General features: G+C 35.8%; 58 protein-coding genes (1 of these 58 running past the window's edge). 49 read left to right on the plus strand and 9 right to left on the minus strand.

Annotated elements, in window-relative coordinates:
* The coding region (locus ERK18_RS08570; RefSeq protein WP_187155111.1) for an SLAP domain-containing protein at positions 1-661 on the plus strand (661 nt) is incomplete at its 5' end.
* A 75-nt stretch (positions 662-736) separates the two neighbouring features.
* Here ERK18_RS08570 and ERK18_RS08575 read toward each other — a convergent pair.
* From ERK18_RS08575 to rpsD, 3 genes are all read right to left on the minus strand, one after another.
* The gene (locus ERK18_RS08575) at positions 737-2,038 is read right to left on the minus strand and encodes a replication-associated recombination protein A (protein WP_187155112.1); all 1,302 of its coding nucleotides are present in this window, start codon (positions 2,036-2,038) and stop codon (positions 737-739) included.
* Positions 2,039-2,506 (minus strand): YueI family protein, encoded by a 468-nt coding sequence (locus ERK18_RS08580; protein WP_187155113.1) that lies wholly within the window; start codon positions 2,504-2,506, stop codon positions 2,039-2,041. It lies immediately after the preceding gene.
* A gap of 71 nt (positions 2,507-2,577) precedes the next feature.
* Positions 2,578-3,189 carry a 30S ribosomal protein S4 gene (gene rpsD / locus ERK18_RS08585; protein WP_187155114.1) on the minus strand — a complete coding sequence of 204 codons (612 nt, stop codon included), beginning with the start codon at positions 3,187-3,189 and terminating at the stop codon, positions 2,578-2,580.
* Between the two features lie 422 nt (positions 3,190-3,611).
* Between rpsD and ezrA the strand changes: the two genes are divergently transcribed.
* The 10 genes from ezrA to mreD all read left to right on the plus strand — a co-directional run bounded on the left by ezrA (position 3,612) and on the right by mreD (position 15,919).
* The gene (gene ezrA, locus ERK18_RS08590; RefSeq protein WP_187155115.1) at positions 3,612-5,330 is read left to right on the plus strand and encodes a septation ring formation regulator EzrA; all 1,719 of its coding nucleotides are present in this window, start codon (positions 3,612-3,614) and stop codon (positions 5,328-5,330) included.
* 161 nt (positions 5,331-5,491) lie between these two features.
* Complete coding sequence (locus ERK18_RS08595; RefSeq protein WP_187155116.1) at positions 5,492-6,649, plus strand: cysteine desulfurase family protein; 1,158 nt, start codon at positions 5,492-5,494, stop codon at positions 6,647-6,649.
* 5 nt (positions 6,650-6,654) lie between these two features.
* A complete protein-coding gene (gene thiI, locus ERK18_RS08600) occupies positions 6,655-7,872 on the plus strand; it encodes a tRNA uracil 4-sulfurtransferase ThiI (protein WP_187155117.1) in 1,218 nt (405 codons plus the stop codon).
* Between the two features lie 270 nt (positions 7,873-8,142).
* Positions 8,143-10,782 carry a valine--tRNA ligase gene (locus ERK18_RS08605; RefSeq protein WP_187155118.1) on the plus strand — a complete coding sequence of 880 codons (2,640 nt, stop codon included), beginning with the start codon at positions 8,143-8,145 and terminating at the stop codon, positions 10,780-10,782.
* Position 10,783: 1 nt separating this feature from the next.
* Positions 10,784-12,061 carry a bifunctional folylpolyglutamate synthase/dihydrofolate synthase gene (locus ERK18_RS08610; RefSeq protein WP_187155119.1) on the plus strand — a complete coding sequence of 426 codons (1,278 nt, stop codon included), beginning with the start codon at positions 10,784-10,786 and terminating at the stop codon, positions 12,059-12,061.
* The gene (locus ERK18_RS08615; RefSeq protein ID WP_187155120.1) at positions 12,042-12,722 is read left to right on the plus strand and encodes an HAD family hydrolase; all 681 of its coding nucleotides are present in this window, start codon (positions 12,042-12,044) and stop codon (positions 12,720-12,722) included. Before ERK18_RS08610 ends, ERK18_RS08615 begins: the two co-directional genes overlap by 20 nt.
* Positions 12,723-12,757: 35 nt before the next feature.
* A complete protein-coding gene (locus tag ERK18_RS08620) occupies positions 12,758-13,381 on the plus strand; it encodes a JAB domain-containing protein (RefSeq protein ID WP_045927985.1) in 624 nt (207 codons plus the stop codon).
* Positions 13,382-13,479: 98 nt separating this feature from the next.
* Positions 13,480-14,484 carry a rod shape-determining protein gene (locus tag ERK18_RS08625; RefSeq protein ID WP_034979431.1) on the plus strand — a complete coding sequence of 335 codons (1,005 nt, stop codon included), beginning with the start codon at positions 13,480-13,482 and terminating at the stop codon, positions 14,482-14,484.
* Between the two features lie 50 nt (positions 14,485-14,534).
* Positions 14,535-15,386, plus strand: a complete 852-nt coding sequence (gene mreC / locus ERK18_RS08630) for a rod shape-determining protein MreC (protein ID WP_187155121.1) — start codon at positions 14,535-14,537, stop codon at positions 15,384-15,386.
* On the plus strand, positions 15,386-15,919 hold the full coding sequence (gene mreD / locus ERK18_RS08635) for a rod shape-determining protein MreD (protein ID WP_187155122.1): 534 nt from the start codon (positions 15,386-15,388) through the stop codon (positions 15,917-15,919). The genes mreC and mreD overlap by 1 nt, the downstream gene beginning before the upstream one ends.
* Positions 15,920-15,947: 28 nt before the next feature.
* On the opposite strand, the gene ERK18_RS08640 is transcribed toward mreD, so the two are convergent.
* Positions 15,948-16,088: a DUF4044 domain-containing protein gene (locus tag ERK18_RS08640; RefSeq protein WP_109586210.1), complete on the minus strand. Its 141-nt coding sequence runs from the start codon at positions 16,086-16,088 to the stop codon at positions 15,948-15,950.
* Between the two features lie 100 nt (positions 16,089-16,188).
* Here ERK18_RS08640 and ERK18_RS08645 point away from each other — a divergent pair, with 100 nt between their 5' ends.
* From ERK18_RS08645 to ERK18_RS08795, 31 genes are all read left to right on the plus strand, one after another.
* Entirely contained in the window at positions 16,189-16,515 is a 327-nt protein-coding gene (locus ERK18_RS08645) for a DUF3397 domain-containing protein (RefSeq protein WP_045927988.1), read from the plus strand.
* Positions 16,516-16,681: 166 nt separating this feature from the next.
* Positions 16,682-17,113, plus strand: coding sequence for a division/cell wall cluster transcriptional repressor MraZ (gene mraZ, locus ERK18_RS08650; RefSeq protein WP_045927989.1), 432 nt, complete (start codon positions 16,682-16,684; stop codon positions 17,111-17,113).
* A gap of 2 nt (positions 17,114-17,115) precedes the next feature.
* A complete protein-coding gene (gene rsmH / locus ERK18_RS08655) occupies positions 17,116-18,063 on the plus strand; it encodes a 16S rRNA (cytosine(1402)-N(4))-methyltransferase RsmH (protein ID WP_045927990.1) in 948 nt (315 codons plus the stop codon).
* A 13-nt stretch (positions 18,064-18,076) separates the two neighbouring features.
* Positions 18,077-18,439: a cell division protein FtsL gene (gene ftsL, locus ERK18_RS08660; protein WP_122052324.1), complete on the plus strand. Its 363-nt coding sequence runs from the start codon at positions 18,077-18,079 to the stop codon at positions 18,437-18,439.
* On the plus strand, positions 18,439-20,604 hold the full coding sequence (locus ERK18_RS08665; RefSeq protein ID WP_187155123.1) for a penicillin-binding protein: 2,166 nt from the start codon (positions 18,439-18,441) through the stop codon (positions 20,602-20,604). The genes ftsL and ERK18_RS08665 overlap by 1 nt, the downstream gene beginning before the upstream one ends.
* Positions 20,605-20,611: 7 nt before the next feature.
* Positions 20,612-21,574: a phospho-N-acetylmuramoyl-pentapeptide-transferase gene (gene mraY, locus ERK18_RS08670; RefSeq protein WP_222710138.1), complete on the plus strand. Its 963-nt coding sequence runs from the start codon at positions 20,612-20,614 to the stop codon at positions 21,572-21,574.
* Positions 21,575-21,584: 10 nt separating this feature from the next.
* Complete coding sequence (gene murD / locus ERK18_RS08675; RefSeq protein ID WP_187155124.1) at positions 21,585-22,964, plus strand: UDP-N-acetylmuramoyl-L-alanine--D-glutamate ligase; 1,380 nt, start codon at positions 21,585-21,587, stop codon at positions 22,962-22,964.
* 1 nt (position 22,965) lies between these two features.
* Entirely contained in the window at positions 22,966-24,072 is a 1,107-nt protein-coding gene (gene murG / locus ERK18_RS08680) for an undecaprenyldiphospho-muramoylpentapeptide beta-N-acetylglucosaminyltransferase (protein WP_187155125.1), read from the plus strand.
* A 16-nt stretch (positions 24,073-24,088) separates the two neighbouring features.
* Positions 24,089-24,943 carry a cell division protein FtsQ/DivIB gene (locus ERK18_RS08685; protein WP_187155126.1) on the plus strand — a complete coding sequence of 285 codons (855 nt, stop codon included), beginning with the start codon at positions 24,089-24,091 and terminating at the stop codon, positions 24,941-24,943.
* 61 nt (positions 24,944-25,004) lie between these two features.
* On the plus strand, positions 25,005-26,363 hold the full coding sequence (gene ftsA / locus ERK18_RS08690) for a cell division protein FtsA (RefSeq protein WP_187155127.1): 1,359 nt from the start codon (positions 25,005-25,007) through the stop codon (positions 26,361-26,363).
* 14 nt (positions 26,364-26,377) lie between these two features.
* Positions 26,378-27,712: a cell division protein FtsZ gene (ftsZ, locus tag ERK18_RS08695; RefSeq protein ID WP_187155128.1), complete on the plus strand. Its 1,335-nt coding sequence runs from the start codon at positions 26,378-26,380 to the stop codon at positions 27,710-27,712.
* Between the two features lie 15 nt (positions 27,713-27,727).
* Positions 27,728-28,168 (plus strand): cell division protein SepF, encoded by a 441-nt coding sequence (locus ERK18_RS08700; protein WP_187155129.1) that lies wholly within the window; start codon positions 27,728-27,730, stop codon positions 28,166-28,168.
* A complete protein-coding gene (locus tag ERK18_RS08705; RefSeq protein ID WP_187155130.1) occupies positions 28,168-28,473 on the plus strand; it encodes a YggT family protein in 306 nt (101 codons plus the stop codon). Before ERK18_RS08700 ends, ERK18_RS08705 begins: the two co-directional genes overlap by 1 nt.
* Before the next feature lie 211 nt (positions 28,474-28,684).
* Positions 28,685-29,467: a YlmH family RNA-binding protein gene (locus ERK18_RS08710; RefSeq protein WP_261982461.1), complete on the plus strand. Its 783-nt coding sequence runs from the start codon at positions 28,685-28,687 to the stop codon at positions 29,465-29,467.
* The gene (locus ERK18_RS08715; protein ID WP_187155132.1) at positions 29,434-30,234 is read left to right on the plus strand and encodes a DivIVA domain-containing protein; all 801 of its coding nucleotides are present in this window, start codon (positions 29,434-29,436) and stop codon (positions 30,232-30,234) included. The genes ERK18_RS08710 and ERK18_RS08715 overlap by 34 nt, the downstream gene beginning before the upstream one ends.
* Positions 30,235-30,456: 222 nt before the next feature.
* Positions 30,457-33,246 carry an isoleucine--tRNA ligase gene (gene ileS / locus ERK18_RS08720; protein ID WP_187155133.1) on the plus strand — a complete coding sequence of 930 codons (2,790 nt, stop codon included), beginning with the start codon at positions 30,457-30,459 and terminating at the stop codon, positions 33,244-33,246.
* Positions 33,246-33,452 (plus strand): cold-shock protein, encoded by a 207-nt coding sequence (locus ERK18_RS08725; RefSeq protein ID WP_046332024.1) that lies wholly within the window; start codon positions 33,246-33,248, stop codon positions 33,450-33,452. The genes ileS and ERK18_RS08725 overlap by 1 nt, the downstream gene beginning before the upstream one ends.
* A gap of 14 nt (positions 33,453-33,466) precedes the next feature.
* Positions 33,467-34,030, plus strand: a complete 564-nt coding sequence (locus tag ERK18_RS08730; protein ID WP_187155134.1) for an NUDIX hydrolase — start codon at positions 33,467-33,469, stop codon at positions 34,028-34,030.
* Between the two features lies 1 nt (position 34,031).
* Complete coding sequence (locus ERK18_RS08735; RefSeq protein ID WP_187155135.1) at positions 34,032-34,367, plus strand: hypothetical protein; 336 nt, start codon at positions 34,032-34,034, stop codon at positions 34,365-34,367.
* Between the two features lie 19 nt (positions 34,368-34,386).
* Positions 34,387-35,082 (plus strand): 5'-methylthioadenosine/adenosylhomocysteine nucleosidase, encoded by a 696-nt coding sequence (locus ERK18_RS08740; RefSeq protein WP_046332027.1) that lies wholly within the window; start codon positions 34,387-34,389, stop codon positions 35,080-35,082.
* A 3-nt stretch (positions 35,083-35,085) separates the two neighbouring features.
* Positions 35,086-36,237 (plus strand): cysteine desulfurase family protein, encoded by a 1,152-nt coding sequence (locus ERK18_RS08745; protein ID WP_187155136.1) that lies wholly within the window; start codon positions 35,086-35,088, stop codon positions 36,235-36,237.
* 53 nt (positions 36,238-36,290) lie between these two features.
* Positions 36,291-36,632, plus strand: coding sequence for a DUF1831 domain-containing protein (locus tag ERK18_RS08750; RefSeq protein ID WP_187155137.1), 342 nt, complete (start codon positions 36,291-36,293; stop codon positions 36,630-36,632).
* A gap of 5 nt (positions 36,633-36,637) precedes the next feature.
* The gene (gene mnmA / locus ERK18_RS08755) at positions 36,638-37,762 is read left to right on the plus strand and encodes a tRNA 2-thiouridine(34) synthase MnmA (RefSeq protein ID WP_222710139.1); all 1,125 of its coding nucleotides are present in this window, start codon (positions 36,638-36,640) and stop codon (positions 37,760-37,762) included.
* A gap of 120 nt (positions 37,763-37,882) precedes the next feature.
* Positions 37,883-38,539: a histidine phosphatase family protein gene (locus ERK18_RS08760; RefSeq protein WP_187155138.1), complete on the plus strand. Its 657-nt coding sequence runs from the start codon at positions 37,883-37,885 to the stop codon at positions 38,537-38,539.
* Complete coding sequence (locus tag ERK18_RS08765; RefSeq protein WP_187155139.1) at positions 38,536-39,183, plus strand: tetratricopeptide repeat protein; 648 nt, start codon at positions 38,536-38,538, stop codon at positions 39,181-39,183. Before ERK18_RS08760 ends, ERK18_RS08765 begins: the two co-directional genes overlap by 4 nt.
* On the plus strand, positions 39,176-41,554 hold the full coding sequence (recD2, locus tag ERK18_RS08770) for an SF1B family DNA helicase RecD2 (RefSeq protein ID WP_187155140.1): 2,379 nt from the start codon (positions 39,176-39,178) through the stop codon (positions 41,552-41,554). The genes ERK18_RS08765 and recD2 overlap by 8 nt, the downstream gene beginning before the upstream one ends.
* A gap of 16 nt (positions 41,555-41,570) precedes the next feature.
* Positions 41,571-41,963 (plus strand): DUF1828 domain-containing protein, encoded by a 393-nt coding sequence (locus ERK18_RS08775; protein ID WP_045928012.1) that lies wholly within the window; start codon positions 41,571-41,573, stop codon positions 41,961-41,963.
* A gap of 92 nt (positions 41,964-42,055) precedes the next feature.
* The gene (locus ERK18_RS08780) at positions 42,056-42,763 is read left to right on the plus strand and encodes an ATP-binding cassette domain-containing protein (protein WP_187155141.1); all 708 of its coding nucleotides are present in this window, start codon (positions 42,056-42,058) and stop codon (positions 42,761-42,763) included.
* 14 nt (positions 42,764-42,777) lie between these two features.
* The gene (locus tag ERK18_RS08785) at positions 42,778-43,569 is read left to right on the plus strand and encodes an ABC transporter permease (RefSeq protein WP_187155142.1); all 792 of its coding nucleotides are present in this window, start codon (positions 42,778-42,780) and stop codon (positions 43,567-43,569) included.
* Positions 43,570-43,604: 35 nt separating this feature from the next.
* Positions 43,605-45,272, plus strand: a complete 1,668-nt coding sequence (locus ERK18_RS08790) for a hypothetical protein (protein ID WP_187155143.1) — start codon at positions 43,605-43,607, stop codon at positions 45,270-45,272.
* 84 nt (positions 45,273-45,356) lie between these two features.
* On the plus strand, positions 45,357-45,830 hold the full coding sequence (locus ERK18_RS08795) for a GNAT family N-acetyltransferase (protein ID WP_187155144.1): 474 nt from the start codon (positions 45,357-45,359) through the stop codon (positions 45,828-45,830).
* A 122-nt stretch (positions 45,831-45,952) separates the two neighbouring features.
* Here the strand turns inward: ERK18_RS08795 and ERK18_RS08800 are convergent, their stop codons facing one another.
* From ERK18_RS08800 to def, 5 genes are all read right to left on the minus strand, one after another.
* A complete protein-coding gene (locus tag ERK18_RS08800; protein ID WP_187155145.1) occupies positions 45,953-47,722 on the minus strand; it encodes an oligopeptide ABC transporter substrate-binding protein in 1,770 nt (589 codons plus the stop codon).
* Positions 47,723-47,893: 171 nt separating this feature from the next.
* Positions 47,894-48,844 carry a diacylglycerol/lipid kinase family protein gene (locus tag ERK18_RS08805; RefSeq protein WP_187155146.1) on the minus strand — a complete coding sequence of 317 codons (951 nt, stop codon included), beginning with the start codon at positions 48,842-48,844 and terminating at the stop codon, positions 47,894-47,896.
* A 46-nt stretch (positions 48,845-48,890) separates the two neighbouring features.
* The gene (gene rnjA / locus ERK18_RS08810) at positions 48,891-50,570 is read right to left on the minus strand and encodes a ribonuclease J1 (protein WP_187155147.1); all 1,680 of its coding nucleotides are present in this window, start codon (positions 50,568-50,570) and stop codon (positions 48,891-48,893) included.
* Positions 50,571-50,575: 5 nt separating this feature from the next.
* On the minus strand, positions 50,576-50,800 hold the full coding sequence (locus ERK18_RS08815) for a DNA-dependent RNA polymerase subunit epsilon (RefSeq protein WP_034979341.1): 225 nt from the start codon (positions 50,798-50,800) through the stop codon (positions 50,576-50,578).
* Positions 50,801-50,968: 168 nt separating this feature from the next.
* Positions 50,969-51,523 carry a peptide deformylase gene (gene def, locus ERK18_RS08820; protein ID WP_187155148.1) on the minus strand — a complete coding sequence of 185 codons (555 nt, stop codon included), beginning with the start codon at positions 51,521-51,523 and terminating at the stop codon, positions 50,969-50,971.
* A 254-nt stretch (positions 51,524-51,777) separates the two neighbouring features.
* Between def and typA the strand changes: the two genes are divergently transcribed.
* From typA to ERK18_RS08855, 7 genes are all read left to right on the plus strand, one after another.
* Positions 51,778-53,619, plus strand: coding sequence for a translational GTPase TypA (gene typA / locus ERK18_RS08825; protein WP_046332039.1), 1,842 nt, complete (start codon positions 51,778-51,780; stop codon positions 53,617-53,619).
* A 101-nt stretch (positions 53,620-53,720) separates the two neighbouring features.
* Positions 53,721-54,908, plus strand: coding sequence for an FtsW/RodA/SpoVE family cell cycle protein (locus ERK18_RS08830; RefSeq protein ID WP_122052342.1), 1,188 nt, complete (start codon positions 53,721-53,723; stop codon positions 54,906-54,908).
* Positions 54,898-55,239 (plus strand): DUF2129 domain-containing protein, encoded by a 342-nt coding sequence (locus ERK18_RS08835; protein ID WP_187155149.1) that lies wholly within the window; start codon positions 54,898-54,900, stop codon positions 55,237-55,239. The genes ERK18_RS08830 and ERK18_RS08835 overlap by 11 nt, the downstream gene beginning before the upstream one ends.
* Entirely contained in the window at positions 55,236-55,787 is a 552-nt protein-coding gene (gene rsmD / locus ERK18_RS08840; RefSeq protein WP_187155150.1) for a 16S rRNA (guanine(966)-N(2))-methyltransferase RsmD, read from the plus strand. The genes ERK18_RS08835 and rsmD overlap by 4 nt, the downstream gene beginning before the upstream one ends.
* Positions 55,787-56,281: a pantetheine-phosphate adenylyltransferase gene (coaD, locus tag ERK18_RS08845; RefSeq protein ID WP_045928024.1), complete on the plus strand. Its 495-nt coding sequence runs from the start codon at positions 55,787-55,789 to the stop codon at positions 56,279-56,281. The genes rsmD and coaD overlap by 1 nt, the downstream gene beginning before the upstream one ends.
* The gene (locus tag ERK18_RS08850; protein WP_187155151.1) at positions 56,274-57,320 is read left to right on the plus strand and encodes a SepM family pheromone-processing serine protease; all 1,047 of its coding nucleotides are present in this window, start codon (positions 56,274-56,276) and stop codon (positions 57,318-57,320) included. The genes coaD and ERK18_RS08850 overlap by 8 nt, the downstream gene beginning before the upstream one ends.
* A 66-nt stretch (positions 57,321-57,386) precedes the next feature.
* Positions 57,387-57,671 carry the beginning of a ComEA family DNA-binding protein gene (locus ERK18_RS08855; protein ID WP_187155152.1) on the plus strand. It continues 441 nt past the right edge of the window, so only the first 285 of its 726 coding nucleotides appear in the window; its start codon is at positions 57,387-57,389; the stop codon falls past the right edge of the window.

Raw genomic sequence — 57,671 nt, forward strand, 5'->3', positions numbered from 1 at the left:
TAATAATAAGAAGTACTATGTTGCAATTGGCAATGTTAAGAGTACAGCTCAAAAACTGAAGCACAATGCTTATGTTTACAACCAATATGGTCAACGGGTAAAGAAAGCAGGCAAACTAAAGTCAGGCGAAGTTATTACCACTTACGGCAGTAGCGTTAAGATTCGCGGTAAGAAGTACTTTATCATTGCCAAGAATCGTTATGTAAAAGCAGCTAATATTGCAAGTCAAGATGTAACAATCGAAAAAGTAACAGTTAACCAAACTGCTGCTGTTGAGGCAGGAGACCAATCTCATATCATTATTAATAAGAAGGTAATGCACAATGCTTATCTTTATGATGAAAACGGTGTTCGTGCCAATGGCTTGGTAATAAATGCTGGTTCAAATGTTGACGTAGTATCGCAAAAAGTTATCAACAAGAAGTTATATTATGTTCTTGAAGATGGCTTGTATATAGCTGCAGGAAATATCGATGCCAAGAAACTGAAATTGAAGCATAATGCTTATGTATACAGTAAATATGGTAATCGCCTAGGTAAGAAAGTACTGAAGAAACGTAAATCAATTAAGACATACGGTAATCCAGTAAAGATAAAGGGCAAGAAGTACTACACTATGACAACAAGCAAATTTGTTAAAAAAGTAAATGTTAAAGGATAGTAAATTTTCCTAACTAAAAAAGAATGCCACAATTGTTTGAGATAACAATTGTGGCATTTTTATAGAAAAATTTTATTATTTTAAACCATCTTGCTGCATTTCATGCAAAGTTTCGTATTGTTTTTTTAACCCTTTTTCAATTTTAGAATTACCTTTGGGTTGAAAATATTGTTTTCCAACCAGATTATCTGGTAAATACTGTTGTGGCACCCAATCATTTGCAAAAGAGTGTGGGTAAATGTAACCTTTGCCATGGCCTAGTTTTGTAGCACCAGAATAATGAGCATCTTTTAAGTCCGCTGGTATTGCGCCGTAATCCTTGTTTTTTACATCTTGCAGGGCCGAATCAATGGCACTAATAGCGCTATTGCTCTTAGGCGACAAAGCAAGCTCAATTACTGCGTTAGCTAAGGGAATGCGTGCTTCTGGAAAGCCCAAATTTTTAGCAGCTTGGATGGCAATTTGTGCATGCTGCACAGCAGCGGGATTTGCCAGACCGATATCTTCATAAGCAATCACACTTAGACGACGGCAGATTGCGACCAAATCCCCTGATTCAATTAATCTGGCCAAATAATGTAAAGCAGCATCAGTATCAGAACCACGAATTGATTTTTGAAAAGCAGATACTAAATCATAGTGACCATCACCTTTTGCGTCAAAGTTTTGACTACGTAACTGAATAGAGTTAGCCATTTCATCTTGATTAATAGTTATTTCATTTTCATCATTTTTACCAGCAGCAATCATTTCCTGCTTGGTTGAGCGCACTGCTAGTTCAAGTCCATTTAATGTGGCGCGTAAGTCACCGTTGCCTTTTTGCACTAATAATTCTCTGACATCATTAGTTAATTTTACATGGTATTTCCCCAAACCATTCTTATCATCTTTAAGCGCACGATCAATCGCCTTGTTGACGTCTGCTTTTGCCAGTGGCTGTAGTTCAAAAATTTGACAGCGAGAACGAATAGCGGGGGAGATGGCAATATAGGGATTTTCGGTTGTCGCTCCAATCAAAATAATTTGTCCTGATTCTAAAAGTGGCAAGAGAAAATCCTGCTTTGTTTTATCTAACCGATGAATTTCATCTAGTAAGAGTATGACAGTTCCACTTAATTTTCCCTCAGCCGCTACTTGCTCTAATTGCTTTTTACTATCAGTAGCAGCATTAAGCTGGCGAAAGGCATATTTAGTGGCACCAGCAATGGCACTGGCAATACTAGTTTTGCCGATGCCAGGGGGACCATAGAGAATCATCGAGGATAGCATTTTGGCTTCGACCATTCTCCGAATAATTTTTCCGGGACCAATTAAATGTTGTTGGCCAACAACTTCATTCAAATTTTGCGGTCTCATTCTATAAGCTAATGGCTTCATTTAATTGTCTCCGTGAAGAAGCCGGTGCCAAAAGCCAGCTTTTTTTTGATTTGTATCAGTAAGTTGAGCTTTAGGTATTTCAGGCGGATAAACTTGACTTATTTCAATGCGCATTTTGTTAATGGCACTGGAAGCTACCACTAAGATTGCGGAATCATCAGGCCCAGTTTTTGCTGTCTCGTTATTAACAATGGTAAAAGAAGTTTCGTATTTGCTACAATAAGTTTCTACTTGGTTAACAAAATTATCATGTAAATTACCGTTTATCAGGATATTGTAACCCGCGTAATCCTTGAAATGGCGTAAAAAAAGGTTGGTTAACTTGGGATCCTGCACTTCAGCATTGGTCATTCTCACTAAAACCCGTTCGCGAAGAGACCCTAAAAATCTTCTGCGTTCATCTGGTTTTGTCTGTGGCGTAATGCCTTGGGCAGCATTTGAAACTCTGGTATTTAAATCTTCAGTCATCTATGAGATTTCCTTTCGGGTAGCAAAAACCCCTCTCCAAGTAGGAAAGGGGTTTTGTGAAAATGTAGAAATTAAAGTAACTTGTTGTAGTATTCAACAACTAGAGCTTCGTTAATTTCTGGTTCCATTTCATCACGTTCTGGAAGACGAACAAGTGAACCTTCTACTTTGTTCTCATCAAATGAAACAAAGGATGGACGGGATACAACTGCTTCCAGTGCATCCTTAACTTGTTGCAAGTTCTTTGACTTTTCCTTGAGGCCAATGGTTTGACCAACCTTGACTTCGTATGAAGGAATATCAACACGCTTGCCATCAACAGTAATGTGACCGTGGTTAACCAATTGTCTTGCTTGTTCTCTTGTAGTAGCAAAACCTAAACGGTAAACAATGCTGTCTAAACGGCATTCAAGCAAAGCCATAAAGTTAGTACCGTGTTCACCTTCACGGATCTTACCAGCACGTTCGAACAAAGTTCTAAATTGACGCTCGTTTAAACCATACATCCAACGCAACTTTTGCTTTTCGTGCAATTGCTCGCCGTATTCTGATAAACGACCACGTGAATTGGGACCATGTTGACCAGGAGCATAGTTACGACGGCTAAGCTCTTTGCCAGTACCTGAAAGTGAGATTCCTAATCTTCTGGAACGTTTCCAACTTGGACCTGTATATCTTGACATAAAATCCTCCAATAAAATCTGATAACAGTTTTTGGAGTAAAATAATTACGTATAAGTTTAACATTCGTGCATCTTAATTTTCATTTTCGCCTATTGCAGCGTCGGTTACTCGTTCACTAAAACGTATTAAGATGTTGACGTTCTTGCCACTTATAGCTGCAAATATTTTACACGTTCTATATTATAGTTGTATTAACTTATTAAAGCAAGGAAAACATTGCTTGCTTTAATTAATATAGGAAGAAAAAGAAAATTTTGTTTATCAGCAAATATAAGAGTCAATATTTTATTTAAAAGTAATGTAGCATTTATCAATCTTACATATCAATTTTTATAACATAATGAAAAATACCAGTTCGAAAAACTCTTGCCCACAATAATGTAGAAGTTTGGTATAATTGGAGTAGTTTTGGAGGAAAAATATGTCACCGACTCAATCCATAGTTGTAATCATTGCAATTTTAATCATTATTATAATTATAGCACTTATGATCATAGTCAATCGACGCCAATTAAGGCAGATTCTTGAATTGGACGATTTGATTACTAAAATTGATAAAATGCATTTAGAAACAGATATTATTAATCTGGATAAAATGGATTTAGCGGGTGAGAGTCTGACCACACTAACTACGTGGCGTAAAAGCTATGAGCAGGCAGCAACTAAAAAAATTCCTGCTGTACAGAATTTTCTTGAACAAGCTGCTGACCAAAACTCACACTATCAACTATTTACGGCCCACAAAAATATCAAACAGGCTCAAAAAATCATGGGCTCAACCTACAAAGACGCTAAAAACACAAAGGAAGTTTTTACCGAATTACTCGAATCAAACCGTGAAAATCAAAAGCAGTATAATGACTTATTCAATCAGTTTAAAGAATTGCGTAAAAGCGTTTTGGCCAATTCGTACGAATACGGCAGTGCACTTGATAAAATTGAAACTAATTTGACTAATATGGAAAGTGACTTTTCTGAAGCTAAAAGTCTGACTGCTCAAGGAGACCAGGTTGAAGCAAAACGTATTTTGTCAAGGATTAAAGTAGCTTTGACGAATATCAGTTCAGTTTTACCTGAGGTTAGAAATGCGCGTCACCAAATTGATACTGTTTTTAAAGACCAACTGGATGAACTTTCTAATAGTTATAAAAAGATGATGTCTTCAAAATATTATATAACTCAAGTTGATGTTTTAGCCGAAATTAAAAAAATTCGCGGTCAAGTGGCTGATGCAGGCAAATTATTGACGGAATTAAAAGTATCCGATTTGAACACAGAAATCGCAAAAATCAAAAAAGAGATTGCTGCTCTATACGATACTTTGGCTAATGAATATAAAGCAAGACCTTTTGTAGAAGAAAATCAGGACAAAATCCAGAGACTTCTTGCTCATGAACAGGTTGAGTCCAAAAACTTGGTGGCCAAATTGCGTCATATCGATGAAAGTTATGAACTAACGCATAATGAGCTTGCTACCAGCAGGCAACTAGAGCAGGAAGTCAATGACATGGAAAGGCAATATACAGTTGACACGCAAAATGTTGCTGATGGTAAGGGAGTATACTCACAAATCAAGTCATCCTGGTTAAACATGCTTGACCGTCTACGTGAAATTAGCAATCAGCAAAAGACAATGTCGCAAGACGTCGATGGTCTTTACGATTCAGAAAATGTTGCTAATGATTCAATTAATCGTTTTAAACAAGAGGTGTCTCTAGTTTACCGGCGGTTAGAACGTAAAAATTTGCCGGGTAATCCGGATGCTTTTGTTCAAATGTATACATTAGTTGTTAATGAAATTGGCCATGTAGCAAAAGAATTGAGCCAAGTTCGTCTGAACATGGAAAAAATCTCGCAAGAATTAATTCAAATTTCAGATGACGTTGAAAGACTAAAACGAGAAGCAGATGACATTATTAATTCTGCTGATTTGGTGCAATTAACCTTGCAGTATTCAAATAAATATTCTGACAATGGTTCAATTCAAAATGCGCAGAAAAAGGCCATGGACCTTTATGAGCAAGACTATAATTATAAGGATGCGCTTGATACCATAGCAACTGCTATTGAAAAAGTGGAACCGGGTTCGTACCAGCGTTTAGAAAATTTATATTATTCTGATAAGAAAAATAATGACTAAATTTTATAAACTTTTGTCAAATAAAAATCTCAGCTTTAAAATTTGTAAATGATTTTAAGGCTTTTTTATTGCTAATGAATAAATAATTGAAGCTGAGTTTATTTTAAGTTACAATTTATAAGTTAATAGCTGACCTTGTAGTGTATTGGAGGAGAAATTCCGTGATTTACTTTGATAACAGCGCCACGACCAAAATTGATCCTGCTGTTTTAGCAACTTACGATAAAGTAGCACAAACTATTTGGGGTAATCCATCTAGTTTACATAAACTGGGAGACCGTGCTTACCAACTTTTGGAAAGCTCGCGTAAACAGATTTCTAATCTTTTGGGTACAAAGCAGGATGAAATTTTCTTTACTTCCGGTGGTACAGAATCAAACAATTGGGCTATAAAGGGCACAGCATTCCAAAAACGGCAATTTGGCAAGCATCTCATTACATCGAGCGTTGAACACGCTTCTGTGGCTAATGCTTTTAATGCGCTGGAATACATCGGCTTTCGCGTAACTCACTTGCCAGTTGATAAAGAAGGGCGTGTCAATGTCAATGATTTGCGCAATGCTCTTGATTCTGACACCACATTAGTTTCAATAATGGGTGTCAATAATGAGATTGGTTCAATCCAGCCAATTGATGAGATCAGTGATTTATTGTCTAACTATCCCACTGTGAGCTTTCACGTTGATAATGTTCAGGCATTGGGTAAAAATATTTGGTCACGAGTTTTTACTCCTCGTGTTGATTTATTTAGCCTTTCCGCCCATAAATTTCACGCACCAAGAGGTACTGGTGTCCTTTATAAAAAAGAAGGCAAGATGCTGGATCCTCTACATGATGGCGGGGGACAGGAAAAAAGTCTTAGATCTGGCACGGAAAATTTGCCGGCGATAGCAGGAATGGCTAAGGCTGTACGCTTACTTTTAGAAAATGAGCAGGAAAAAGCCGCGAGAGAGGCTGCTATTAAGGAAAAAATAGTAAATTATTTGCAGGACAAGCCTGGTATAACTATATTTTCCCCTGTCAATGAAAATTTTGCGCCTCATATTTTATGTTTTGCACTTGAAGGCATTAGGGGAGAAACTTTAGTTCATACGCTTGAAGAATATGACATTTATACTTCCACTACTTCCGCATGCTCCTCTACTAAGGTTGACCAAGCCAGCACGTTAGTAGCAATGCATGTTGACGATAAAATTGCCACCAGTGCGATTCGTTTAAGTTTTGATGAATCCAATACTCTTGCTGAAGCTGATGAGTTTATAAGAGTTTTTGACAAAATTTACCGTCACTTTGCCCCAATTAATCATTTAGGAGAATAGATTTTATGAAATATACTGAAATAATGGTGCGTTACGGTGAGCTTTCAACAAAAGGAAAGAACCGAAAAGATTTTATCGGTCGCTTAGCCGGTAACGTTACTAAAGTGCTGCGTGAATTTCCACAGGTTGAAATTCACCCACGCCATGATCGGATGCATATTGTTTTAAACGATGCTCCTTTTGAAGAGGTTGACCAACGTTTAAAAAAAGTTTTTGGCATACAAACTTATTCACCAACAATTAAAGTAGAAAAAACGCTGGCGGAAATTGAAAAAACTGCACTTGCTTTAATGAAAGAAACTTTTAAAAAAGGAATGACTTTCAAGGTTAACACTAAGCGCAGTGACCATCAGTTTTTATATGATACTAATGAATTGAATAAAATGGTTGGTGACTACCTTTTTTCACACATGGATGATTTAAAGGTAGAAATGAAACATCCTGACATTGTGCTCAGAATTGAAGTTCGTAAAGATGCAGTTTACATTTCTAACCAGCTGCTTCATGGCGCTGGGGGGATGCCAGTTGGTACTGGTGGTCGAGCTGTCATGATGCTATCTGGAGGCATTGATTCGCCAGTGGCTTCCTATCTTGCCCTAAAACGTGGTGTTGATATTGACATGGTGCATTTTTACAGTCCGCCATATACTACCGAGAAAGCTTTGAATAAAGCCAAAGAATTAACCGGTATTTTGGCTAATTATGCTGGTAAAATCAATTTTATTGCAGTACCGTTTGCAGAAATTCAGGAAATCATTAAGGAAAAAATTCCCGAAGGCTATTTGATGACTGTGCAAAGAAGATTTATGTTGCAGCTAGCCGATAAAATCAGAGCCAAAAGAAGAGGCTTAGCTATTTTTAATGGTGAGTCTGTAGGACAAGTAGCTTCACAAACTCTAGAGTCAATGGCAGCAATTAACGATGTCACCACTACACCGGTTATAAGACCTGTTGCTACAATGGATAAAACCGAAATTATCAATTTAGCAGAAAAAATTGGCACTTTTGATTTATCTATTCAACCATTTGAAGATTGCTGCACCATTTTTGCACCTCCTCGTCCAAAAACAAAACCAAAAATTGAGAAAGCACGTGAATTTGAAAATCGCCTTGATGTGGCTGATCTAATTGAACGTGCTCTGGCCGGCATTCAAGTAACTTCAATTTATCCTAATGATAAGTTTTTAGCAGATAAAGCAGAAGAAGATGCTTCACTACTTTAAAAAGTATGTTATAATACGCCCAAAGCAATAATTGAGAGGTATTAACCTTATAGATAGAGAAAGGCTCGTTGATGGTGAAAAGCCGAATGAAGGTTGATTGGTAGCTCGATTGGACTGGTTGGCTGAACTGAAAGTAAGCTAATCCGGCAAAATCTGCCGTTATCATTTTTAAGAGAAGCAGAATTTATTCTGCTTAACCTTAGGTGGTACCGCGGTTAATTACATCGTCCTAGACATTTTGTCTAGGACTTTTTTATTGGGAGGAGAATTATGACAGATTTAGCACCAAAATATGACCCCAAAGAGGTCGAACAAGGCAGATACCAAAAGTGGCTTGATCAAGACTTGTTCAAGCCATCCGGGGATAAAAAAGCACACCCATATTCTATTGTTATTCCGCCACCAAATGTTACTGGCAAACTGCACTTAGGGCATGCCTGGGATACTGCAATTCAAGATACATTAATTCGACTCAAAAGGATGCAGGGTTATGATACTTTGTATCTTCCAGGGATGGATCATGCAGGAATTGCAACTCAGGCTAAAGTTGAAGCCAAATTACGCAAACAAGGCAAAGACCGACATGAAATGGGTCGTGAAGCTTTTGTTAAGCAAGTTTGGGACTGGAAAGATGAATACGCTGCTATTATCAAGAGTCAGTGGGCAAAATTAGGCCTGTCTCTCGACTATTCCAGAGAGAGATTCACTTTGGATAAAGGCTTATCCAAGGCAGTTCGTCGCGTTTTTGTGCAACTGTATAATGAGGGTCTAATTTACCGTGGTGAATATATTATTAATTGGGATCCGGAACTGCAAACAGCTTTAAGTGACATTGAAGTTATTCACCAAGACGATAAAGGTGCTTTTTACCATATTAAGTATCCGTTTGCTGATGGTTCCGGTTTTGTTGAGATTGCTACTACTCGTCCTGAGACAATGTTCGGTGATACTGCCGTTGCTGTGGCACCTGGAGATGAACGCTACAAAGATATAGTGGGCAAGGAACTGATTTTGCCAATAGTAGGACGTCATATTCCAATTATTGAGGATCAACACGTTGATCCAGAATTTGGTACTGGTTTGGTAAAAATTACTCCCGCTCATGATCCTAATGACTTCTTAGTGGGCAATCGTCATAACTTAAAACGGATTAATGTAATGAATGACGACGGTACTATGAACGAAAATGCCGGTAAGTATGAAGGTATGGACCGTTTTGAATGCCGTGAAACATTGGTTAAAGATTTAAAGGAGCAAGGCTACTTAATTAAAGTTAAGCCAATTGTACACTCAGTTGGACACTCGGAACGTTCTGGAGTTCAAGTTGAACCACGTCTGTCAACTCAATGGTTTGTTAAGATGAAACCTTTGGCAGATAAAGTTTTAGAGAATCAAAAAACTGCGGGTAAAGTCAATTTTGTACCAAAGAGGTTTGAACAAACTTTAAATCATTGGATGGAAGATGTTCATGACTGGGTAATTTCACGTCAATTATGGTGGGGACATAGAATTCCAGCTTGGTATAACAAAAAGACTGGTGAGATGTATGTTGGAGAGGAAGCACCAAAAGACATTGAAAACTGGAAACAGGACCCAGATGTTCTAGACACCTGGTTTTCAAGTGCTTTATGGCCATTTTCAACATTGGGCTGGCCTGATGAAGATTCTGCTGATTTTAAACGCTATTTCCCAACCAATGCTTTAGTTACCGGTTATGATATTATCTTTTTCTGGGTTTCACGGATGATTTTCCAGAGTCTGCATTTTACCCACAAGAGACCATTTAATGATGTTGTTCTTCACGGCTTGATTCGTGATGAACAAGGTCGCAAGATGAGTAAGTCTCTAGGTAACGGTGTCGATCCAATGGATGTTATTGATCAATATGGTGCAGATGCTTTGCGCTGGTTCTTGTTAAATGGGACAGCGCCAGGACAAGACACTCGCTATAATCCTAAACAATTGGCATCTGCATGGAACTTCATTAATAAGATTTGGAATGCTGCTCGATTTGTGATTATGAATTTACCAGAAGATGCAAAAGCAGCTCATATGCCTGATACCAGCAAGTTTGATCTGTCAGACAGCTGGATTTTTGACCGCTTAAATCACACTGTAAGTGAAGTAATTCGTTTATTTGATGATTATCAATTTGGTGAAGCTGGGCGCGAACTTTATAACTTTATCTGGAATGATTTCTGCGACTGGTATATCGAAATGGCCAAAGTTGCTCTCAATGGTTCAGATGAAGAACTGAAGACTAGAAAACAAGAGAATTTAATTTGGATTCTTGACCAAATTTTACGTTTGCTTCATCCAATTATGCCATTTGTGACTGAAAAGCTGTGGCTGTCAATGCCTCATGAAGGCAAATCAATCATGGTTGCGAAGTATCCTACACCTCATGATGAATTTGTTAATGACAGAGCGCGACGCGATATGGCTTTCTTGATCGAAATTATTAAAGCTGTACGTAATATTCGAATGGAAGTTAATGCACCACTTTCTTCACCGATTGATATTATGATTCAATTAGAAGACAGCAATAATGAACGGATTTTGACTGAAAACGAAGATTACGTCAAGAATTTCTTGCACCCGAAGAACCTGACTATTGCTGCCAATATAACTGCTCCAAAATTAGCTAAAACTGCTGTGATTGCAGGAGCTCAAATTTTTGTCCCACTAGCCGATTTAGTTAATATTGATGACGAAATCAAGCGCATGACAAAAGAGGAGAAAGATCTCCAAGCTGAAGTTGAACGCTCAAGCAAAAAACTGAATAATCAAGGCTTTGTAGCTCACGCACCAGAAGCAGTAATTAATAAGGAAAAAGCTAAAAAAGCTGATTATGAAAATCAACTGCAAAGCGTTCAGGAAAGAATTCAAGAATTAAAGAAGAGTGAATAATGTGACTTTTACTAAAGCTCAAGATGTAATTAATTATTTATATTCACTTCCTAAATTACATGAAAAGGCAGATCTATCTTACATAAAAAAAGTGCTGACCTTTTTGGATAATCCGCAAGATAAAGTTAAAACAATTCATGTCACGGGCACTAATGGTAAAGGATCTACTTCATACTATTTGAGCAGCTTGCTGCAAAAGGCCGGTCAGAAGACTGGCCTTTTTGTTTCGCCATATGTGTTCGAATTTAACGAACGTATTCAATTAAATGGGCAAAATATTAGTGACGCAGATTTAGTAAAGACAGCTAATGCCATAGAATCAGCTTTGACAAAAATTCGTAAAACAAGCAACAATTTTTCTTTAGTAACTTTTGAGTATGAAGTGGTAATGGCCTTTTTCTATTTTGCAAGAAAAAAATGTGATTATGCTGTCATAGAAGTCGGTATAGGCGGTGAACATGACAAGACAAACGTGATTACACCTGAAGTCAGCATAATTACCACGATTGGTTTAGATCATGAACAAATTATCGGACCCACACTTCAGGATATTGCGCGTGAAAAAAGTGGAATAATTAAAAGGAATCGTCCTGTAGTTTTGGGTAATATTTCTAAAGAGGTGTTGCCCATAATTCAGCAAAAAGCACAAAAAGAACATGCGACAATAAAACTATTAGGAAAAGATTTTAAAATTTCCTTGCAAGAAAATTTAACTTATCAAGATCAAAATAAGAAAATTTCCTTTTTACCCAGACCTTTAGTAGAAGGTTATGATGTAGGTATCGCTATTTCTGCTGTTAGCCTTTTGGGAGTGAAACTTTCTGCAGCTGAAATTAAAGAGGCAATAAATCAAACCAAAATTCCTGGTCGTTATCAAATAGTGCAAAATAACCCATTAGTTATTCTTGATGGCGCACATAATATTCAAGCCATGCAAAACCTGCTTAATTTTGCTCATTTTGAACAGAAGAAAAAACAGGGCAAAGTTAAAGTTTTGATTATGATGATGAAAGATAAGGATATTGAGCAAGTATTTAAATTGTTTAAGCCAGAAGATGAAGTATACATTACAACAATTGATTATCCTCGTGCAGCCAAGGAAAAAGATTTCCCGACTTGGATTCAAGAAAAATACCAATACCAAGCTGACTGGGAAACATCTTTTAGGAGTTTAGAGCAGAAGAGTCAAACAAATGATATACTGCTAGTGACGGGATCGTTTTATTTAGTCGGAAATATTTTACAAATGGAGACAAAAAATGCGAGTTCAAGGTCTTGATGATGAAATTAAGGGAATATTATTCGATATGGACGGATTGCTGGTCAATTCTGAAAATTTGTATTGGAAAGCTAATATACAGGCTGCTAAAGAAGCAAATTTAGGCACTCCGGATGATATCTATCTTAAATTAGTTGGCTCAACAACCACTGATATGGACGATTTTTATTCTAAATACTTTAAAAATAAGAAGCAGCGGGACCAATTTATTAAGCGTACGGATGAGTTGGTGTGGCAGTGGACCGAGGAAGGTAAACTAAAATTGCGCCCTGGAGTCCAAGAAGCTCTTGATCTTTTTCAAAAAGCTGGTTTACCTATGGCAGTGGTTACCAGTAACACCGAAGATGTGGTAGAGCATAATTTGTGGGCAACAGGTAGCCGCAATTATTTTCAGTTTCATTTAAATTATGATGATGTTAGAAAAAATAATGTTCAGCCAAAGCCTGCTCCGGATATTTATCTTTTGGCTGCTCAAAAATTACATGTTCCTCAAAATAAAATTCTAGCCTTTGAAGATTCTTCTCCCGGATTGCTTGCGGCCGTTAATGCAGGTTTAAAGTGCGTAATGGTGCCTGATTTAATTCCGGCAAGTAAAAACGACTATCAAAATGCTGCATTTGTCTGTAAAGATTTTTATGAATTTCTGAAAAAGGTTTGTTAATTTTCAACGTATTTAATAGTGAAAGGAATGGTTTTATGGAATTGATAAAATCTAATCACTATTTATTGAAAACTGACTGGGAAATGTTAAACAGCCTTTTTGCTGAGTTGAAAGAACGTGGAATAGAGAAGTTCGATGAACTTTTTATAAAACTGACAGAGCTAAAAATCATGAATTTCGATGATTTGCTCAAATATATTTCTGGCAGTCAATGCGATAAAAATTTAGCTGTTCTTTGTGAGGGACTGCTTGAAAGACTGAGGTCGGCGGTTCCAGATCGTGAACTTATTATGACATCGAGTGATGAAGTAGGTACCTATTTATTGGATAAGTTGGCTGGTCGTAAACAAGAAGAGCTTTGGGCAGTTTATATTGATAACAGTAATCATATTGTTGCTGAAAAAAGATTATTTCAAGGAACTTTAGATAAGTCAATTGCTCACCCACGGGAAATTTTCCGTTGGGCAGTAATTTATGCCTGCGCCGGCTTTTTTGTGGTTCATAATCATCCAAGTGGCAATTTAATTCCATCAAAAAGCGATATAGAGCTAACAAAAATGCTTTTTGCAGCTTCTGAATTATTTCATATTGACTTTCTTGATCATTTTATTGTGGGGAAGGGACAATATGTGAGTTTGCGTGAAAGGCAATTATTTTAAATTCATCTTAAAGTTACATTTCATTTTCTTTTTTAAGTTGCACTTTATGCTATAATTATTCAAGATTTAGAGACTGCAATAATTAAGGAGAGATTTACGTGTTTGGATTAGGAGCAAAAAATATTGGCATCGATTTAGGGACGGCCAATACTCTTGTTTATATGGAAGGCAAAGGAATTGTTTTAAGGGAGCCTTCTGTTGTGGCTAAAAATACCCATACTGGAAAAGTAATTGCGGTAGGGTCAGAAGCAAGAGAAATGATCGGAAGGACACCGGAAAGCATAGTGGCTATCAGGCCAATGAAAGATGGTGTAATTGCTGATTATGATACAACTGCCTCTATGCTTAAGTATTTTATAGAAAAGACTGTAGGCAACTCCAAACCTTCAGCTATGATTTGTGTACCTTCGGGAGTAACTGAAGTTGAAAAACGGGCAGTTATTGATGCCGCTCGTGTAGCTGGTGCACGTGAAGCCTTTGTAATAGAAGAACCGTTTGCAGCCGCCATTGGAGCTGGATTGCCAGTAATGGATCCTACTGGTTCAATGGTCGTGGATATTGGTGGTGGGACTACTGATGTAGCAACGATTTCTCTTGGTGGAATTGTTTCATCTACATCAATTCGTCAAGCTGGTGATAAGTTTAATACTGCAATTGTAAATTATGTACATTCAAATTTTAATCTTTTGATCGGTGAAAGAACCGCTGAAGACATAAAAATCCAAATTGGCTCCGCTTCAGTTGAAAAGGCAGAAGGAATTGAATCTGTCAATATTCGTGGACGTGATTTAGTTACCGGATTGCCAAAATCAGTTGATGTTAAAGCAGTTGATGTTTCAAAAGCAATTCAAGATGTTGTTCAAGATATTATTGTTGCTATTAAAGAAACTCTAGAACAAACCTCTCCTGAAATTGCAGCGGATGTAATTGATCATGGTATTGTGCTAACTGGTGGCGGTGCTTTACTTAAGAATTTGCCAGATGTTATTTCAGAAGCTACTAAAGTTCCAGTATTTATAGCACAAGACCCATTAGATTGTGTTGCAGTTGGTACAGGTGAGTCTCTGAAAAATATTGAAGTAATGCGTAGAAGTCGCAGATAATACAAAAAGTCGGCTATTATTGCCGATTTTTCTTTAGGGACTGTTTCCAAATGAAGAAATTTTTACAGAATAAAAAACTGTTGTCAGCATGTCTTGCAGTTATTGTAGTATTTATAGTTTTAGGTGGTAGTGTTAGCTTGCGTAATAAGCGCAACACTCCATTAATTATTCAAAGCTTTGGTAATGATATAGTCGCTGTAGGGTCAAGGATTATTGATTTTCCTCTTAGTTTTGTGTCTGGCAGTTTAAATAATGTGCATGATTTGCTGAATACTCAAGATGAAAATAACTATCTTAAGAGCCAAATAACCGATTTGGAACAAACAAAGGCTCGTAACTCAAGTCTTGAAGCTGAAAATAAACAACTTAAGTCCGCTTTAAAGTTAAAAGAAACTTTAACTGACTATAATATGGTTCAAGCCTCGGTAATTTCGCGTTCACCAGACAGCTGGACAGACCTTTTGGTTATTAACAAGGGAACTACTTCTGGCTTACGTAAAAACATGGCCGTGATGTCGGGCGGTGGAGTTATTGGTCGTATAATAGAGGTTAATGCTGCTTCTGCCAAGGTGGAATTAATTACCACTAGTGACAAGTCGGCAAACCGTTTTGCAGTTCAAGCTCAAGCCACAAATGGAAAAAAGGTTCATGGCATAATTACAGTGATAGGTAACAAAACTTTAGCCTTTACTCAAGCAATGGATAGTAAAAAACTTAAGCGTGGTACGAAAATTTACACTAGTGGAATGGGTGGTAATTCTCCTAAAGGATTATTAGTAGGAACTATTTCTGCTACAACACATGACTCATTTGGCTTATCTGATTTAATCAAAATAAATCCAGCTGGCGAATTAAACGATCCTTCAGTTGTCACTGTTATCACAAGGAAAGTGAACGACTAATGAAGACACTGCGAAAATTTACTCTTGTCTTAGCATTATATGTTGCTTTAGCTATTAGTGGCAGCTTGTCCTTTTACCTGCATCAGTTTTTCTCATTTGGCAAAGCTTCTAACTTATTAGTACCTGTTAGTATGATGCTAATCGCGCTATTTGATGACACTAATAATAAAGAAATTTGGTTGGCTTTAGGTGCAGGTATAGTCAGTGACATTTATTTTTTTGGCATTATAGGTATTTACGCAATTATCTTGCCAATAGTTTCATGGCTATTGCAAAAATCTGCACGATTTTTGCCTGAGGTATTTTGGGCCAGAGTTCTGGCAGTTTTAATTGCCTCTGTTCTAACTCAAGGCTTCACGTGGCTGATTTTGAATATGACAGGTTTGTTAAGTATTGGTATTTTTAAGCTGGTGCAAAGTATTTTGCCAACTCTGTGCTGGGTATTTATATTTATTTGTGCCACCTATAAATTATGGTGGAATCTGGCTCTTAACTATCCTTTTATGGTTAATTTGGAAAATTACCGGCAATAAAAAACGTGAGATACAAGTCTCACGTTTTTTATTCGAAAAAGCCAAAGCTTGATAATGCACCAACAGCCTGCATTACAACTGCCGCTAGAGTAATTAATGCCATTAGCCAAGCCATAGCAATTGTTAATTTTTGAAATTTAGATCTCTTTTTCTTATGTCTTCGCGTCATTGATTGACCTCCTACTTGAACAATATTTTATGCTACTTAATAGTTTTTTTCAATCGCGGAGTAAGATAAAATAGATATTAAATGATAGAGGATGTAGCCAATGTTTTTAATTATATTGATACCAGTTATAGGTCTTGCTTTAGCTTATATTGTCAATAAAATGTTTCCTAAAGCTCAATTTAGGGGATATGATTTATTGCCTTTCTTTTTTATATATGCATGTCACTTAATTACCATGCACCAAAAAAGACCTGAGTTTTTGCCTTATGGTTTCTTCGTTTTTTTCTTCTTAGTTATAGTTATAGCAATATCTGATGCTGTTAAAAATAAAAATCTCTCTTTAAGTCAAACTCTGCGTAAAATCTGGGATTACTTAACTGTAAATACTATTTTTTGGTATCTGGGTCTATTATTTTTGATGATATAGTCAAACTTTTTAATAAAAAAATTTTAAAAAAACTAGTCGCAAACCTGAATTGGTTTGCGATTTTTTCTTTTTGTGTCATTAAAAAATAAATATTTAACTTTTTTGACTAAAAAGTGGTAGGAAGTGGTGAATTGTGGTAAATTATTTAGTGGAAGGGGGCTAAGCCATGTTCATGGGTGAATATCATCACAATCTTGACAGCAAAGGGCGTTTAATTATACCTGCCCGTTTGCGTAGCCAAATAGGTGACAAAATGATATTTACTCGCGGAATGGAAGGCTGCATTTTTGGCTATACTACTGAGGCGTGGCAAAAAATTGAAGCTAAATTAGCGCAACTTCCATTGACTAAGAGAAATGCGCGTAGCTTTACGCGTTTGTTCTACTCTGGTGCGATGGAATGCGAATTTGACAAACAAGGTCGTGTGAATCTGACCACAACGCTGAAGAAACATGCTTCCCTTGTCAAAGAATGTGTCATTGTAGGAGTTTCTGATCGAATTGAAATTTGGTCTAAGGAACGTTGGGAAAGCTTTAGTGATGAAGCCAATGAAAACTATGATGATATCGCAGAAAATTTGGATGAAATTGAACTATAATTATGGAATTCAAACACACCAGTGTACTCTTACACCAAACAATAGATAATTTAAAACTAAAAAATGGTGGTCTTTATGTAGACGCAACTTTTGGCGGTGGCGGTCATGCAAAATATTTATTGAGCAAACTTGCTAGTGGTACCTTAATTGGTTTTGATCAAGACGAATATGCAATAAATTCGGCTAAGTTAAACTTTGCTGATTTACTTGTTCAAAATGCCGATCCTAAATTACAATTGGTACATGATAATTTTAGCCATTTAAAAGAGAATCTGGTTGAGCTGGGTTATCAAAATGGTATAGATGGGATTTACTATGATTTGGGAGTTTCCTCGCCACAATTTGATCAGGCACAAAGGGGTTTTTCTTATCGTTTCGATGCTAGATTGGATATGAGAATGGATCAAGAGCAAAGTCTTGATGCTTATCAATTGGTTAATAACTCAAGCCAAAAAGAATTGGCGAATATTTTGTATAAATTTGGTGGAGAAAAATATTCTCGCCAGATCGCCCATAAAATTGTCCTTAAGAGACAAAAAAAGCCAATTGAGACAACATTTGAACTGGTTGATATAATTAAGGAAGCAATTCCTGCGTTTGCAAGAAGGACTGGTGGGCACCCAGCAAAAAAGACCTTTCAGGCTTTGCGTGTTGCTGTGAATCACGAGCTTGATGTTTTAACTGAATCACTTGAAGAGGCGGTTCACTTGTTAAAACCAGGTGGCCGAATTAGTGTGATTACCTTTCAGTCTGATGAAGACAAAATTGTAAAAAATATTTTTAAAAAATACTCTGAAGTTGATGTACCTAGGGGCATGCCAGTTATTCCTGACAACTTGAAGCCAATGCTTCGTTTAGTTAACCGCAAACCCATTGTTGCCTCACCCGAAGAGCTAAAGAATAATAATCGCTCACACAGTGCAAAGTTGCGAGTCGCAGAAAAATTGTAAAGAGGAAAAAACAATGGCTGATAATTTAGCAAGAAAAGTAGAGTTTAATCCTAATGAGCAAAGAGATCCAAAGAAGAGACAACGTCAAGTTCTCAATCATCACAACGTTGCTTGGACCGGCTTTGAAAAGTCCTTGCTCGTATTGGGAACGATGATAACCATTGGCTTAATGACAATGCTAGTTTCTTCCAGTATTTCTGCTACTTCAGCTCAACATGAACTTACCAATGTGCAACGGTCTGTTGCAAAAGGGCAAAGTCAGGTTGGAGATTTGCATCAAGAATTAGGTGAGTTAACCTCAAGCTCTCGTATGAGTAAAATTGCACGTAGCAAGGGGTTAGCTTTGAATGAGAAAAATATTAGGACTATACGCTGATGAAAAAGCATAATAGTAAGATAAGTAACTCTAATTCCAAAGCTCACGGATACCGTTTTACAGTCGGGAGATTTCTCGAGGTAGCTGTTGCTTTGGTTTTTCTCGTATTTATAGGAAGATTTTTATATATTGGCATTTCAAAGACTGTTAATGGACAAAATTTAACTGCTAAAACTGAGCAATTATATATGCGTAATCAGGTATTAAAGGCTAATCGCGGTACGATATATGACTGTAATGGCTTGGCAGTTGCTCAAGATTCTCATTTATATACTATTTATGCTATTTTAGATAAATCTTCTATCAATTATAAAAATAAGCCTGAATATGTTGTTGATAAAAATAAGACTGCTAACAAATTAGCCCAAGTCTTACCTCTTAAAACTGACGAAATTTTAAAATATCTTAATCATGCACGCCCTGTTTTTCAGGTACAATTTGGTACTGCAGGTTCCAATTTATCAAAACAGCAAAAAGATAAAATTGAAAAGATGAATTTGCCTGGTATTAAATTCTTTGAAACCCAGTCTCGGCTTTATCCTAATGGTAATTTTGCTTCACATGTAATAGGAATGGCTACCCCTGTATATGATAAAAAAACCAAGCAGCAGAATCTTGAAGGTACCATGGGACTTGAAGCATGGTATGATGACGTGCTTACTGGAAAAAACGGTTATCAGGTTTCCGCAGTAGATGCTTCTAATTTTCAGACGCCAAATAGCGCGCATAACTATAAGGCACCAGTCGACGGTAATAATATTTATCTAACCATTGATTCACAATTGCAGGAATACCTTGAAAATAGGCTCTCCTATGTCCAAAATACGTTTAATCCGGTTTCCATGACAGCTGTCGTTGAAGATATTAAAACGGGTAAAGTTTTAGCTGCTTCTCAAAGACCAACTTTTAATCCGCAAACGAAAAAGGGTCTGAAAAACTCATATCGCAACATTTTAGTACAAGATACTTATGAACCGGGCTCTGTTTTTAAAGTTCTAACGCTGTCATCATCTGTAAATAGTGGAAATTACCATCCTAATCAATATTATAATTCAGGATCTGTTTCTGTTAATGGATCTGTAATTCACGATTGGCAGCCTCACGGCTGGGGAAGTATACCATTTTCACAAGCTTTTCCTCGCTCGAGCAATACTGGCTTTGTTCATATTGAGCAGCAAATGGGTGCCAAGACTTGGAAAAAATATTTGAAAAAATTTCATATTGGCGAAAAAACTGGAGTAACCTTGCCCGGTGAACAACCGGGAACCATAGCATTCAATTCTCCGATTGATCAAGCTGTAACCAGTTTTGGTCAAGGCGTTGATGTCAATGTTATGCAAATGATGCAGGCATTTAGCAGTCTGGCAAATAATGGGCAAATGGTAAAACCGCAATTCGTTGAAAAAATTACGGATGCTGATAATCATACTATCACCGGTTATCAAATTAAAAATGTAGGTCAACCAGTTTACACTAAAGAAACTGCATCTACCGTACTTGAAAATATGCGTCGAGTTTTAAATAAACGCATTGGAACAGGTTCCGCATACCAAATGAAAGGTCAGAGTATTGCCGTTAAAACGGGTACTGCTCAGATTGCTAACCTTAAAGGCGGAGGTTATCTCAAAGGTAACAATAATTACATCTTTTCCGTGGTTGGAGTCACGCCTGCTAAACATCCACGATACTGCATTTATATTACTGTCAAGCAGCCACGTAAAATGAGTAAACCAGCTGAAGTAATACTTTCATCAATTTTTAAACCAATGATGAATAGAGTAATTCTCATGTCTAAAAATGGTCTAAGCAGTTCGACGGCTGTTAAAACACCTAACCTAAAAGGTTTAAACTACAAAAAGGCCGAAAAGGTAGCACAGCGTGTCGGTTTAAGACTTGCTAAGATTGGTACGGGTGATAAAATAACTGAACAATCCTACTCGGCAGGTCAAAAACAACAGTCAGGAAAATTAATGCTTGTTCGTACTGCTGGAAGTATAGAATGTCCAGACATGAAGGGCTGGTCTATTGATGAGTTACACCAATTTGCAGCTTTAACAGGAGTTAAATTACGGATCAAAGGCACAGGAATAGTTTTTAAGCAAGGTCTGGCTACAGGTGAGCCTGTTAAACCGGGTACAAAAATAAAAATACAATTAAAGGAGTAGCATTTTTATGCTGATTATTAGCATTATTGCATTAGTAAGTTCACTAGCGTTGACTGGGATCATTCTGCCTTGGATGATTATTTTCATGAGGACACATCACGAAGGACAAGAAATTCGTGATGAAGGTCCTAAATGGCATGAAAAGAAATCAGGAACACCCACAATGGGTGGGGTAGTCTTTGTTTTGGCAGCTACAGTATCTACCATTTGGGTTAGTATTTGGCAACAGGAAACGTCTAAACTAATTTGGATTTTACTAATCAGTTTGCTTGGCTACGGAATAATCGGCTTTTTAGATGATGGTATTAAACTGTTTTACAAGCGCAATTTAGGTTTGCACGCCTGGCAAAAATTTTCCTTACAAATATTGGTTGCTATTGTGATTGTCTTTATTGCAGCTACAGATAATTTTCAATTTAAACTTTTTATACCATTTTTTGGTATTGTGAACAGTGCGATTTTATTTACCATTTTTGTAATTTTTTGGCTGGTTGGCTTTTCCAATGCTGTTAATCTCTCAGATGGATTAGATGGTCTGGCAACGGGACTTTCAATTATTGCTTATGCTACTTATTCTTATATTGCACTTAAACAAAAGAACTTTGCTATTTTAATTTTTTGTATGAGTGTTATAGGTGGTTTGATTTCATTTTTTATTTTTAATCATAAACCTGCTAAAATTTTTATGGGTGATGCCGGATCCTTGGCATTAGGAGGTGGATTGGCTGCTGTCAGCATCTTTTTAAACAGGCCATGGTCTCTTTTATTAATTGGAATCGTGTTTGTTTGTGAAACTTCAAGTGTAATTCTACAAGTAATCTCTTTTCAAACTACAGGTAAAAGGATTTTTAAAATGACACCAATTCACCATCATTTCGAAATGCTGGGGTATTCTGAATGGAAAGTAGATATTATTTTCTGGATAGTTGGATTGATTGGTAGTTTTTTGTATTTAATAATATGGGGATAAAATTAGGCAAATGAAGCAGATTAAGACTTATCAGAACAAAAACGTTTTGGTTTTAGGTCTGGGCAAAAGCGGTTTTGCAGTTAGTAAATTGCTGCTTAAACTTGGTGCAAAGCTGACTTTAAATGATCAGGCTGATTTGAGTAAAAATAAAAATGCACAGGAATTGAAAAAACAGGGTGTCCGCGTGATTGACGGCAGGCATCCAATTGAATTATTAAGTCAAGAAAGTTTTGATTATTTAGTAAAGAATCCTGGCATCCCTTATGAAAATCCAATGGTACAAGAGGCTCAAAAACTAAACTTGCCTATTATAACCGAGCCAGAAATTGCATTGAGTGTTAGTGATGCTCCTTATATTTGCGTTACAGGTTCGAATGGGAAAACCACCACAGTAATGCTGACCCAGAAAATTCTTGATCATCATTTGTCTAAAAATGGACATCATGCATACGCAGTAGGGAACATTGGCGTACCTATATCTGAAGTGGTTGAAAAAGCGTCCAAGGATGATATTCTAGTCTGCGAAACTTCCAGTTTTCAGTTACTTGGTGTTACAGATATTGATCCTAATGTGGCAGCGATCATTGACATATACCATAATGTTCACTTGGATTATCATAAAACTTTTGAAAATTATGTTAATGCCAAACTGAATGTTACTCGTACGCAGAGTTCAGATCATTATTTTTTGGCCAATTTCGATCAAAAAGATATTTTGAAACAAGAAAGGAAAGTTACAAGAGCAAAATTCGTAACTTTTTCTGAAAATAGTCAAGATGCCGATTATTTTATTGCCGATGGGTATTTACAAAATCAGCACGAGAAAATAATGAAGACATCTGACATGAAATTACCTGGAATTCATAACCAGCAGAACGCCATAGTTGCTAGTGCAATTGCACAAATAATGGGTGCAGATACCAATGATATTAAAGCCGTTTTAACAACTTTTGCTGGTGCAAAGCACCGCTTGCAATACGTGATGACATTAGAAGGTCGCAAAATATACAACGATTCTAAATCTACAAATATTGAAGCAGCTTCTGTTGCAATTCCTTCTTTTGAAGATCCAGAAGTCTGGATCGCTGGCGGCTTAGATCGAGGATTTACTTTTGATTCTTTAGTACCTTTTTTAAAAGAACATGTTAAAGCGGCCGTTTTATATGGTGAAAGTCGTTATTTATTAGCGGATGCTGCTAGAAAAGCGGGTATTAAACAAATTGTAATTAAAAACACTTTACAGGAAGCAGTTCCTAGCGCATATGAATTAACAAAACCTGGTGACGTATTGTTGTTTTCACCGGCTTGTGCGTCATGGGATCAATTTAGAACATTTGAAGAACGTGGGGACTATTTTGTTAATTTTGTAAAGGAATTGAAGACGAAATAAAATGAGAATAATATTTACTGGTGGAGGAACCGGTGGTCATATTTATCCTATTATGGCTATCATTGAAAGATTAAAAGAGCGCAACATAGCTACAAATGATGAAATTCTGTTTGTAGGTACTAAAAATGGCCTTGAAGCAAAAATTGTTCCGGCGGCTGGCGTAAATTTCAAAACGATTGAAATGCGCGGGTTTTCACGTAAGCATATAATGAGTAATTTTGCTACAATTAGATTGTTTCTTAAAGCTACAAAAAAGGCTCAAAAAATTATTAATGAGTTTAAGCCTGATATTGTAATGGGAACTGGTGGCTATGTGAGTGGTGCTGTAGTTTATGAAGCAGCTAAAATGAAAATACCAACCTTGATTCATGAATCGAATTCGGTTGTTGGAGTTGCTAATAAGTTTTTAGGTCACTATGTAAATAAGATTTGTTATACGTTTGATGACGCAGCTAAACAGTTTTCTGAGAAGAAAAAATTGGTAAAAACTGGGAATCCTCGTTCTCAGCAAGTACTGAACTTATCATCGACAAAAGTTGACATGCAAAGCAAATGGGATTTAAATCCAACTATACCTACAGTACTAGTTTTCGGGGGATCTCGTGGAGCTTTAGCCATTAACCGAATTATGCTTAAGTCGTTGACGCGTTTGCAAAAAAAACCGTATCAGCTAATCTGGGTAACTGGAACATATTATTATAAGGAAATCCAAGAAAAACTGGCTAATATAGATTATGGTAAGACTATTAAGATTTTGCCATATGTTAAAGATATGCCCGCACTTTTGCCTAAAATGATCTGTGTGGTTTCACGATCCGGAGCAACCAGTATTGCGGAATTTACGGCTTTAGGTGTTCCCGCCATATTAATTCCCAGTCCTAATGTTACTCACAATCATCAAATGAAAAATGCTCTTGACTTGGAAAAAGCTGGCGCTGCAACGGTAATTGCAGAAAGCGACCTTAATATCAATAATTTTATTTCCTCAATTGATCATATCGTTTTAGACCGTAAATATTATACAGAAATGAGCAAAGCTTCAAAGAAATTAGGCGTTCCTGATGCTTCTGATGAAGTAATTAAAGTAATGCAAGATTTATCTAAGTAAGAAGAAGGTGAGGCAGTTGACTAAGAAGCGAGTAACAAAAATTGATCCCAAAGAAAAGTTATCGCCTTATTTAGACCACGAAACTAATCAGAAGAAAAAGTTTAAAGCTAAAGCAAAAGTCTCTGCTTCTTTGTCAAAGTTACATAATGAACGTAAAACTGCATTATTTAAACGTTTGGGACTTGTTGTGGGAATCTCAGTAGTGTCCATTTTGGGACTAGGTTATTATATTTCTCCTTTAGCAAATGTGAAAAGCATTCAAATAAAAGGTGAAAATGATTTACCAATTAAAGAAGTTGTAAAAACTACTGATATTAAAGCCAGTGATAAAATAATTGACCATCTGTTTAATAAGGACAGCATAGACCATAAACTGTCATCAAGATACTCTGAAATAAAAATCATAAATGTTCATGTTAAAAATTTTAACCATTTGATTCTTAATATTGACGAATACCATACGATTGGTTACATTAAAAATGCCAAAGGATACCGGAAAATACTTACACACGGCAAATTGGGTTCCCAGATAATTCCGTGGTCAAAGGTGAGTCCGGATAAGCCAGTTTTTGTGGGATATAACCAAGAAATATCATTGAAAGAAACTCTTCACTTGTTTAATAGTCTGCCTTCAGATTTTCAAAATCAGATAAAATTGTTAAGCGGCAACACTAGAAGAAAATCACAGGTAATTTTTCTAATGAAAAATGGAAATGTAGTAATTGGTAACGTTTCTACCCTCAAAAGTAAATTAAAGTACTATAATAAAATAAAAACTAAAGTGGGAAAAAATACTTTAATTGATTTGGAAGTAGGTGCGTTTAGCAGGCCGCTTACACCAAGTGAAAAGAAAGCTTATGGTTTAACTTAGGCTGAATTTGAGCTACTTTTATGGTAAAATTTTTGTAAAGAGCACTGACAGGGGGTAAATTTTGGACAATACAAATTTATTAGTGGGCTTAGATATTGGTACCACAAGTGTGAAAGCGGTTGTAGCAGATACAGGTAAAGTTATCGGAGCTGTAGCTGTTCCCAATAGGGGAATGCGCCATGGCAATATAGTTGATATTGATGAGACAGCAGCTGCTATTAGTAGAGCGTTAAAAGAAATAGCTAAAAAGACAAACGCAAAGATTTATCGAGTTGTAACAGGCATACCGGTTGGTATGCTTCAACTTGAAACTGCAAGCGATTTGGTTAATGTAAGCGACAATGGTCAGGAAGTTGGCAACCATGATGTCAGACGTGTAGTACGTGCTGCTATCAGGTCTGCAGTAAAAAACGAACGTGAACCTATTGCTTTTTTGCCAAGCCGCTTTTTAATTGATGGTGAAACTGAGGTTGATGATCCCCGTAAAATGATTGCCCATTCCCTGTCGGTCCAGGGCATCATGCTAACAGCTCCAGCAAGTTCTCTGCATAATATTAAAAAGGCGATAGAGCGTGCGGGTTATTCTAATAACTTTTTTGTTCCCACGCCACTTGCTATTGCCAGTGTAGCTTTAAGTGAAAGTGAGCGGCAGTTTGGCTCAGTTATTCTTGATTTAGGCGGTGGTGTAACTACTGCTACTGTTATTCACAATAATCAGATTAAATATGCTAATATTGACTTTGAAGGAGGAAGCGATATTAGCAATGACATCTCTGTTGTTCTTAGTACATCAAAAAGCGATGCAGAACAAATAAAACTTGATTATGGCTATGCCGATCCAAATCTAGCTTCTGAAAAAAATAAATTTGCTGTTAATAGCGTAGGTTCAAATGGTCAACAGATGGTTGACGAGAGCTACTTAAGTGAAATTATTAATGCTAGAGTTATGCAGACCATTGACAGAATTGAAAAAGGTTTGGTTAAACATGATGCTTTAAGTTTGCCTGGTGGTGTCATTATCACTGGTGGAAGCAGTCTGTTACAAGGTTTTGATGGCATAATAGCCAATACTTTAAATGTCAAAGCCAGAATCTATCAACCTGACCAAATTGGAATGCGCAATCCAATTTATTCAGCTGCATATGGAGTCGTTAACTATGCATATAAAATGTCTGATATTGACTTTTTAGTAATTAACGCAATATACGGCAAGGATGCACTTGGTCAAGAAGAAGTGACTGTTCAAGAAAAAACAAAAACTTCGAAAAGAACAGCTACTGTTAATGAAAGTAAAAGAAAAGAAGAATATAATAGACGTGAGTTACTGAAACGAGAAAAATCCTCGCAAAGTAAAACGAAAAATAATACGCAAAATAAAGATAAAGGCTTTAAGAACTTCTTCAAAAAGTTCTTTGATTAAAGGTGGTTAATTAGATGGATTTTACGTTCGATTCTGACGACAATAAAAATGCTGTCATCAAAGTTATTGGTGTCGGCGGTGCTGGTGGTAATGCTGTTAATCGAATGATCGATGATGGCGTACAAGGAGTATCTTTTGTAGCTGCTAACACAGATGTACAAGCATTAAATAGTAATAAAGCTGAAAATAAAATTCAGCTGGGGCCAAAGTTGACAAGAGGACTTGGAGCTGGCTCTCATCCCGAGGTAGGTCAAAAAGCTGCTGAAGAAAGTGAGCAGACAATTGAAGATGCGCTAAAAGGTGCAGATATGATTTTCATTACCGCTGGCATGGGTGGCGGTACAGGAACTGGTGCTGCGCCAATTGTAGCCAAAATTGCACGAGAAACTGGTGCATTAACAGTTGGCGTTGTTACTCGTCCTTTTACATTTGAAGGACCCAAAAGGTCTAAAAATGCAGCTGAAGGCATTTCTCAGTTAAAACAGTATGTTGATACGCTTGTTATCATTGCTAATAACCGGTTGCTGGAAATGGTCGATAAAAAGACTCCTATGATGGATGCCTTTAAAGAAGCAGATAATGTTTTAAAACAGGGTGTTCAAGGTATTTCTGATTTAATCACTTCAACCGACTATGTTAACTTGGATTTTGCTGATGTTAAAACTGTTATGGCAAACCAAGGTGCTGCTTTAATGGGAATTGGTCGTGCAAGTGGGGAGAACCGAACTGTTGAAGCAACTAAACTCGCAATTTCTTCACCATTGCTTGAGGTTTCAATTGATGGCGCTAAGCAGGTTCTCCTGAATATCACCGGTGGACCTGATTTGACTTTATTTGAAGCACAAGATGCTTCTGAAATTGTTTCAAAGGCTGCAGGTGATGATGTTAATATCATTTTTGGTACGTCCATTAATCCTAATTTAGGAGATGAGGTTGTTGTCACTGTTATAGCTACAGGAATAAATTCACAAGCAGAAGAGGAAGCATCTAAACAGCTTCCTGGTCACAGTCACCAGATAAAGTCACAACCTAGTCAAACCAATTCCTCTGGGCAAAATACAAATTCGGTTGAGAGACCTGTTGAGCCCAGACCTTCAACTGATGATGGCTCGCAAACTGTTCAGACTGCTCCAAAACATAAACCTATGGTCGATCCAACAAGTGTTTGGGGGCTGGATAATGATAACGAAGGAAATCGTCGCTCGACTCCTTCTGCTTCAAATCAAGAGCAAAGATCAAGTTCATTTGATGACGACGATCAAAGTAGTATTTCACAAATTGAAACCAACGCTTTTGATGACGATGATACTGATGATATACCATTTTTCAGGCATCGTGGTGAAAACTAATGGGAGGCAAGAGAGATGGCTTTTAGTAAAATAGGTAAGTTTTTCGGTGTTGCAAACGATGACGATGAAATGCTGGATGACGAATATTCAGAAGACCAGCAATTAAATAATGAGGACAATTATTCTGCTGGTGCAGTTGATCGTGACAATGTAGTTTCGATAAAGTCCGGCATGAATGCGGCTAAGAGCAAAATTGTTCTTTATGAGCCACGTGTTTATTCTGATGCCAAGGATGTTGCACAAAACTTGTTGAATAACAAAGCAGTGATTATTAATTTTAGCAGGATGGAAGATGCCTCTGCTAGGAGAGTTGTCGATTTTATAACTGGGACAGTTTATGCCCTGAATGGTGAAATTCAACGCATCGGGGATAAGATATTTCTGGCAACACCTCCTAAATTCGTTACTAATGGCAAAATTAGTGACTTAGTTGATAAGAAAGATACTTTAAGTTAATGGCAGCAAATATCATATATTACGGTATTAGCATTCTTGATTATATAATATGGATCTACAGCATTATTATGGTAATTGATGCAATTTTAAGTTGGGTTCCCTTTTTACGTGATTCAAGTCTGGGTCGCATTACTAATCTGTTAATTGATCCTTATTTGAACCTTTTCCGTAAGGGACCGATTCTAAGACTATCTAATGCCACTGGGTTGGATATTTCATTTTTAATTGGCTTACTATTACTTTATTTTGTGCAAAATTATGTCTTAAGATGGGTGGCAAACATTTTATTTCGATTGTTTGTTTAATTTTTATAAAAAGCTGATAAATTTTATGATTTGTCAGCCTTTTATTTTTTCTTGAATTATGCAAATAGTTTTCTTTGTTAAATGAATGTCTTTTAAAGTTCATGCTATAATGATTTTAGAAAAGACCAAAGTGTCTTTTACCTTCATTAACAGGGGGCATTGTGTGAACACAAAAAACATAGCAAAACGAAGTGCTTATGCCAAGAATGTTTTGTTTAAAGGTGATTTATCTGACCAGAAAATAGTAGATAAGATGAACGGACTCATAAATAACGCTCTTGACAAGCATGAAGAAGTTTTAACAGATTTTTTGAATCCTGGAGAAAGAGATGTTCTTAAAAAAATAGCTGGCACTGAAGTTTGTTTGCAGAGCTATGGTGGGTATTTAAATGCTGAAAAGAAAAGAGTTTTTATAACTGAAGACTGGGATACTATTGCACCTCTTGCATATCGGGTTACAGTTTTTAATATTGAATATCCTCAGAAATTTACTTGTTTGTCACATAGTGCAATATTAGGAAGCCTAGCTAATGCAGGCATAGAAACATCAACATTTGGTGACATTATTACCGATGGCAATGGTAAGTGGCAATTTTTTGCTAAGAGCGAACTAAAAGATTTTTTTCAACATGAAATCTCCTATATAGGAAGGACAAAGGTTAGAATAAGACCTAGTCTAAATCAGAAAGTAATAGCAGTTGATGATGAAAGTGAACTGTTAACTGCAATTGTTTCTTCACTAAGGTTGGATGCAGTTTTAGCTTCAATCACAAATGATAGCAGACAGAAAATAAAAACATATATATCAGATAATTTAGTTAAATTAAATTGGCATAGTGTCAAAGATTTTAATATAATGGTTAATGAAAATGATGTCTTAAGTCTAAGACATTTTGGCAGATGTGAAATTAAGGTTATATCAACGACACGAAAAGGCAAGTATAAGGTGGTGTATAAGCTATGGCAGACGAGAAAAAGGAATCGCAGAAATTGACTCCGCTTGAAATTCATAATAAAGAATTCAAAAAGAGAGGTTTAAGTGGCTATGATAGGCGCGAAGTAGACAGTTTTCTTGACCAAATAATCAATGATTATGGTGATGCGTTAAATCAAACGGTTGACTTGAAGAATGAAATTGTGCATTTGCAAGAACAGGTTTCAGATTTACAAAAACAAGTTAAACAGTACAAGCAGAATGAAGATGCTACGAAAGAAGCTGTAGGTAACGCTAAAATTCAAGCAGAAAGAATTATCAATGATGCTACAGTTCAAGCTAATAATACTACTGAACAAGCAAAAATTGATACTGATTATCAACGTCAACAACTTGAAACTATTAAATCAGACTATGAACGTGTGAAAAAGGAAGCTTCAGGTTATCGCTCTTATATTCAAGATCTTTTACAAAAAGCAATTGATAATCTCAACGATGAAAATTGGCAAAAAGCACTCGATAAATATTTCGATACTGAACGATTTTATCCCCCAGATGGTGCTGAACCAATAATGTTAACTGATGAAGACGAAGATGTCGATGAAGACGATGATGATGAAGATATCGACGAAGACGAAGAAGTAGAGGTTGACAATGGCATTGATGATGAAGTAAACTTTGAACAAGACACTGAAGAAGATAATAATAGTCCTAAACCAATGACTGGTGACAGTCCTAGTGTTGAAACTGTTAATAACGAAGATACTAGTTCTAATAATGGCTCTGGTACTACTGTTATTTTCCCAGATGACTATAAAAATCATTAATAACAAACTGACAGTAAAACTTGAGAGCAATTCAGCGAATTAGCGATGGTGTGAGACTAATATAAGAGCTTAATGGTTGATCAGCTGTTAGTATTAGTTTGTTACGTTAGTTGCACGATACGCAATCGTTAAGTGGAGTTTAGCAACTCAATTTAGGTGGTACCACGATATTAACCTCGCCCTAATTATAGGACGAGGTTTTTTGATAGGAAGGATTAAAAAATGAGAGTGAAAGATACGCTTAATTTAGGTAAAACTAAATTTAAGATGCGGGGCAATTTGCCAGTACGTGAAGCACAATGGCAAAAAGAATGGGAAGAAAATAAATTATATGAACAGAGATTAAAATTAAACAAAGGCAAGCCAAGATTCGACTTGCATGATGGTCCTCCCTTTGCAAATGGTAATATTCATATTGGTCATGCGATGAATAAAGTATCTAAGGACATAATCGTTCGCTTCAAAAACATGAACGGTTATTATGCTCCTTATGTTCCGGGTTGGGATACTCATGGTTTGCCAATTGAACAGCAATTGACCAAACAGGGAGTTGACCGTAAGAAAATGAATCTTGCGGATTACCGTCAGCTTTGTCAAGATTTTGCTAGTAAAGAAATCAAAAAGCAAATGACTGACTTTAAGCGTTTGGGAGTAATGGGAGACTGGGACCACCCATATATTACTTATCAACCTGAATATGAAGCTGAAGAAATTCGTGTCTTTGGTAAAATGTATGAAAAAGGTTATATCTATAAAGGCAAAAAACCTGTTTATTGGTCCCCTTCAAGTGAGTCAACGTTAGCTGAAGCTGAAGTTGAATATCATGATATTAAATCACCTTCAATTTATGTTTCATTTCCAGTAAAAGATGGTAAGGGAGTTCTAGATCCAGCAAATACATACTTCTTAATTTGGACAACTACACCGTGGACTATACCCACTAATCAGGGTATTACAGTAAATCCAGGGTTTGATTACTCTGTAGCTCAGGTCGGTGATAAGCGCTATGTTGTTGGAACTGATCGTTTAGAGGCTGTTGCTCAAGAATTAGGTTGGGAAGATTATCAAGTCGTTCAACATCTTAAGGGTACTGAAATGGACCATATGGTTGCCAAGCATCCTTTATATGACCGTGATTCTTTGCTTATGAATGCCATGCATGTTACTGCTAGTGATGGTACCGGCTTAGTTCACACAGCTTCCGGCTTTGGTGAAGATGACTATAATGTCGCTCAAAAATATGGTCTACCGGTATATAGTCCTATGGATGACAAAGGTTGCTTTACTGCAGATATTAACGATCCCGATTTAGCAGGTTTGTTTTATGATGATGCCAATAAAGTCGTCAGCGAAAAATTGAAGAAATCCGGCAATTTGCTTAAGCTTAGCTTCTTTACACACTCTTATCCTCATGACTGGCGTACAAAGAAACCCGTAATTTATCGGGCTACTACACAATGGTTTGCTTCAGTTGAAAAGTTCCGCCAACAGATTCTTGATCAAATTGATCAGGTTAAATTCACGCCATCTTGGGGTCAATTACGCCTGCACAATATGATTAAGGATCGTGGTGACTGGGTAATTTCTAGACAGCGTGCTTGGGGTGTTCCACTGCCAATCTTTTACGCAGAAGATGGTACTGCGATTGTCACACCAGAAACTATTGAGCATATTGCTCAGATTTTTGCCAAAGAAGGATCAAATGCTTGGTATAGAAGAACTGCTAAGGAATTGTTACCAGAAGGCTTTACCTCTGAGCATTCACCAAATGGCAAATTTACTAAAGAAAACGATATTTTAGACGTTTGGTTCGACTCCGGGTCTTCTCATCAAGCTGTCATGGCCAAAAGATCAGACTTGAATTTCCCATGTGATCTCTACCTTGAAGGTAGTGACCAGTACCGTGGCTGGTTCAATTCAAGTCTGATTACTTCAGTAGCTGCTACGGGCAAGGCACCTTATCGCGGTATTTTGTCACAAGGCTTTGTTTTGGATGAAAAAGGACATAAAATGTCTAAATCATTAGGTAACGTAATTTCACCAAATGATGTCATCAAACAAATGGGAGCAGAAATAATTCGTTTATGGGTCGCTTCTGTAGACACTACTTCTGATGTTGCTGTTTCGCAAAATATTTTACGCCAAACTTCAGAGAGTTACCGCAAAATAAGGAATACTTTCCGTTATATGCTGGCTAATACTTCTGATTTTGATCCGCAAACAAACAGGGTTGCTTATGAAGATTTAAACTCCATTGACCAGTATATGGAAGTTAAACTCAATGATTTGGTTAAAACTTGTCTTGACAGTTATGAACGTTATGATTTTAATAATGTTTATAAAAAGTTATTTGCCTTTATTTCTAATGATCTATCAGCGTTTTATCTTGACTTTGCCAAAGATGTTCTTTACATTGAGAGCAAAAATAGTCATGCCAGAAGATCAATGCAAACAGTGATTTATGATGCAACAGTTAAATTAGCTAAAGTTTTGACACCAATCTTGCCACATACTATGGAAGAAGTTTGGTCTTTCTTAAAGGAAAAGGAAGATTATGTCCAACTTGCTGAAATGCCTGAAATTGAGCATTATGCAAATCATGATGAACTCCTTGATAACTGGAAGAAATTTATGAATTTCCGCGATGATGTTTTGAAAGTCTTGGAAGAAGCGCGCGATCAAAAGTTAATCGGTAAATCTTTTGAAGCAGCAGTTACAGTTTACCCAACTGATGAGATGAAAGCAGTTTTAACCAAACTTGATGCAAACTTTAGACAAATTTTAATAGTTTCTAAATTAACTATTGCTGACGGTGAAGCACCTGCAAATGCTGAAAAATTACCAAATGGTGCATTTGTGGTTGAACATGCTGAAGGTGAAGTTTGTCCTCGGTGCCGTATGATCAGAACTGATATTGGAGCTGACAAAGAAGTTCCAATGCTTTGCGGTAGATGTGCTAAAATTGTTAAAGAAGATTATCCAGAAGCAGTGCAAGAAGGTTTAGAAGAATAATGCGTTACGGTAAGGTAAAGCAGTTTGATCAAAACAGTAGTTTTGGTTTTATCACTGACGATGAGAATCAAAAATCTTACTTTGTATTTTATACAGCTATCAAAGAAGAAGGTTATCGTCGCTTGCAAGTTGGTCAAAAAGTTAAATACCAACTTGCTCAAGGTAAAAATGGCTTACAATGTGTCAACGTATATTTAGCTGATTAGCAGGAAAGTGAATAATGGATTTAACAGAAACTGAAATCTCTTCAAAACAAATTTTTACGGGTCGTATTGTCGATCTTGCCGTAAGAACGATCAAATTGCCTAATGGGGAAACTGCCTCGCGGGAAATAGTTAAGCATCAACCTGCTTCAGCTGCTATTGCAGTAAATGATAAACAGGAAATGCTGCTAGTCGAACAATGGCGTGAACCGATCAAAGAATTAACTTTAGAAATTCCAGCAGGTTTAATAGATGAAACTGATGCTAGTCCACTGGATGCAATGAAAAGAGAGTTAAATGAAGAGGGCGGCTATCGTGCTGAATACTGGGAAAAAATAACTGAATTTTATTCATCTCCCGGTTTTACCAATGAAAAGCTCTATTTATTCTATTGCGACACATTAACTAAATTGACTGATAAAAGGGAGCTTGATCCCGATGAATTTTTAACAAGTCATTGGTATAGTTTGGCAGAGTTGAAAAGACTTTCGGCACAAGGTAAAATCGTTGATGCCAAGACATTATATGCTATGAGTGTCTGGGAAAACATGCTACTTACGGGTGCTGACTCAAAGGATTAAAATGACTGAAAAACGATCTGATTACCGAAAAAAATTAAAACATAAAAAAAGTAAAAACTTTTTAAATACAATTAAATCCGCTTTTGACGATAGTGATGATGAGGTTGATGTTAACCCTGATTTTACCCGTGATGATGAAGTTGTAGAGTCAAATGATTTTGCAAACGAAAGGATAAAAAAACAGAAGCAGACACCAAGAAAGGAAGAGAGCAAATCTCAGTCTCAGTTAACCACGAGTCAAGAAAAAGCATTAAAGCTGAAAGGTAAACTTAATCGTGCAATTTTGCTTGTTGCTGTTTTAATTATTTTGGTATTATTAGCGTTATTTCACTTATAAAATAAAAACGAGGGTAGAAATGAAGATAGCAATTATTGTCCCAATGGAAATTGAGGCTGAATATTATCATAAGTATTTTCACTCTGGTCGCAAAGAAATGTTCGGATCTACTACATTCGAGCATTTTTGCGTTAACCACAATGATTTATACATTGGTTTAAGCGGAATTGGCAAAGTACGAGCTGCTATGAATTTAGCCAGTTTACTAAGCAATGTTGATATTGATTTGATTTTCATGACAGGTACAGCAGGATCTTTGCAAGAAGAAGTTCATAAAGAAGATCTGATTTTAGCTGATTCATTTGCATATCATGATGCTCACAATATATTAGCAGGTGACTATGTTGAAGGACAAATACCTGGAGAACCAGCTAAATTTGAATTAAATTCTTCTGCAAGAAAGCAATTTGCACAGTTTTTGCAAGAAAACAATGTTGAATTTAAAGAGGGTTTAATTGTTACCGGTGATTCCTTTATTGGCTCGCAGAAGCAAAAAGATGAAATTAAGCAAAACTTTGCTCATGCTTTGGGTGTTGAAATGGAAGGAGCCGCTTTTGCTCAGGTAGCTTATCATTTTAAAAAACCTCTGATAGCTTTACGGGCTATTTCTGACAATGGTAATCAAGATGCAAACGGTGACTTTGATCATTTTGCCCAAAAGGTAGGAGCAAAAGCTGCTAAAATTATTTGTACTTACATAGAGAAGATGAATTAATAAATGACAGAAATTTATCTGGATAATGCAGCTACAACACCAATGTCGCCCAAGGTAATTGACGTCATAACTGAGGAAATGAAAAACAATTTTGGTAATGCCTCAAGTACCTATGAACTGGGACGCAAAGCTCGCCACGTGATTGATCAGGCAAGGCAAAAAGCTGCCAAGGCAATTAACGCCAAGGAAAATGAAATAATTTTTACATCCGGTGGTTCAGAAAGTAATAACACTGCTATTTTTGGAACTGCTCAGAGTCGCCAAAATATTGGTAAGCGCATAATCACTACTAAGGTTGAGCATCCATCTGTTTTAAAGCCAATGCAACGTTTAGAAAGTGAAGGTTATGAAGTCATTTACCTTGATGTTGATGAAAATGGTCGTATTTCATTAGCTGATTTGGAAGATGCACTTACTCCTCAAACTATTTTGGTTTCAATTATGGCTGTCAACAATGAAATGGGTACAATCAACCCTTTGGCAGAAATTGGAGCTATTGTAAAGCCAAGCAATGCTTATTTTCATGTTGACGCAGTCCAAGGCTTAGGTAACATTAACTTAGACGTAGAGAAAATGAATATTGACTTATTGTCAACTTCTGCTCATAAAATCAACGGTCCCAAATTTCTTGGCTTTTTATATGAAAAAAATTCGCTCAATTTGCCACCTCTTGTTTATGGTGGTGAACAGGAAACCAAGCGTAGAGCTGGCACTGAGAATGTTCCCGGAATTGCCGGCTTTGGTGAAGCTATTAGTGAAATTGCTGCTATAGATAAAAAAAGTTTGCAAACTAAATATCAGAACTTGCAAAATATTATTTTGAATGAACTTAGTCAAGCTAAAATTGAATATCAGGTTAATGGTGGAACTCAAAAGTTTGATTCTCATCACGTGTTGAACCTGCATTTTAATAGTGTTTCAACGACTGTTTTGCAGACAAATTTGGATTTAGCTGGTTTTGCGGTTTCTGGAGGCTCTGCATGTACTGCAGGTTCAATTGAGCCATCCCATGTTTTAGTGGCTTGCTTTGGTAAAAAATCGCCAAGAATTAATGAATCTATTCGTATTTCTTTTGGACGCTACACTACTGAAGAAGAAGTGCAAGCCTTTGCCAAAGAATTAGCTAAAATTGTCAGTAAAATCCAAAATAAATAAAATAATTGCTTTTTTAGTTAAATATGCTTATTATTAGTAAGTGAGGTAAAATTATGGCAAATACAGTTATTATTAATGGTGATAAACGCAAATATACCCTTAGTCCAAATCTTAAGTTATATGCATTAATTGATGCTGGTTTTGTTAAAACCGTTAAGGGTAATTTTAATTATGAGCATCCACTTTATAATGATTCGCCGTATAATGCGCCAACTAAATTGAAGATGACCATAAATAAAGAAATGACTCATCTGACCATGGTAGTCACTGACAAAAATGGTTTGCAAAAGGTTAACATCTTTAAGAATGAGAAATTAGCTCCCACTGTTGAACTTTTAGATTATATATTGAAAGATTTAGAAGAGCGCAATATTATTGTTGCTGTGAAGGATTGATTAATTTGGTAAAGAAAAAAACCAGAGTTGTTGTTGGTATGAGTGGCGGAGTAGACTCTTCCGTTTCAGCACTTCTTTTAAAAGAGCAAGGATACGATGTAATTGGTGTCTTTATGAAAAATTGGGATGACACTGATGATTCCGGTGTCTGCACGGCTACTGACGATTACGAAGATGTAAAACGGGTAGCTGATCAAATCGGAATTCCTTATTATTCAATCAATTTTGAAAAAGAATATTGGCATCGCGTTTTTGAATATTTTTTAAACGAATATAAAAAAGGTCGCACGCCAAACCCCGATGTAATGTGCAACAGTCAGATTAAGTTCAAATCATTTTTAGAGTTTGCACTTAATCTTGATGCGGATTATATTGCAATGGGTCATTATGCAAAAACCATCACTGATAAAAATGGTATCACTCATATGATGCGTCCTAAAGATGGCAATAAGGATCAAACGTACTTTTTAAGTCAGCTAAACCAAAATCAGATAAGTCGCGTTATTTTTCCGTTAGCTAATTTAACCAAGCCACAAGTGCGCAAAATTGCGCTTAAAAATAACTTGGCTACTGCCAAAAAGAAAGATTCTACCGGTATTTGTTTTATTGGTGAAAGAAATTTTCGTAAATTTTTGAGTGAATTTTTGCCTGCCCAGTCTGGAGACATGGTCACGCCAGATGGGAAAGTAGTCGGTCATCATGCAGGTTTAATGTACTATACAATTGGTCAAAGATCTGGATTAGGACTTGGTTCAACAAAAGAATCAACTGCCCCGTGGTTTGTGGTCGGTAAGAATTTACAGAAAAATCAGCTAATAGTTCAGCAAGGTTATGATAGCAAATTGCTTTATGCCACTGAATTGGAGGCTAGTGATATGTCCTTCTTTACCGGCCAGCCCGATCACGATTTTAAGATTCATTGCAGCGCCAAGTTTCGTTATCGTCAGCCTGATGTTGGCGTGACAGTATCCTATGATGCTGCAAAAAATAAGGCGAAAGTTTACTTTGATGAGCCAGCACGTGCTGTTACCCCTGGGCAAGCTCTTGTTCTTTATCAGGGTGAGGAGTGTCTAGGCGGCGGCAACATTGATTGTGCCTATCAAAATGATCGTCAACTTCAATTAGTTTAATGAAAACTTGAAAGGAAAATGTTTTTGTGCATTTTCTTTTTTTATTTGTCTTCGTTTTTTCTTTTAAACTATTAAATGATAAACTAGAAAATAACAGTTACAGAAAAGAGTAATTAATGAATGCAGATTTATTTTGTCAGACATGGTAAAACAGAGTGGAATTTACAGAAACGCTTTCAAGGAGCTCACGGTGATTCGCCGCTTTTAAAGCAAAGCTTAACTGATATTCAAAAATTAAGCAGTTTTTTAGGTAATACTAAATTTGCTGGCATTTATTCAAGTCCACTAAAAAGGGCCAGGACGACGGCAGAAAGACTCGCTAAAGAAATGGGTTATCCATTTTCCATCAAGATAGATGAACGTTTGCGAGAATTTGATTTGGGGAAAATGGAAGGTCTTACTTTTACTGAAGCGAAAGCCAGATATCCTGAGCAAGTAACTGACATTTGGGATAAACCTGATAAATACGATGGCCACAGCATCGGAGGTGAAAATTATCCTGAGGTAATTGCACGTGGAAAAAACTTTGGTCGAGACGTTGGCTTACAATTTAAACCAGACGATAAAGTTTTAGTAGTGAGCCATGGAGCAGCTCTGGGAGCGATTATGGGAGGATTATTAGGTTATACCTTACCGGATATCCGCCACAATGGAGGTTTAAGCAATACCAGCCTTACTATTTTGGAAACAAAAGATAAAGGCAAGACATTTAAAGCTTTAATGTGGAATGAGACGAAATTTTTGGATAGGAAAATGGAAGACTCGGATTCATTATGATAAAGAAAAGGAAAAAGACTGCTAAAACGAGTGCAGTCAACAAAAAGGTACACGAATTAATAACAAAAATTGATGGACAGCCACATAATAGTGAAAACTATTTAGAATTAGCAACCTATTTAATAGAGCAGGGTAGCAGTGACCAAGCCACCGAACTATTAGAAAAAGCAAAAAAGCTAGTTGCTCATCCGCAGGATTTAGATTATGATCTGGCAGTTTGTTATTATTTACAGGGTAAATTTGATACAGCATTAAATATACTGAATCAAATTCCTAATGATGATTTAGTTTTATACCAAAAAGCACTTGTTTTTTACAAAATTGGTCAAAGTCAAAAAGCATTGGCATACGCTCTAACAATTAAGAATTTTGATGCTAAAGTCTTGGAATTAATAGGGGATATTTGGCTAAGCCTTGGTAAAACCGAAGAAGCTGAGTCAACTTATAAAAAAATAGCTACTGAAAAAAGGTCAGCCAAAATCAATTTCATGCTGGGTATCACAATTTTAACTAGAAGTCGTCAAGAGGCTGAAAAATATCTGGCAAAGTCAAAAAAACAAGATCCTAAAATTTTTGCACAAGAACAAAAAAAATATTCTTCGTTACTAAAATTAGTGAATGATGCGAGAAAGAAAAATGACTGAATTTACTGGGAAAATCAACCGAATAGTTTTTGAAAACGATCAAGACCTTTATAAAATACTTGATGTTGCCATAATCGGAAAGTTAGAAAAATATGATCGTGAAGATATTAAAGTGACCGGCAGTTTTGGTGACGTCCAAGTTGGTGCAACTTATACTTTTTCAGGAAGGTTAATTGTGCATAATAAATTTGGCCTGCAATTTCGCTGCAATAATTATAAATTGGCTTTACCTCATGAAAAGGGGAGTCTAATTAATTTTTTAAGTTCCAGTAAGTTTCCCGGGATTGGCAAAAAAGCAGCTGATAGCATAATTTCAGATTTGGGAATGGATGCGCTAACAGTATTAAAGGAAAAGCCTGAAAAGGTTGGAACTTTGTCTATTTCGAAAAAGCAAAAAGAAAGTTTGTTAAACGGTGTCAGTTCAATGGATTCGTATTCTGAAACTGTCTTAAAGCTGGCTCAATTTGGCTTGAATAAAAAAGTAGCAAGCAGACTGTATCAACTTTATCATGGCGAAACTTTAGCTAAACTTGAAGAGGATCCGTATGCTTCTATTGCTGTAGTTACAGGTTATGCTTTTAAGAGTGCTGATCGAATTGGCAGTAAATTAGGAATTAGTTCAGATGATCCCAAAAGAGTTAATGGTGCTGTTTTTCAAATTTTACTTGATGAAGTTGCTAAAGAAGGCAATACATACGTTAAACTTGAGCAGCTGCTGCAAGAGGCAGGTAAACTACTTCAAATTAATGAGTATGACACCATAGCAACTTGTGTTAATAATCTCCAACATCAAGGTAAAGTTGTAGTAATGGGAGAAAACGCTGCATTACAGGAAATTTATGAAACTGAAACTGATATTGCCAACGCAATGAAAAATCTAGTTGAAAAAAAGCAAAAGAGTTCAAGTTACGGTGAAAAAGATTTAAACCTTGCAATAGCTAACGCTGAAACTAAGCTGAAAATTCACTATGATAATACTCAAAAGGCAGCGATTAAAAACGCACTAACTAATCCAATTTCAATTTTAACTGGTGGTCCAGGAACTGGTAAAACTACTATCATAAACGGTATTTTATTAGCATTGAAAGAGCTGGCAGAAATACCATCATCGTCTCTTTATAGCACAGACCCGCCATTTTTACTTGCTGCACCCACTGGTCGTGCAGCCAAGAGAATGGAAGAAATTACTGGGATTACAGCTAAAACTATCCATCGTTTGCTAGGTTTAGGGATTGGTGAAAATGATGCAACTGATCTGAATGAATTAAATGGTGAAATTTTAATTATTGATGAAATGTCGATGGTAGATATGTTTTTGTTTAGGCAACTGGTTTCCAGCATTAACGAAACTAAGCACATTGTTTTTGTTGGTGATAAGGATCAACTGCCATCAGTTGGTGCAGGAAACGTTTTTGCTGATTTAATCAAATCACAGGCCTTCCCTACTACCGTTCTTAAGCAAATTCACCGTCAAGGAGATGATTCCAGCATTATTACGTTGGCTCATGACATTAATGAAGGAAAGAATCCCCAGGAATTATTTAAAAAGACCAAAAACTACTCATTTATTTCATGTCCACCGCATGAAGTCTCGCATGTTGTTAGTCAAATAGTTCAGCGAGCTTTAGCAAAGGGTTTTGATCCTGATGATGTTCAGGTACTAGGAGCAATGTACCAAGGTGATGGCGGGGTTAACAATTTGAATAATGTTATTCAAGAAATTATTAATCCTTCAAAGCAAAACAGTAAAACACTGGAAGTACACGATGAAATTTTTCGCATTGGTGACCGCATTTTGCAATTACAAAATAATCCGGAAAAAGACATTTATAATGGCCAAATCGGTAAAATCCTCGCAATTGATAATGATAATTCTCAAAAATGCATGGTGGCTGATTTTGATGACAGAGAAATAACCTTTAGTAAAAAAGATCTGTTTGATTTAACCAGAGCATACGCAATTACCATTCACAAAGCTCAAGGCTCTGAATTCCCGTTAGTTATTTTGAGTTTGACTATGCAAAACTATGTCATGCTTAAACGTAACTTATTGTACACTGCTGTTACTCGTGCAGAGAAAAATTTGGTTTTAATTGGCGATCCCCGCGCTTATGAATTGGCTTTTAATACTTCTGGTAATGACCGTCAGACAGGATTAACTGTTAAACTGCAAAAAATATTAAATGTGCAAGGTAAATCTGTTCAAGAAAAAGATTCAGGTAAAAATAAAAATGAACAAGAAGAAGCAAATTCTGATGTGTTTGAAAATCTAACTCAGGATCATATATTAACACCGGAGTTGATTTATTCGGGTCGAATTGATCCTATGATTGGGATGCAAAACACTAAATTAGAAGCAAGAACAAAATGAGGGACTTTTTAAAACGATGACAAAGATAAAAAAAGAAGGTTTTATAAACTTACGAAAAGAACTTGCGGAATGGGTTGCCACTAACACTCATATTTTAAATTTTGGTCCAGACACATTTGAAATTGAAACTATTTTTAAAGATTCATTTGGCGAATCGGTGTATTGCTTTGTCGAGAAAATTGAGTTTGATAAATATAACGTTACAGATGATGGTCGTATACTTTTTAAGTTAGATCCCAGCGCAAGTGACGAAGAATTGATAGCTGCCAGCGAGGATTTAATCATAGCCAGTGGCTTTTCTTTTAATGTTGAAAATGGAGTGATCAGCTGTGAATGTAATGAACAAACTTTGGCTGAAAACATTATGCAATTAGGACAATTAGAAGTAAACGTTTCATATCTTAATTAAAAAGCTATCACTAAATACTATTTTTTATTGCTAATTTTAAAAAATAATGATTAAATTATTGGTATCATTTTAAGCAAAAGGAAGAAAAACCTATGGCAATTATTTTTGATAAGGTAAAGAAAAACTACGGTAAGAAGCCTGTATTTTATAACCTAAATTTTAAAATTCCTTTAGAACCAACAGTAATTGGTTTGGTCGGACCTAACGGTGTAGGCAAATCAACCATGTTAAGGTTGCTTGCGGGGGTATTGGAACCAACCGAAGGATTGATCAAAAATGACCAGGCTAACGAACCATATGTTAAGTGGTCCAGTTTGCATACCACTTTCGTTGCTTCAGGTGAAAGAGGCCTCATGTACAGACTAAATACTATTGAAAACGGGATGTATTTTTCTTCGCTTAAAGGAATTAATATTAAAAAAACAGAAAACAATATTCGAAAAATGGCTGAGGACTTCAATTTTTCAAGTGAACTTAATACTTACTTTCAAAATTTGTCTACTGGCTTGAAGAAAAAGGCTGCTATCTTAGTGGGAGCTGCAATGGAAACAGAAGTTTTACTCTTGGACGAGCCCTCAAACGGACTTGACATAGCGGCTCAAGAAGATTTAGCATCATTTATCCTGGATTTAAAAAATAAATACGGGAATACTATATTCATTTCATCGCATGACACTCAAATGCTTTCTGGAGTTGTTGATCATTATCTTTTTTTAAGGGATGGCCAAATAGAGAAAAATGTTGAACATAAAATGGCTGAAAATGACCTAATTTCTGAATACCATGAAATTTATAAGTAAAGGTAGGAAGCAAAATGAAAAAAGTTAAAGAGCTATTTAATATTTTCTGGGTACAATTATATTTACAGCTAAAACTGCAAGCTCGCTATGTTAATTCAACTGTTAGTTCACTAGTTTTATATGCTGGCGCTTTCTTGATTGTTGTCTTTTTCACTAATCCTGCACAACTGGGTCAGGCGTATGGTACAAAACATGGAGTCTTATTTACTATTATTGGTTTCTTGTTTTGGAGTATTGGTATCTCTTCATTAGGTGAATGTAGTAATGCGGTAGAGACTGATGAGCAAACCGGTCTGCTCGAAAGTGAGACTCAGTCTATCTTTCCCTTGTGGGTTCTATACTTTATTCAAACGTTGGCAGAAAATTTGTTTGTCTGGACCTATCTTTTAATCATAGGCTTTGTAGCCTCATTTTTTTCAATATTCACAGTAGTTGAACTATTAAAGGCTTTATTGTTAACCTTTGTCTTTTCCTTAATTTCCAATTTAGGAATGTTTGGTATCGGAATGATTTTTGCTTCTGGTTCTATTAGATTTAAAAGAATGGGCCAGTGGGCTACTATATTGCAGGCTTTATTGCTCATGTTGTCTAATGTTTATTTACCAGTATATAATGCTTTTCAGGAGGTCATTCCCTATGTCGGTGGCATCGAAATAGTGCGGCAAATATTTTTGGGCCATGGCGTTTCATTGTCAAAGCTGATAATATTGATAGTAGTAAATGTTGTTTGGTTCTTAGCTGGTATTTTAATTTTCAATTATTGCATTAAGAAAGAGCGCAAAAACGGCTCGTTTGATGCTTTTTAATTTTAAAATAGATTTTGATGAAAGTGCAATTTTTATTGGATTTAGTTAAATTATTTAAACAACATAATATATCTTTTTCTCTAATATTAAATGAAGAAGATGATTTGATAACTACTCACGAATTGCGAGTTCTAATTGAACATTTAGACTTTTTTGAACAGTTATTTAGAAATTATCATTTAATATCTATTAAAACTAATGATGATTTTTTGATGTTTATGTTGAGTAAAAAATTAATTGCAATGGGGGAATATTTGCATGTCGTTAAATCATCAGATAGTAGAGATAAAATTTCAAAATTAATTAAAGAAATAAAGAGGTTAAATTTAAAACAGTACATAGGTCAATCGGTAAAGTATATCAATAAAAATTTTGAAAATCTTCTAAGCAAAAATAAGGAAAATCTTTTTGAAGAGAAAAAAGTTGTATTAGATTCAATTAAAAAAAATCAAAATTCAATTAGTGATGAAGTATTTAGATTTTTATGCAAAAATTATTCAGATTATTTGATTTATGAATTTGATTCTTTTAAGAAGCATTTTAAAAAGAAACCTGATCAATTTGAACTTTTATTTAATAAAGTTCCGTATTTAGAATTAGGAGGCTATAGATTAAATTTAATTCTTAATATTTTTCTTAAAATGAAAGATAATAAAGAACTAAAAAAAATTGTAAATGAATCGATTGACAGTATTTATAATTCTTTAATTCAAAAACTTAGATTTGACAGAAATAACGTTTCTATAAATTTTTTAATGAGAAAATTAGATATTGTTAATGCTTTATCTTTGTATTTTAAAAAAACTAAAGACAAACGTTATAATAAATTAAAAGAATTTCCAAATCTGTTACAAAAAGAGATTAACAAAGACATAGAAAAAAACGGAGTTGAATTCAAAACTGATATACCTTTATCGGATATTTTAGAACGTTTTAATAAATCAATTCCTAAAAGTCTTAGATTAATTTTTTTAACACATAAACTTAGTCATGATGGTTGTTTCCACAGTAATTTTGATTTAGAGCCAGAAAATGAAAAAAAGAGCTTTTTGGACATCATTCATACTAATGTAGCTACGGATAAATATTATACTTTTTCAAGACAACAAAATTTAAATATTATTATTACTTTAGGTGGAGGATTATTATTTTGCTTTGTTAAAGATTATAATATATTCAAAGAGTTAAAAACAGATATTGAAAAGGTATTTAAATATATCGATTCGGAAAATGAAATTGAAAAAGATGTTTTTGAGAAGGGTTCATTGTTAATCGCTGCTTTAAAAAATATTTTACCAGTGATAAAAACTGAGGAAGATAATAAAAGTTTTATTGTAATGTCTCAATGTTATAATATTGAGATGTTGTGTTGTTCATTAATAGAAAAATTATTAAGACTAGTTTATATAGATCACAATCAAAGTGTGATCTATATACCTGAAGATAAAACTACTTTAGGAATTCTATTGGAAACGAATAACTCTTCTAATTTTTCTTGTTTTGGGAAAAATCACCTTAAAAGCTTAGCTTTTTTTCTATTGAAATCTGGAGAGAAACGAATAGGATATAACTATAGGAATCGATTAGCACATCTCACAAAAATTGATTGTAATATTCTTTCTCCTGTAATAGCTATGCAAATGTTATACTTGTTTATAGATGTTTTGAATTCAACTTATTTTTATTTTGCAAAAAAGAAGTAATATAAAGAAAGGTGATATTTTATTTTAACGTTCAAAAATGTTAAATGGGGGACAAAGAGATATTTTAAAGTAAAAAAATTATATATGAGTGCATTTCCCAAAAATGAACGATTTCCATTTGTCGGGTTGCTGGCGATGGCTTTGCAAAAAAGAGTTAATTTGCAAGCAGTCTATGACCATGATAATTTTATTGGGTTAATTTTTTGGACATATGCCGAAAAGATTATTTATATTGGTTATTTGGCTGTTGACCCAGTTTGGCGTGGAAAGGGCTATGGCAGTCAAATTCTAAATTCGATGAAACAACGTTATTCTGAAAAAGAAATAGTTTTAGATATTGAGCCAGTTATTAAAACAGCAAAGAATTATTCTCAAAGACTTAACCGGTTATCATTTTACAAGCGCAATGGCTTTAGACTAACTAAAAGTAATTTGGTCGATGAGGGTGGACATTACTCGATACTAAGTTCTGATGGAAGCTTTAAAAAAAGCAATTTAAGTCAATTACTGGAGCAAATGAGTTTCAATTGCTATAAGTTTAAAATTGTTTCCAGATAATTAAACAAATAGTTATTTTGACCAAAATTATACGTTTATTTTTCTGTATACCTTAGCTTGTTAATATTTTAAAAATTAAAAGGATAATCAATAACTTGAGCTATTGATTATCCTTTTTAAATTTATTTAATGTATCCGACTTTATACCATAGGACATGCCCATTATTATTTTCAGATGGTTTAAGGGAATAACCTGAAATGTGGTCGTTGATTGCTCTAATTTTGTATGAGTTAACTGTTGGAATCATATAAGCTTTATCAAAAATATACTGTTGCCAGTCATGAAAGACTTTAACACGGTATTTATGATCAAAAGCTTTTTGTGAATCCATTTCCTTAAGCAGTTTAGTATTTTCTGGTGTCACGAAACGATCATAGTTTGCTGCGGTGCTGTCACCATACATTCCATCCTGTGATGGTTCAGTAGACATATACCAACCAGTTTCAAACATATCAACCTGAGGGTCATCTTTGTTAAGTTTGTCGTAAAATGAATTTGTTTCCGTCAATCGACCATTCAATAAATTAACATTTAGTCCTATTTTATGCCATTGCTGGATATAATTTTGTATAATTGGACCTTGCGTTGGATCACCAGCTTTGGCCATAAATGTAATCTTTAAAGGTTTGCCATTAGGTTGTACACGCCATTTACCTTTTTTCTTATATCCGGCTTTACCAAGAATAGCGTTGGCCTTTTTTAAATTATAATCATAACCCTTAATATTTTTATTGAAATAGTCTCCAAATTGGGGTGGAATTAGGGTGGTTATATGAAAAGTTAGTCCATGAGTATAATGTTTAGTGACCTCATCAACATTCATCGCATAACCAATTGCTCTGCGTAAAGACGTATTGTTCATTTTGCTATTGTGATTCATAATGCTCTTATTGTGTTTGGCATCCCATTTACCTAATTTAAAGCCAATGAACCAATATGAAAGAGGGACTTCTGCTATAAACTTAACTTTTTTAGTATGTTTTACTTCATCCCATTGGGAATTCACAACATTGATGACGTCGAATTTATGACTCTTTATTGATTGCGATGATGAGTTAGGAGAAATCACCTGATAAATAATTCTATCTAGCTTGGGTTTACCACGCCAATAATATTTGTTTGGCACCCAAACAGCTGATTGTCCACGAACTAATTTTTCTAACTTATAGGCTCCGAAATACAAAGGCTTTTTCCTAATCTTATTAGATGACTGTAATTTGTTAAAAGGGACATCTTTTAAGTAATGATAAGGAGCTGTATATTCTGAAAAATATCCATTTCCACTATTGTACATACCTGGTTTTAATTGTTTAAAGTGCAAAATGACTTTTCTGCCATTTTCACCATCAGGCATTTCAATGCCTGAAATAGACTTAGCTTTTCCTTCATGGTATTCTTTTAAGCCTTTAATAAGTTCAAACTGGCTGGAATACCTTTGTGAATCAGTACCTTTATTGGATAATATTTCATACGGGTATTCCACATCCTTGGCCGTGACCTGTCGACCATCTGACCATCTAACTCCTTTTTTAACTACAATTGTAATTGTCTTATTTTTATTATTAATCTTTAGGGTTGCAGGCCCTTTATTAGTGAAACGGTAATTATCATCTGTATCGAATAAGGATTCCGAACCAGGAGAGGAGAGGTCAGCATCTGTAGCAGTTACTTGTAATTGATCAGAAAAGATACCTGTGAATGGTGTATCAGTCTGTAATGCTACTCTCACAGTACCGCCTTGTTTCGTTGGTTTTGAAGGCATTTTTGCAGGAAATTTGCTTGCTTCTTTTGCGCTATTTTCTTGATTATTGCCGCTTTTACCGCAGGCCGTGAGGGTTAGAGCTGTAGCCGCCAAAATACCAATAGAGCTTAAAACATTGCTTTTTTTCATGATTCTTCATCCCTTATGAGTACTAGTTTATGATGATTTAACACATCAAATAATACCACATTAAAGATACATTTTAAATATAATAAATAAAAATTAATTTTTTAATATAATTTCGATAAAAAAAGGAGCTAAGCAGTTAAAGCATAGCTCCTTTAATTTATTAACAATTTTTTAACGCAATAAGTTAAAACTTGAAATAGAAAACTCAATATTAAAAGAATTTCTTTTTATTTCTTCGCCATCAACTTGAGCGAATTCTTTTTTTGTAGTAGTGACTTTAATCTTTTCGGCTTCAAAATAGTGAAACTGTGGATCATTAACGTGTGACCCGTCTTTAAGAAGATTAATAAATAATTTTACCAGTTTTGCCAGGCTAAATTTTTCTACTACAACGGTATCAATTTTGTGATTGTCTATTTTAGCACTGGGTAGAAGAGGAAGACCGCCACCCAAGTATGGATGATTAGTAGTGGTAACCATAAAAGCGTCATCAAAATAAATTTTGTGACCTTCTCGTTCAATTTCAACACCAAATGTGTCCTGTTTCGTAACAGTGGCTAAAACATTATAACCGTATATTAGTTTTCCTTCATTAAGCCAGTTTAATAGTTTTTTAAGTTTAGATATATTACTATTATGGTTTACAAATGCATCAAAACCGATACCAAAACTATTTGCAAAATAATATTTTTTATCAATAGCGATATCTGGAAAAATAAAAGAACCACAATCAATTAAATCTGGTTTAAAGCCTATTTTTAAATGCTCTAAAAGAATTTTGGGATCATCAGTTAAACTAGTTGCACGAGCAAAATCATTGCCTGTTCCAGCTGGTAAGTAGGCAATAGGTGTATTCGGATAGATTGACCACTTAATACCGTTAAGAACCTCATTGAGAGATCCGTCACCGCCAATAACTAATAGGACTTCGTTTGGCAAATGTTTTTGATTACCATAATCTTGCGCTATACGAATTGCTTCTCCTGCATAATTGCTTTTTTTAAGGTCAAAATTAATATTTTCGTTAATGAGTATAGATTTTGTTTGCTCAAGAACTTTTTTAGCGTGACCATTACCAGCTACTTCATTAACTAAAAGATGTATTTTTAATTTATTATTCATATATACTATTCATTATATAAAAAAGCCCTCAAGAATGGGCTTTTGCTTATTTTTTCTCAACTAACATTGGTAAAATCATCGGTCGTCTTTTAGTTTTAGAATACAGGAAATCAGAAAGATTAGCAATAATTGCATTACGAATTACGCTGTCTTTAGGGTGATCCATTTTGTCCATTTCCGATTTTATAATATGGTAAATATGTTTCTGAGCCTGATTGATTAGTTCAGTAGATTCGCGCATATAGACAAATCCCCGACTTAAGACATCAGGCCCTGCTAAGACGTGCTTGTGCTTGTAATCGACTGTAGCGACAACGACAACAAGTCCATCTTCAGATAAAACCTGGCGATCATGAACAACTACATTACCAACATCAGCTGTGCCTGAAGTATCAACGTATACGTCACCGGCTGGAATATGACCGGCTATTCTTGAACCCTCTGGTCCAAAACAAACAACTTCACCATTTTCTAAAACGAAAGTATTATCAGCAGGGACTCCAGCTGCTTGAGCCAGTTCAGTGTGGATGACTTGCATGCGGTATTCGCCGTGAACAGGAATCATATATTTGGGTTTAGTTAAGCGAACCATCATTTTTAGTTCTTCTTGACCACCATGACCTGAAGTATGAACATTATTAATTCGGCCGTGAACAACGCTAGCGCCACCCTCCATTAATTTATTAATTAAATGGTTAACGCTCAAAGTATTTCCAGGAATTGGGTTTGATGAAAATATAACCGTGTCACCAGGCTGTAAACTAATTTGTCTGTGCGTGCCGTTAGCTATTCTTGAAAGAGCAGCTAAAGGTTCACCTTGAGATCCGGTACATAAAATCATAACTTCTTCTGCAGGAGTATGGTTTATTTCGTTAGCATCAACAATTAAGCCGTCAGGTACATTTAAGTAGCCTAGATCAATGCCGTTTTGCACACCGTTTTCCATACTACGCCCGAAAATTGCGACTTTGCGACCCGTATCTTTGGCTGCTTGGATGGCAGTTGAAACACGGTAGAGGTTAGATGCAAAAGTAGCAAAAATTATTCTTCCGTGTATTCCGGTAATAATATCGTGTAAAGATTTAGCAACGAACCGTTCGGATTTAGTAAACTGACTGACTTCAGCATTGGTTGAATCAGATAGTAAAGCTAAAACACCATCGTTGCCTAATTTTGCAATTCTCTGGAAGTTTGGAGCAGGTTGATTCATAACTGGAGTTAAATCAAATTTAAAATCGCCAGTAAAAACGACAGCACCTAGTGGTGTATGAACAGCTATACCTAATGTATCAGGAATAGAGTGAGTGGTTCTGAAAAAGGTAACCGTCAATTTCTTAAATTTTAGTACAGTATCTTCATGTTCTTCATGAAGTTCAGTAGTTCTTAAAATACCATGCTCTTCAAGCTTACCTTTAATTAAAGCTAAAGCAAATGGGGTGGCGTAAACTGGAATTTCCGGGATTTTTTCTAATAAGAAGGGGATCCCGCCAATGTGGTCTTCGTGTCCGTGACTAACAACTAGAGCTTTAATCTTTTTGCGGTTTTTAATTAAATAAGAATAATCTGAAATCACATAATTAATACCAAGAAGATCATCTTCAGGAAACTTAATACCACAATCCATAATGATGATTTCATCTTGGTATTGTACACAGTACATATTTTTGCCGATTTCGTGCAACCCCCCGATTGCAACAACAGCAACTTCATTATTTTTAATACGCACAGAGACTACTTCTTACTCTCAAAAGTGGTTAATTTAAAATCGGCATGCTCTTTTTCGTAAGTTAGCGAATTGCCAGCCAATTCTTGGATGAGTTCAATATTATAGGGGGTATTTTCCTCAACCATTGTTCTTGCGGCCACCATGTTATCGGCCTCAAGATAAAGAGTTTGGGTTGTTTCCCGTCTAGGATTGACAACCTTGTCTTTTTGATACAAAACTTTGTAGATCATATTTGTATTCTCCTTATTCAGTTAATAAAACGTTCTAATTTTGGATAACATAAAGCATCCAATAGCTAGTAAAATTCTACCATACATGCAAAAACAAGTATAGAATCAAGTTTTGCCAGCTTTATTAAAAAAACCGTCAACACAATAAATGACGGCTAAAAATCTTTTTTAATAAATTATTACTGTATCTTCATCTAATTCAAATGGGTTCTGCTTGTTAATACGGTCATAGAAAAGATGTCCCCGTAAATGCTCAATTTCATGGGATGCAACAATAGCTGGGTAGTCTTTTAAGCGAATGGTCTTTTCTTCACCGGAGACAGTATAGTAATGAATTTTTAATTTGTCAGGTCGTGGCACATAGCCATCAATTACTTTATCAACGCTCAAGCATCCTTCACCTTCGCTCAAGCAAGCTTGCTTGACCGATTCAGATAAAATTTCAGGATTAACAAAAGTTTCCTTAAAGACAATGTCACCTTTGTCATTGGGAACCAGTAATGAGGCCATTTGAACGCTTTCGCCAACCTGTGGTGCGGCCAAACCAACACCGGCACGCAATTGATGCTTTTCTGCAATTTTAGGATCTTGCGAGTTAACTAGATATTCCATCATTTCTTTAGCCAAATTTTGATAATGTTCGCTTAAAGGAAAAGTTAATGGTTTAGCTACTTTGCGCAATACTGGGTTACCGTCACGGGTAATATCTTTCATTAAAATCAATTACATTCACTCTTTCATAAAAGTTTATATTTATATTTGTAACATAAAATAAACTAATTTGTCTGCTTTTTATTCTATACTAAATTTTTAATTTGAAAAAGAGGGATAAACGTTGACCCGTAAACTGTTAGGTGGTAAAATCAATGAGCGTAAATATATAGATATGAAACACTTCGATCAGCATGTTTTTGATGTGCCGCCGAAACTGTGACCACGTCACAGTTTTTTTATTGAGGAGTGGAGGAGGAATACTTTTGTCAGAAAAAAGAAGAGACGATATTAGGAATATAGCTATCATAGCGCACGTTGACCATGGTAAAACTACTCTGGTTAACCAATTGTTGAAACAATCCGACACACTCCCTGAACATATGGCTTTGGAAGATCGTGCGATGGATTCAAATGATATTGAGCGTGAACGTGGTATAACTATTTTATCTAAAAACACTGCGGTTAAATATGGTGATACAACCATTAATATTCTGGATACTCCAGGACACGCCGATTTCGGTGGTGAAGTCGAAAGAATCATGCATATGGTCGACGGTGCTTTATTATTGGTTGATGCTTATGAAGGCACTATGCCACAAACTCGTTTCGTACTTAAAAAGGCATTAGAAGCTGGAGTTAAGCCAATTGTTGTTATCAACAAGATTGACCGTCCTGGTGCTCGTCCTAAAGAAGTTCTTGACGAAGTGCTGGAATTATTTATTGAATTAGGAGCAAACGATGAGCAGCTTGACTTCCCAGTAGTTTATGCATCTGCTTTAAATGGTACCTCCTCTTATGATCCTGATCCGTCAAAACAGGAAGAAACTATGAACCCTATTTTTGACACGATTATTAAATCAATTCCAGCACCAATTGATAATTCTGAGGAGCCTTTGCAATTCCAAATTACGATGCTCGACTGGGATGATTATGTTGGTCGTATAGGTGTTGGCCGTATTTATCGCGGGCGAGTTAAAGTTGGCGATAATATTACTGTTATGAAACGTGACGGTTCTACCCAAAACTTTAGAGTTACCAAGCTGTTCGGTTTCTTTGGCTTAAAGCGTAATGAGATTACGGAAGCTAAAGCTGGTGATATCATTGCCATTAGTGGTATTAACGATATTTTTGTCGGTGAAACTATTGCTTCAGCCGAAAATCCTGAAGCTTTGCCTCTTCTTAAGATTGATCCACCTACACTGCAAATGGATTTTGTAGCTAACGATTCACCTTTTGCTGGTCGCGAAGGTGACAAAGTTACTCCTAAAAAGTTGGAAGATCGTTTAATTAAGCAAACTAGAACCGATGTTTCTTTGAAAGTTGATCCAACCGATCAATTAAACGCTTGGACCGTTTCAGGACGTGGTGAGCTCCACCTTTCAATTTTGGTTGAAGAAATGCGGCGTGAAGGTTTTGAATTGCAATTATCAAGACCAAAAGTTATCTACCGTGAAATTGATGGTAAAATGTGTGAACCATTTGAAGCAGTTCAAGTGGATACGCCTGACGAATATGTTGGTTCTGTCATTGATTCACTTTCTCAAAGAAAAGGAGAAATGAAGAACATGGCATCTACCGGTAACAACCAAACTCGGCTTGACTTCCTAGTTCCATCTCGCGGATTAATTGGCTATAACAATGAATTTATGTCTCAAACTGGTGGCTACGGCATTATGAATCATAGTTTTGATTCATATAAACCTGTTGTTAAGAATTGGGAACCGGGTCGTCAAAATGGTGCTTTAGTTTCCATTAGCCAGGGTAAGTCAACCACATATTCTTTGCAAACTGTTGAGCAACGTGGTGAATTGTTTATTGGAGCCGGAGTTGAAGTTTATGAAGGAATGATTGTTGGTCAATCCTCTCGTGATCGTGATATCGCAGTTAATGTTATCAAAGGTAAAAACCTGACTAACACTCGTGCTGCGGGTAAGGACCATGCCGCAGCTATTAGAACTCCTAAAACTTTAACGCTTGAAGAAGCCATAGAGTTCTTAAATGATGATGAATATTGTGAGGTAACACCAGATTCAATCAGGTTAAGAAAGAAAATTCTGAACACTTCTGAGAGACAAAAAGCCGATAAGAGACGTAATAAGAAGTAAATAAATTTTTTAAGAAGGGCACTCACTGATGAAGTGGTGCTCTTTTTGTTTTATAATACTTATAATAAAGGTTAATTTATTATAGAAGGAGAGGTCGGCTTGTGCGGCAAAAACTTCACCATTTAAATTACAATATTTTCTTGCCCTATATCTTGTTAGTGGTCTTTGGAATAGTGATAGTCTATTCCGCTAGCTCGGATATTTTGCTTGTGAATGGGTTTAATCCGGCATTTTACGGTATACGCCAAGCCATGTATGCTTTTTTTGCGGTTTTTGTTTTTTGTGCTCTCTGCTTTTTTTTAAAACTTAATATTTTCAAGAGTCGGAAGTTTGTCATTTGGTTTCTCGGAATCAGCATTTTATTACTTTTTTATTTGATTTGCTTGAAAATTTTTAAAGGGTCTGCTGCTGCAGTCAATGGTTCTGTCGGTTGGATTAATTTAAAAATAATTAAGATTCAACCTCTGGAAATTGCCAAATTATCCTTGATAATTTATTTAGCTTATTTTTTAGATCGTCATGATGGTTCTTTTAATAAAGGGCAAATTATTCAAAACTTATCAAGACCAGCAATTTTAGCTTCTTTTATGATGTTTTTGGTTATCCTTGAGCCTGATTTTGGCGGTACCGCTGTTTTGGCAATGATTGTCATCGTCATGTTCTCAGTTTCTGGTGTTCCCGCTAAGAATGCAGTCTTATGTCTTATTGGTATTGCGGTCGGAGTTTACCTGCTTGTTTTCCTAATCATCAAATGGAATCCTGAATTTTTGCAAAATAAGTATCAGTATCGTCGTTTTCTTTCTTTTCTGCACCCGTTTGAACTGGAGCAAAAAGGAGGAGCACAACTGGTTAATTCATACTATGCTATCCATAATGGTGGTTTATTTGGTGTAGGTCTGGGTAATAGCATGCAAAAAAGAGGCTATCTGCCCGAGCCTTATACAGACTTTATTTTAGCAGTAATTGCAGAAGAAATCGGGGTTATCGGTGCACTGCTAGTAATTGGTCTAATTTTTTATTTAATTTGGAGTATTATGGAAGTTGGTATTCATGCAAGCTCACAATTCAATGCTTTAGTATGTTTTGGAGTAACAACAATTATTTTTACACAGACAGTTTTTAATGTGGGTGCTGTACTCGGTTTATTACCCATTACCGGGGTCACGCTGCCATTTATTTCCTATGGAGGATCGTCTTTAATAATTTTGTCAGCAGCTATCGGAATTGTGTTGAATATTTCAGCAAACGAGCGAATTAAAAATGAGGAAAGGTTTGCAAATGGGCGTTGAAGAAGATTTAGCTAATAAAAATATTATTCAAAGACAAAGTCTTATTGTTTATTTGAATTCAATTAGTGATCAATATAAATTGAGACGATATGGTGATATTGTTTATTTTTCTAAAAAATTTGCTTATTGTATTTTGTATGTCAATAAAAAAGAGATTGAACAGGTATGCCAAGATTTGAATTCACTTGATTTTGTTGAAAAAGTAGAAAAATCAAATTGGAATCAAATTGATCTCTCAAGTGATCATATTGAAAAGCAAATTGCAGAATTAGCAAAAGAAGCCGAAAAAACTTTACAAGAACGTCAGGAAGATACAGAACAACTATTATGAGAATTATTTCCGGAAAGTATGCCAAACGCAATTTATTTACTCTTAAAAGTCAAAGAACAAGACCAACAAGTGACAAGGTTAAAGAATCTCTGTTTAATTCGTTAGGTCAATTTTTTAACGGTGGAGCAGTTTTAGATTTATATGGTGGAAGTGGCGCTCTGGCAATTGAGGCTGTTTCTCGGGGATGTTGTCATGCAGTTATAGTTGACATTAATTATCAGGCCGTTAACGTTATTCGTAAAAACGTTGCTTTAACAAAGGAGCCTGAACGTTTTTCAGTATATAAAATGTCTAGTAATGCTGCTTTGAACAAATTTGCCAAGGGAAAGCAGAAATTTGATCTTGTCTTCTTAGATCCACCTTATGCTAAACAAAAAATTACGGCAGATATGGCAACAATGGTTGACCTGGAGTTGTTAAATAACGGGGCATTAGTAGTGGCTGAAACCGATGATCAAACGGCTTTAAAAACAAACAGTAGCTTTCAGCTAATTAAAGAAAAGCATCTGGGTAAAACCATCGTTCGTTTTTATCGAAAGGAACACTAATGAGTGTTGCAATATTTCCAGGAAGTTTTGACCCTATTACTAAAGGGCACGTTGATATAATTAATCAGGCTGCTGCGATATTTGATAAAGTTTACGTAGTGGTGATGGTCAATACGGCTAAAAAATATCTTTTCACAAATGAAGAAAGAGAAGACTTGATTAATGATGCTGTTAAAGATCTGAAAAATGTTCAAGTGTTGCTAAAGCCTAACCAGCTTACTGTTAACGTTGCACGCGATTTGGGCGCAAATACAATTGTGCGTGGCGTAAGAAATACCACAGATTTTTTATTTGAACAGCAGATTGCAGAAATGAATAAAAAAATGGCAAGTGACATAAGTACCGTTTTGCTTTTTACTGAGCCAGAAAATAGCTTTGTTGCGTCCAGTATTATAAAAGAAATTGCGCAGTTTAATGGTGATTTTGCTAGCTTTTTGCCGACAAAAGCAGCACAGGCTTTAAAAGAAAAAATAGGTTATAACAAACATGAATAAAGAAAAGAAAGTGAACAAGAAGTTTTCAAAAACCCGAAAATGGTTACTTATAATTCTGACTTTTTTTCTCGTTTTTATTGGCTTAAATTGGCCAACAAACTATTATATTGAAATGCCAGGCAGTGCTGTTTCAATTGGTCAATTTGTAAAAAGTGATGTTAAGCCGCCAAGTAATTTTTATTTAGTGACAGTCAGTGAAACTAGTCAGCCGGCAACAGTATGGGAATATCTTTTCAGTTTTACCCAAAAACATGCTAGTCGTATTCCAAAGAGTGAATTGCTAGGTAATTCAAATAGCAGCCAATACCAAGAATTACAGAATTGGTACATGCAAACTAGTCAACAAAATGCAATTTACTATGCGGCCAAAAAGGCGGGACTAAAACCTAAACTGCACTATAAAGGTGTTTATGTTATGCAGGTGCAAAAAGGCTCAAGTTTTAAAGGCAAATTGCAAGTCGGAGATACTGTCTTAGGTGCTGATGGCCATCAATTTCACTCGACAGAAGAAATGATCAGTTATTTTCAAAAAAAGCGGATAGGCTCTAAAACGGAAATTAATGTCTTGCGAGAACAGAAAAAAATCAATTTTAAAGGAAAAATTGTTAAGGTTGAAGGAACTGGCAAACCTGGAATAGGAATACAGTTGGTAGAGCATATACAGGTTGATACAAAACCAAAAGTTACAATTAATGCCGGTGCAATTGGGGGACCATCAGCCGGATTAATGTTCACTTTGACCAGTTATGAAGTTTTTTCAGGTAAGCACTTAGCTAAAGGTCATAAGATTGCTGGAACTGGGACAATCAGTCCATCAGGAAAAGTGGGTATGATTGGTGGCGTTGATAAAAAAGTTGTGGCTGCTGATCGTGCTGGTGCTGAAGTCTTTTTTGCACCTGTTGATACAGCGGGGATGAAAAAAAGTTCAAGTAATTATTTGCTTGCTAAAAAGACAGCCAAGCAAATTGGAACCAAGATGAAAATTGTTCCTGTGCGTACATTTGAAGATGCACTCCATTATTTACAAGAAAATTATTAATAAATATCAAAAAAGTCCAAATGTTTTTTGGGCTTTTTTGCGTACTTAAAAATAGGAGTTGAAAAAATGGATTGGGAAAGAATAAAAACATTTATTGATGAGCATAAAACGTATTTTTTTATTGGATTAGCATGTTTAATGGTTGTTTTTTGGTTTGAAGTCAAAAAATCGAATTCTAATGAAAATATTAATGATTTTAACGATGAAAATACTGAGCTTTTGCAAAGTAAAAAAGACAGTAATGACGATTTGACTGACAAAACGAATTCAGGGGAAACAAAAACAGAAAGAATTGCTGCAGCTAAGCCTAAAAGTGTCACCTGTGATATATCAGGTGCCGTTAACCATCAA

The organism is Lactobacillus kimbladii, from assembly GCF_014323605.1.
Lineage (GTDB): Bacteria > Bacillota > Bacilli > Lactobacillales > Lactobacillaceae > Lactobacillus > Lactobacillus kimbladii_B.

Coding starts and splice junctions, on each gene's coding strand:
- ERK18_RS08815 (WP_034979341.1), bottom strand. CDS start 50,800: ATGATCTACAAAGTTTTGTATCAAAAAGACAAGGTTGTCAATCCTAGA.
- ERK18_RS08715 (WP_187155132.1), top strand. CDS start 29,434: ATGGCAGACGAGAAAAAGGAATCGCAGAAATTGACTCCGCTTGAAATT.
- ERK18_RS08775 (WP_045928012.1), top strand. CDS start 41,571: ATGACAAAGATAAAAAAAGAAGGTTTTATAAACTTACGAAAAGAACTT.
- recD2 (WP_187155140.1), top strand. CDS start 39,176: ATGACTGAATTTACTGGGAAAATCAACCGAATAGTTTTTGAAAACGAT.
- ERK18_RS08800 (WP_187155145.1), bottom strand. CDS start 47,722: ATGAAAAAAAGCAATGTTTTAAGCTCTATTGGTATTTTGGCGGCTACA.
- rsmH (WP_045927990.1), top strand. CDS start 17,116: ATGGAATTCAAACACACCAGTGTACTCTTACACCAAACAATAGATAAT.
- ERK18_RS08750 (WP_187155137.1), top strand. CDS start 36,291: ATGGCAAATACAGTTATTATTAATGGTGATAAACGCAAATATACCCTT.
- murG (WP_187155125.1), top strand. CDS start 22,966: ATGAGAATAATATTTACTGGTGGAGGAACCGGTGGTCATATTTATCCT.
- ERK18_RS08705 (WP_187155130.1), top strand. CDS start 28,168: ATGGCAGCAAATATCATATATTACGGTATTAGCATTCTTGATTATATA.
- ERK18_RS08740 (WP_046332027.1), top strand. CDS start 34,387: ATGAAGATAGCAATTATTGTCCCAATGGAAATTGAGGCTGAATATTAT.
- coaD (WP_045928024.1), top strand. CDS start 55,787: ATGAGTGTTGCAATATTTCCAGGAAGTTTTGACCCTATTACTAAAGGG.
- ftsL (WP_122052324.1), top strand. CDS start 18,077: ATGGCTGATAATTTAGCAAGAAAAGTAGAGTTTAATCCTAATGAGCAA.
- ERK18_RS08765 (WP_187155139.1), top strand. CDS start 38,536: ATGATAAAGAAAAGGAAAAAGACTGCTAAAACGAGTGCAGTCAACAAA.
- ERK18_RS08795 (WP_187155144.1), top strand. CDS start 45,357: ATGAGTGCATTTCCCAAAAATGAACGATTTCCATTTGTCGGGTTGCTG.
- mreC (WP_187155121.1), top strand. CDS start 14,535: ATGAAGAAATTTTTACAGAATAAAAAACTGTTGTCAGCATGTCTTGCA.
- ERK18_RS08730 (WP_187155134.1), top strand. CDS start 33,467: ATGGATTTAACAGAAACTGAAATCTCTTCAAAACAAATTTTTACGGGT.
- ezrA (WP_187155115.1), top strand. CDS start 3,612: ATGTCACCGACTCAATCCATAGTTGTAATCATTGCAATTTTAATCATT.
- ERK18_RS08665 (WP_187155123.1), top strand. CDS start 18,439: ATGAAAAAGCATAATAGTAAGATAAGTAACTCTAATTCCAAAGCTCAC.
- mraY (WP_222710138.1), top strand. CDS start 20,612: ATGCTGATTATTAGCATTATTGCATTAGTAAGTTCACTAGCGTTGACT.
- ERK18_RS08735 (WP_187155135.1), top strand. CDS start 34,032: ATGACTGAAAAACGATCTGATTACCGAAAAAAATTAAAACATAAAAAA.
- ERK18_RS08615 (WP_187155120.1), top strand. CDS start 12,042: ATGCGAGTTCAAGGTCTTGATGATGAAATTAAGGGAATATTATTCGAT.
- murD (WP_187155124.1), top strand. CDS start 21,585: ATGAAGCAGATTAAGACTTATCAGAACAAAAACGTTTTGGTTTTAGGT.
- ERK18_RS08745 (WP_187155136.1), top strand. CDS start 35,086: ATGACAGAAATTTATCTGGATAATGCAGCTACAACACCAATGTCGCCC.
- ERK18_RS08760 (WP_187155138.1), top strand. CDS start 37,883: ATGCAGATTTATTTTGTCAGACATGGTAAAACAGAGTGGAATTTACAG.
- ERK18_RS08575 (WP_187155112.1), bottom strand. CDS start 2,038: ATGAAGCCATTAGCTTATAGAATGAGACCGCAAAATTTGAATGAAGTT.
- ERK18_RS08850 (WP_187155151.1), top strand. CDS start 56,274: ATGAATAAAGAAAAGAAAGTGAACAAGAAGTTTTCAAAAACCCGAAAA.
- ERK18_RS08605 (WP_187155118.1), top strand. CDS start 8,143: ATGACAGATTTAGCACCAAAATATGACCCCAAAGAGGTCGAACAAGGC.
- rsmD (WP_187155150.1), top strand. CDS start 55,236: ATGAGAATTATTTCCGGAAAGTATGCCAAACGCAATTTATTTACTCTT.
- ERK18_RS08785 (WP_187155142.1), top strand. CDS start 42,778: ATGAAAAAAGTTAAAGAGCTATTTAATATTTTCTGGGTACAATTATAT.
- ERK18_RS08780 (WP_187155141.1), top strand. CDS start 42,056: ATGGCAATTATTTTTGATAAGGTAAAGAAAAACTACGGTAAGAAGCCT.
- ERK18_RS08835 (WP_187155149.1), top strand. CDS start 54,898: ATGGGCGTTGAAGAAGATTTAGCTAATAAAAATATTATTCAAAGACAA.
- ERK18_RS08700 (WP_187155129.1), top strand. CDS start 27,728: ATGGCTTTTAGTAAAATAGGTAAGTTTTTCGGTGTTGCAAACGATGAC.
- thiI (WP_187155117.1), top strand. CDS start 6,655: ATGAAATATACTGAAATAATGGTGCGTTACGGTGAGCTTTCAACAAAA.
- ftsZ (WP_187155128.1), top strand. CDS start 26,378: ATGGATTTTACGTTCGATTCTGACGACAATAAAAATGCTGTCATCAAA.
- ERK18_RS08620 (WP_045927985.1), top strand. CDS start 12,758: ATGGAATTGATAAAATCTAATCACTATTTATTGAAAACTGACTGGGAA.
- ERK18_RS08725 (WP_046332024.1), top strand. CDS start 33,246: ATGCGTTACGGTAAGGTAAAGCAGTTTGATCAAAACAGTAGTTTTGGT.
- ERK18_RS08645 (WP_045927988.1), top strand. CDS start 16,189: ATGTTTTTAATTATATTGATACCAGTTATAGGTCTTGCTTTAGCTTAT.
- ERK18_RS08805 (WP_187155146.1), bottom strand. CDS start 48,844: ATGAATAATAAATTAAAAATACATCTTTTAGTTAATGAAGTAGCTGGT.
- mraZ (WP_045927989.1), top strand. CDS start 16,682: ATGTTCATGGGTGAATATCATCACAATCTTGACAGCAAAGGGCGTTTA.
- ERK18_RS08580 (WP_187155113.1), bottom strand. CDS start 2,506: ATGACTGAAGATTTAAATACCAGAGTTTCAAATGCTGCCCAAGGCATT.
- ileS (WP_187155133.1), top strand. CDS start 30,457: ATGAGAGTGAAAGATACGCTTAATTTAGGTAAAACTAAATTTAAGATG.
- ERK18_RS08640 (WP_109586210.1), bottom strand. CDS start 16,088: ATGACGCGAAGACATAAGAAAAAGAGATCTAAATTTCAAAAATTAACA.
- mreD (WP_187155122.1), top strand. CDS start 15,386: ATGAAGACACTGCGAAAATTTACTCTTGTCTTAGCATTATATGTTGCT.
- rpsD (WP_187155114.1), bottom strand. CDS start 3,189: ATGTCAAGATATACAGGTCCAAGTTGGAAACGTTCCAGAAGATTAGGA.